Raw genomic sequence first — 53031 nt, forward strand, 5'->3', positions numbered from 1 at the left:
TCTTTGTGTTCAACCTCGATATCACTTAAAGTAGTGTGGCAGCTTGGACACCAGTTAACAATATAGTCTCCCTGGTAAATTAAGCCTTCCTCATATAATTTAATAAAAACTTCTTCTACCGCATCTGAGCAGCCTTCATCCAGGGTAAATCTCTCCCGGGACCAGTCACAGGATGAGCCCATTTTTTTGAGCTGATTGGTGATTCTGGTTCCGTATTCTTCCTTCCACTCCCAGGCTTTTTCTAAAAATTCATTCCTGGTCATATCTTCTTTTTCAATTCCTTCTTCCCTCATCTTATCTACAACTTTAACCTCAGTTGCAATACTTGCATGGTCAGTACCGGGCAGCCATAAGGAGCGGTAGCCCTGCATTCTCTTCCAGCGGGTTAAAATATCCTGCAGAGTATTATCTAAGGCATGGCCCATATGCAGCTGACCTGTGATATTTGGGGGAGGCATCACAATACTAAAGGTCCCCTTCTCATCTTCTCTTTTTTCCCTTGGTGCAAAATAATTGTTTTCCAGCCAGTATTCATACCATTTATCTTCGGTTTTGGCCGGATCATAAGTTTTTTCTAAGTTTTCCACTTTTATTCCCCTCCATTAATAATAATCTAAAATCACTAAAATTTAATAATTATATCTAAGGCATAAAAAAAGCTCTCTCATCCAGTTAAGGACGAAAGAGCGTTTAATTCGCGGTACCACCTTAGTTCCTCCTGCTTAAACTGCAGAAAGCTCTCATTAGATAACGACTGCTGTGCCGCTGCTGATTAATTCAGATTATAATAACAGCAATTAGCTGCTCTGCTGCTATTTTTAAATCCGCCTGGTCAGCAAAACTCAGAGACGACTTCATTTTCTTTAACTGCTGGAATCTTACAGCCGCTGGATTCCATTCTCTTTCAGCTTCAAGGAAAATTACTACTTCTCATCAAAGTTTTTAATTATTCAACTATCGTTATTATAATATCTCATAATCCAGTCTGCTGTCAAGAGCTAAAATCTATCCAATTAATTTAAAACCGGATTCTCAATTACTTCTACCTCAAGTCCGGCTTCTTTAAACTGGGGCAGTATTTTTTCTTTGGGACCGACAATTACTGTAAATAAAATCTCTGGATAAAGTTCCTCTGCAAAAATCTGCTGAACTTCTGCGGCCTCAAGTCCATTATACTGTTTGATGAAATTATTTAGATAATTTTTTGAGCCATTCTCAAATTCGAGCTGATAAACAATCTCCTCCAGCACATCTATCTGATGCTGATAAGCTTTGGGAAAAACCGCGTTATAGAGATTAATGTTTTCAAAGAGCTCTTTTTCCTGGAAAGGATCTTTAGCTGTCTTAAGCTTAAGCATCTCTTCTTTAACAGCTTCCATACCGGCAAGGGCTTTTTCGGGATCAAGACTTAAATTAATAAAATAAGCTCCTCCATAATCATTATAACTGACCTGGGCATTAGTACCATAAACATATCCCTTTTCACTGCGGAGGTTCTCCATCAGGCGGCTGTTAAATCCACCACTGCCAAAGATTCGATTTGCCATTAAAAAGGGAATTCTTTTCGGATAACTGCTGGTATAAAAATTATAGCCCAGCCTCATATTGGCCTGAGTGGCATCAGCTTTATCAACGACAATTATTTTTTGATGAATTTTTGGATTAACACTAACATAGCTTTCAGCTGGCTTCTCACTCGCATTTTCCCAGCTGGCAAAATTTCTTTTAAGCCTGGTCTTTAAAGCTTCCATTTCGAAGTCTCCACTAATAGCAATTGAAATTCGCTCAGGTTGAACAATTTTACTGTAAAAATCCTCCACCATTTTGGAATCAACCTGATTTAAAAATTCTAAGATTAGATTGTAATTATAATTATAACCATAAGGATGCTCTCCATATAGATTCTTAAAAAAGTGCATATTTAATAAAGCTGAATCATTATAGAACTGCTGCCTGTAGAGCTGCTGATATTCCGCAACAGTTCTCGCAAAGTGGCTGCCTGCAAATTCTGGTCTAATCAGAACTTCAGCCAGCAGGGAAAGTAGTTCTTCAGTTTCAGTATTCAAAGAATTTCCACTGATTGAAATCCTATCTGAGCCAACCCCTAGATTTAAGGAGAGAGCGTTAATTTCTTTAAAAAGAGAAAATTCACTTTCACTGTAATTTTTGCTTGCTTTGAGCATCAGCTCTGTCATTAAAGAAGTTATCCCGGCATTATTACTGCTTTCGTTAATTTTACCACCATTGATATAACCCCTGACTTCCACAATCGGCAGACTCTTATCCTCAAGCAGATAAAATCTCATCCCATTTTCCAGCTCCATAAGCTGATAATCAGGTACCTCAATCTCGGGTTTTTCGTTTACCACCTCTGCCAGTTCTCTAAAAAAATCAGGGCTGAATTGATCAGTGCCTGCAGCTAGATTAGAACTTAAAACAAGGATCATAATCAGGCTGTAAAATATAATTTTCTTAAACTTCTTCACTGCTGAGCACCACCTTTATTTTCCGGTAAAATATAGCCTTTTGTCCGCTGGTCTGGACTGAAATATTTTTTGGCAGTTCGAATTAGCTCTTCTCTACCCAAATTATTGATATACTCTATTTTTGCTTCTATTAAATCTGCCTGATTAAAGCGCAGTTCATTTAAAGCATAAGTGGAAGCTGCTGAGTTAATATCCTTTTGAGAAAAAATTAAAGATTTCTGGTACTGCTTTTTAACCATCTCAAATTCCTGGGCAGTTATACCCTCAGTAAATATTTTTTCCAGCTCCCTATCAAAAGCCTGCTGTGCCTGCTCAACTAAATTCTGATTTGAAGGAATAAAGTAGATCAGGGCAAAAGAATCCGTGCGCAGGGGATAGAGAAAAGCCCCACTGTCTAAAATTATACCAGCCTCCTGCTGCAGCTTCTGCTTAAGCCGTGAACTCTGGCTGTTTGCCAGAATATCGAGAAAAATTTCTAAGGCTGTTATTTCAAGCTGATCAGCAGCTGGAATTCTGTAGAGCTGAAGTGCATAGGGAATATTAGTATTTAATTCAACTTTTTTAGTCTTCTCTGCCAGCTGAGCCGGCAGTTTAAATTCTTTGCGGTCAATCTCAGCTGCCTGGTAGGAGCCATAATACTCTTCAGCCAGCTTTTTAACCATCTCGGCCTCCAGATCACCACTGACAACCACTAAAGAATTGTTTGGTGAATAATACCGCTGGTAATAATTCTGCAGCTGCTGAGGTGAAATGCTGTTGATATCTTCCATCCAGCCGATAACATTATGCTCCAAATAACTATCTTTAAATGCATGAGCTTTAATCTCTTCAAAGCCCCGGGAGAAGATATTATTTTCAGTGCGCATTCTTCTTTCCTGTTTGATTACTTCTCGTTCCCGGTTGATTTCAGCATCATTAAATTTTAAATTCTGCATCCGATCTGACTCCAGGGCCATTACCAGTTCCAGCATCGAAGCCGGAACCTCATGGTAATAATAAGTGTAGTCAAAACTGGTAGCAGCATTTAGCTGACCGCCAACCGAAGAAATCAAATCATCAATCTCACCTTCAGGAAGATTTTCTGTTCCCAGAAACATCAGATGTTCTAGGAAATGAGAAATCCCGGTCTGATTATTTTGCTCATCGATTGAACCTACATTATAATAAATAGAATATCTGATTAAAGGAATCGAATGATCCGGAAACACCATAAACTGCATTCCATTATTCAGTTCAAACTGCTGGTAAGCTGGCTCCTGCAGCACAATATCCTCTGCTGCAGTCTGCAGAGAATAAAACAGTATTAGTGATAAAAAACACATGAAAATCAAAAATAATTTGCTTTTTTTAGTAATTCCTATCTTTTTCAAAACTCCCTGCCTCCTTATTTAAATATTTTAGTGCCTCAATTTGATCTTCAGGATAATTAAGATTAAAAAAAAGCTTTTTAAGATTAAATTTTCTTTTTAATATTTCTTCCTTAATTACTTTTTTCCTGCTCTCTGGATAAAAAGATTTAAGTCTAAGATTATTGTTTAGAATTTCTTTTTTGATCACAGGGAGCAGAGAACGCTGATAAAGAGCAGCCAGTGGTTCCAGATAACCATTAAACTGAGGTACAATAATCTCAGCTTCTGGGTTTAAAGTTCGCTCTCTTTTAATAAAATCAAAGTAATTTTTATTTAAAAAGGGCATATCACAGCCGCAGACAAAATTATAACTGCTGTCAGAAAAATAAAGACCGGTATAGATGCCGGCCAGTGGTCCACAGTTCTGATAGATATCATCTCTAATTTCGGCTTCTTTGAGAAAAGAATAATCCTTTTTAGAGCCCACTACAATTACCCTGTCAAAATTGCTATTTAAATTATGGTAGATATATTCAATTAATCTCATGCCGGCAAAAGGAATTAGAGCCTTATCACTGCCGAAACGGCTGCTTGCTCCTCCTGCCAGCAGTACTGCATTCATTTGAGTCATTAAATCTTCCTCTACGGAGTTATTATAATTATCTGGATAAAAATTTGTTGGATAAATTTTACTGCTGTCTATCTAATCTTCAAGTACATGTTCAAGTCCCTGACCAAAAAGACACATTACATGATCATCATCAAGTGAATAATAGACTGAGCGCCCCTCTTTGCGGTATTTAACCAGCTTATTATTTCTTAAAACTCTAAGCTGGTGTGAGATAGCAGAAGCACTCATCTCAAGCAGCTCGGAAAGATCACAAACACAGAGCTCCCTTTCTTTTAAGGCATAGAGAATTTTAATCCGGGTTGGATCTCCCATCGTCTTAAATAACTCTGCCAGATCATAAACTACCTCATCTGCCAGCTCTTTTTCCTTCATTACCTCTACTACCTGGTTATCTGGATTAAAAACCTCACAAATATCACAGATCGCCTTTTCCTTTAGTTCAGCTACCATTTTATTCACTCCATTTCTTAAATCTCTTCTGTCTTCAAAATTCTCATCACATTAAAGACTGCCATTAAAGCAACTCCAACATCTGCAAATACTGCTGCCCACATTGATGCCAGACCAAAAATACTTAAGATCATAACTGCAGCTTTAATTGAGAGAGCCATAATAATATTCTGCCAGACCAGTTTTTTAGTTTTAGCAGCAATTTTTAAAGCTGAAACAATTTTAGCAGGCTCATCAGTCATCAGCACCACATCTGCAGCTTCAATCGCAGCATCTGAACCAAGACCGCCCATCGCAATCCCTAAATCTGAGCGGGCAAGTACAGGTGCATCATTAATACCATCTCCGACAAAAGCCAGTTTTTTGGAACTCTGCAGCAGCTCTTCTACTTTTTCTACCTTCTGGTCAGGTAAAAGCTCAGCATAGTAATTATCAAGCCCCAGGCTTGCTGCAATATCTGCTGCAGCTAACTGGTTGTCACCTGTCAGCATTGCTAAATTCTTAATTCCCAGCTTTTTGAGACCGGAAACTGCAGATTCTGAGTCCGGCTTCAGCTGATCAGATATGATAATCGAAGCTAAAAATTGACCGTTTTGAGCTAAATAAACTGCTGTACCACTACTTTCTGCTTTTTTGAACTCTATATTATTTTTCTGCATAAGTCTTTCGTTTCCTGCTAAAATAAGATTATTATTCAGCTCCGCTTTAATCCCGGCTCCCGAAATTTCCTGATAGTCAGCTGCCGCTGAATGTTTTTTGAAATCAGAAGCTGCCTCAACAATTGACTTTGCAATTGGATGATTAGAAAACTGCTCCACTTCAGCAGCCAATTTTAATATTTGATCCCGGCTGTGCTGACTGTAAATATTTACTTCTGTAACTTTAAAATCGCCTTCTGTTAGAGTACCAGTTTTATCAAAAACAATAGTATCCAGTTCATTTAAAGCTTCCAGATAGTTGCCGCCTTTGACCAGGATTCCATTTTTGGAAGCCAGCCCAATCCCCCCAAAAAAACCAAGGGGAATCGATACAACCAGAGCACAGGGACAGGAAACTACCAGAAAAATTAAAGCTCTGTAAAACCACTGGCTGAAGGCTGCACCTGTAAAAAGTGGAGGTAAAACAGCAACTAAAGCAGCTGTCAGCACCACAAAAGGTGTATAATAGCGGGCAAATTTGCTGATAAACTGTTCTGTTGGAGCTTTTTTGGAACTTGCATTCTCCACCAGCTCCAGGATCTTTTTAACAGTGGAATCCTTGTATTCCTTAGTGACTTTAACTGTAATCAGTTTATTTAGATTTATCATCCCACTTAAAACCTGATCACCCTCAGCAGCATCTTTGGGCAGTGACTCTCCTGTTAGCGCTGAGGTTTCGAGGGCTGTTTCTCCACTGACAATTTCCCCATCAACCGGTATTTTCTCACCGGGTTTAACGGCAATTAAATTACCAACACTTAAGCTTTCTGGTTCCACTTTAATAATCTCGTCATCTTTGATTAAATTGGCGTATTCAGGCTGAATATCCATCAAATCTTTTATTGAGCGCCGGGAATTGTTGACTGCTCTTTCCTGAAATAACTCACCCACCATATAAAACAGCATTACAGCTACAGCTTCCGGATATTCTCTGATTCCAAAAGCTCCAATAGTAGCAATTACCATTAAAAAGTTTTCATCGAAAATCTGACCCTGACCGATATTTAAAACTGCCGACTTTAAGACAGGGTAGCCGATTAAAAAATATGCTGTTATGTAAGCAGGTAAAGCCAGACTATTAAAAATAGTCCCCGCAAAAAGATTTAAATGAGCAAAACTTAAAGCAGCAATGAAAAAGATACTGCCGATAAAAATATTTTTCTTCTGCCAGAGATATTCCTTTAGAGAGCTGCCAGAATTGACTTGATCTCTGTCTTCCCCTTTATTTTTAACTTTAACCCCGGGTTCAATTCGATCTGAAATCTGCTGCAGCTCTTCTCTAATTTTTTCCAGCCTTGATTCTTCTGCTGCAACTTTAAGGGTAGAGGTAGCAAAATTAAGCTCCACATCCTCCATACCCTCCAGATTTTTAATCTGATCCTCAATTTTTAAGGCACAATTGGAACAGTTTAAACCTTCCAGTTCAAATTCTTTTTCACTTTTTTTATTCTTATCTGCTGTCTGCTGCATTATTTCCACCTCATCTTATTTATGATATATGAACAATTATTCAAGTATTTCATATATTAATTATAAGTTATCTGGATTTTAATGTCAAGAGTACGCTTATCCAGTTAATACTCAGATATAATCCCTCTAAATAAAGAAAACTCCTCACTAAATTAATAATGAGGAGTTTGAAATTCAATTATTTTAATTTTATTTGTTGATATAGTTTAAAGGGTTTTCCGGTCGGCCGTTAACCTGAACTTCAAAGTGAAGGTGAGGTCCTGTAGAATTTCCGGTATTACCGGAGCGAGAAATAACTTCTCCCCTGCCAACTGATTCTCCGACGCTGACCAGAAGTTTAGAGTTATGTGCATAAAGTGTTCTTAAACCCTTTTGATGCTCAATGATTACTACATAGCCGTAGCCTGTAGCCCAGCCGCTGTAGACAACTCTACCTGAGCTGACTGCTCTAATTGGGCTGCCCATTGGCGCTGCAAAATCAAGACCCTCGTGAACTCTTCCCCAGCGGGGCCCATAATAAGAGGTGATCCGGGTATTAATTGGATACATAAATTTCTGATCCAGACGATCCTGATAACTAAATTCTGGTTTAGCACCTCTTAATACTAGTTTTTGGTCTATTTTAAGCTTTGAAGAATCTTCAAGATTATTATCTTCCATAATTGTTTCAGTTTTAAGGTTAAATTTGCGGGCAATACTGGCCACACTTTCTCCTGGTGAAACTCTATAAATAATACCTTTAACAGGTAAAATTTTAAATTCCTGTCCTGGCTTGATGCTGTTCATATTGCTGATATTATTGGCTCCAATTAAGGAATCAATATTCAAACCATGCTGATGAGCTATATCCCAGAGAGTTTCTCCACTTCTAACTTTATGTACTTTAACCTGATCGATTAATTCGGGTTCATATCTTTTTTCAAAGGCTGTCTGCTGCTGATCTGGATTATTTTCTGCTCTCTGTTCCGTAAAAATTTTCTTATCTTCTCGCTCAGCTTCTATATTCTGCTCTCTATTTTCTTTGGTCTGATCTATATCTAGTGAATTGGACTTCCGCTCTGAATCCGGACTTGATGTCCGATCAGACTCTAAATCAAGCTTATTTTCAGGCTGCAGGCTCTGTTCTGGAACTGAAGCATTAAGTTTCTGCTCACTGTTACTTAAAACTCGCATCTGCTGCCCATTGGTCCTCTGTCCAGTTTTGCTCAGCTGTCTGTCTGCAATTCCGGCTCGTCCACCTACATTCATTGAATTACTGTAGGCAGAAAAAGTAAGCAAAATAAATATGATAAAAAAACCTGTTAAGCGCTCTCTTCTTCTCAATTTTTTCTCCACCTTTTGGTCTTTTATTAAAAATTTCTCTTATTGAGTAAAATTGTTATCTACTTTACTATTATAACAGAAACAGCGGACTATTTAAAGACTTTAATGCTAAAAATGAAATTAAATATTTACTTCAGCTAATATTATCCAGAAATACATCTGTAAGCCAGGGAGAAAACTGTTTACCTCGATTAATTTTTATTCTTTTAAGGGCCTCTTTTCTGCTGAGAGCCTTTCGATAGGCACGGTTGGATGTCATAGCATCCCAGGCATCTGCTATGGAAACAATCTGAGAAATTAGGGGGATTTCAGTTCCTGTCAACTGGTCGGGATATCCACTTCCATCCCACTTTTCATGATGGTGAAGTACATATTTTGCTATATCCTTTAATTCTGCTGAATCCTTTAAAGCTCTGTAGGCCCATTCAGGATGTTTTTTGATTCTTAAAAACTCCGCTTCTGTTAGAGGTCCTTTTTTAGTTAAGATTGAAGCCGGAATTAATGTTTTACCAATATCATGCAGCATACCGCTCCAGTAAGCTTTTTGAACTTCTTTTTTATTTAAACCAGCAGCCCGGGCCAGATCTTTACTCAATTTAGCGACCTGCTGGTTGTGTCCTTCTGTGTACTGATCATGAATAGCAAGCAGATTGCTTAAAGATAGTATAAGTTCCTGCTTAAATTTTTTCTGCAGTTTTTGATAGCCCTTAGCTGTTAAATACGAGGAAGCTATTTTTTCTAAGATAGATGCAATTTTAACTGACTCCCTGCTGAAGCTCTTATAACTTTCCTCAGAAATATATAAAATTACCGCCCCTAAAAACTGCTGCTCAAGCTTTAAATTTATAATTATTTTTTTATTTACCGACTGTGATTTAAATAAAATATCTCTGCTCCGGCTGACAGGCTCCTGATTCTTAAAATTTCTTAGGTCAAAATTCAACAGCTCTTCCCGATAAATCTTTTCTAAAAAATAGGCGGAATCCTGATGATTGATTACAATTCTGCCGTAATCAGCCTCGGAAATTAAGTTAAATGCTTTATTTAAAATTAAATTTAAAAAGTCTATTTCTGAATCTGCCTTATTTGTCTTTTCAATTAAATCAACTATCGTCTCAAGATTAGAATTAAGTTCAGCCAGCTTAAGAAAATAATTAATTAAATCTGAATCGTCAATTTTTTCTTTTGCATTTAAAAGAACCTGCTCCTCATACATAAATACTCCTTTCGCTCTCAACCACTAATTAAGTTCATCTCTTCTTTATTATAACATATTTTTACAAATATATGTAATTATTTTCAATTAAAATTTAATAAAGGATTTTTTCCATTTAAATAGAAATTATATTTTAAGGCATCAGATCTTGAATAAGAAAGGATGATAAAATGTATGACCTGGTATTATATTATTACCCAACCTGTCCTTACTGCAGAAAAGTAACCAAATTTATTGACAGAAATGATTTAGATCAAATTGAACTTAAGAATATTAATCAGGATCAAAAGGCAGAATCTGAACTAATAGAAGTCGGAGGAAAAAGGCAGGTTCCCTGTTTATTTATCGATGATGAACCCCTATATGAGTCTGATGATATTATCAACTGGTTGAAAAGTAATCTGGTTGAAGATTAAAGCCCTGCTGATATTCAACTGAAACCGCTCTTTTGGGGGCGGTTTTATATTTATATTTGGATTTATAAATATTATGTGAGCTGGCGCATAGAAAACAGATTAAATCACAGTTATAATATACAGGTAGTAAAATTTGAAGGGGGAAATTGTTTTTATGCTATTTAAAAACGAAATTATATGATTTATTATTTTACAGCTGCACTGACAGCTATTTTATTTATTATTGATCGTGAAAAAACAATCAGATGTTTAAAGATTGGGCTGAAAAAAATACGCAAAAATTCGCCAGTTTTTTTGAATATGATAATTCTGGTTGCTTTTTCTTTGTATTTTGTTTCTGATGAGCTGATTTTGAAGTTTCTAGGAGATGGCAGTGGTGCAGTTGGAGTAGCACTGGCAGGAGGTCTTGGTTCGCTTGCTTTTATGCCTGGTTTTGTTGCCTTTCCACTGGCAGGAATACTGCTGGAAAAAGGGGTTAGTTATACTGTTATTGCAGCCTTTACAACAACCCTGATGATGGTGGGACTTGTTACCTATCCGGTAGAAAAAGACTTTTTCGGCCTTAAGATTACCGTTATCAGAAACTTAATCTCTCTGGTGATGGCGATTATAGTCTCAATTGCAATTGGTCTTTTTTACGGGGAGCTGTTTATCTAATGACAAAACACTTAAAGGATTACTGGTTATTTATTATTTTTGTAATTTTTACAGCGGCTGGATTTATATTGGATTTAAATACTGCCCAGGGAGTTTTCGATAATTTTTATTCATTCTTTTTAACAATGATCAAATTTGTCCCTGCAGTTTTTCTTTTGATTGGATTATTTGAGGTCTGGGTTGATAAAGAAACAATTGAAAAACATCTGGGAGAAGAATCCGGTTTTCTTGCCTACCTGTGGGCAATTATTCTGGCCAGCACAACTGTTGGGGGCTTATATGTCGCCTTTCCAGTTGCAGCAGCTCTGTATAAAAAAGGAGCAAGCCCGCGCATAATCTTTAGTTATATCGGCACAGCTGCAATCTGCAGGATTCCAATGACTCTTTTTGAAGCAAGTTATGTTGGAGTTTCTTTTACAGCAATCCGCTGGGCAATTTCTATTCCGCTGGTTATTATCAGCAGTATTTTGATGGAAAAAATACTGGCAGCAAAGGATTTAGAAAAAATATCTGAAAATACTTAGTCCACTTAAAAAAGTTGCTTTTAAATTAAACTGAATAATTTTAGACTTAAAAGGGGAGCTCAGCAGATGCCGGCTCCCCTTTTTAATTATTCAATTACTTTTCTAAGACTTCAACATGGCCGTCATTATAGCCTACAACAACTATTTCTGCCATTTCAGCAAAAATTCCATTTTCGACTACTCCCGGCAGTTTATTTAATTCAACCGCTATTTTGACGGGATCTTCAATTTTTCCAAAATTACAGTCTAAAATATAATTGTCGTTATCAGTTACAAAAATTTCGCCGTCTTCTTTTCTGATTTCGGAGCTGCAGCTGAATTTCTCAATCATCCGCTGTGTATACTGCCAGCTGAAAGGAGTCACCTCTACCGGCAGGGGGAAAGCACCGAGATTTTCTACCATTTTTGATTCATCAACAACAATTATTAATTTATCGGTTGCTGAGGCAACAATTTTTTCTCTAAGCAGTGCCCCTCCACCACCTTTGATCAGGTTAAAATCCGGATCAACCTCATCAGCACCATCAATGGTCAAATCCAGTGCTTCAACATTTGCCAGTTCGACCAGTTCAATACCTTCTGCTGCTGCCAGTTCTGCAGTTTCTTTAGAAGTGGGTACAGCTTTTACCTTTGATCCATTTCTGACCATTTCCCCCACCTTTTTAATTGCATAATAAGCGGTGGAGCCGGTGCCGAGGCCAATTACCATTCCATCTTCAATATATTCTGCTGCTTTTTCTCCTGTAAGTTTTTTTGCTTTCATCTCTTATCTCTCCTCTTATTTATTTGATTATAATTATGCTTAATCAATATCCAGTAAACAATTTAACAGAAATCTTAGCTCAATTGAATTAAACTTAAGTTAGATTTTGTTTAGAATAGTTATTTCACTTAAAATCTTATCAAAATAAAGTTTTAGATTCAATAATTAAATTTTTCTTCTCACAGAGATTTTTGAGGAAAATTAATCCATTTGCTAAACAGGCTTAAAATATGTTATGATTAATATATCGAAATTTGTTGAAAAGGCTTTAAAATTACCGGGAGGTATTAACACTGGATACTAGAACACACAAGATGCTGGCTTATAAAATCCATGATCATTTTGCTAAAAATGATATCTGGCTTTCCAAAACGGCGCTGGCCTGGGGAAGTATGAAGCCTGATTTTATTGAAGGAGATATAAGCCACTTTTAAAGATGAAACTATGGAAATATTTTATCAGCAATTTGAAGAATTAAAGGATATGAATCCGGATCAGAATCCCTATAAATTTGCAGTTAAACTGGGAGAATTGTTTCACTATATTGCAGATTATTTCTGCAGAGCCCATAATGACCCTGAGCTTGACCCGGGAACACTCTGGGAGAAAACAGTCCATATTTTTCACGAATGGAAATTAAATCAGCACGCTCAGAATCTGCACCCTGATTTTTTTAAACGAGAATTAGAAGAGAAATTTGTCTATAGAAATGATCTGGAGACTTTTATTGAAAAAGAACATGCAGAGTTTTTAGAGAGAGAATACAGTTTTGAAGATGATTTAGCATCAGCTTTTAGAGTCTCTATTCTGATGACCAATAAGCTGATTTACGAAATGCAGTTAGAGGAGAATTATGCTTTTGCTCATGTTTTCAATCTAAGACATCGTCTGCTCTATCAAAATGCATAAATTAAATAAGAACTCAAAAAGAGGAGCTCTCAGTCTGAGACTGGCTCCTCTTTTTTATATTTACATATTTTTAATGTTTTAAATCTTCATCTTCTTCTACCTTTTCAGCCTCGACATCGATAAAATCATCCTCATAATCAGCATATTTATCATTTTTCTGCTGATTATTTCTCTGCTGCTCAAACTGGCTCCCGTAATGAACCTCAACTTTATTTTCCTTAACATATTTTAGGAAATATTTTTTGACTAAAGCTGCTATTAGATCCCGAGAACCCGGTAATATCAGTAGAAAACCTGTGATATCAGTCAAAAACCCCGGTGTTAAAAGCGTTACTCCACCGATTAAAATCAGTAAAGCACTAATTAAATCATCTGTCGGCATCTTGCCCTGATTAAGGGTGGTACGAATATTACTGACTACCTGATAACCCTGTCTTCTGGCAATGCTGATCCCGGCAGCTCCTGTAAAAACAATAACCATTACAGTAGTAAAAACTCCAATGAATTGACTGATCTCCAGTAAAAAATAAAGTTCAATCAGTGGTACTAAAATAAAAATCATTAACAATTTAAAAAACATAATTACCTTCCTTAATTAAATTACATAATTTATTTTCATTAACTTTCCTGATAATTAACATGACCTAAAAGCTCAAGCTCATTGATCAATAGTCTGAATCTGCAGCCTAAATACTTTGCTGCCTCCTTACACAGTTCCATTCGGTATAAATAAATTTCGAAATAGTCCATTACCTGACTGATCGAAGAATCATAATCGATACTTAAGGTGATTGTTTCTTCTTCCGCATCTACAGAAATCTTTGAATCTCTGATAGCCAGATTTACCCGATCATGGATAAAAGTAGAATCCTTTTTATTAACCCTGGTTCTGTGAGCATCACTCTTATCAGCCAGAATCAGGGCAGCAGTAATAGGACTTACAGCCTGACCAATCTCTACATCATGATTGGCAATTGCTGTTGTTATTTTTGTTATATCTTCTAAAGGAACATCCAGCCGGCGCAGTTCAGTATAGACTATATTGGCACCTGATATTCCATGGTGTTTGCGATTAAACATGTTGCCCACATCATGCAGGTAACCGGCAATAGCTCCCAGTTCAACTGTTTTTTTATCAAAACCTAAGTCTTTTAGAATTCTTTTGGTGGTATCAGAGACAAAATTAACATGACGAAAACCGTGTTCTGTATATCCTTTTTCTGACAGATAATGATTTGCTTCTTTGATCATATGCTGAAAATCAGGATTGGCTTTTATCTCTTTTAAAGTTAACATTCTATTACCTCCCTTATTTATTTTTTCAGTATATTATTAATTTTATAGGTATTAATATACATTATCTAATATTCAGGGAGGCTTTGCAAGTTAAAGAGATTACAATTTGATTAAAAATTATCCCCATCCAGCATATTACCGATCTGTCCCAGTACAGAACCCTCTCCCTTTTGTTTGCCCGAAACTCGAGGTGCGCTTTTAATAATTCGATCTGCAAGTCTGGAAAATGGCAGACTCTGCAGATAAACTGTACCTGTCCCCTGCAGGGTGGCTAAAAATAAACCTTCCCCACCAAAGAGCATGGACTTTAATTCACCTGCTCGCTCAATGCTGTAATCAATACCAGACGTAAAACCGACCAGACAACCAGTATCTACTTTAAGTTTTTCGTTTTTTAGTTCTTTTTTGACCACTGTTCCCCCGGCATGAACAAAGGCTCTGCCGTCACCACTTAACTTCTGTAGAATAAAACCTTCGCCGCCAAATAGTCCACTACCAAAACGCTTACTAAATGTTATATCTACCTTTGTTCCCAGAGCAGCACATAAAAAAGCATCTTTCTGACAGGTAAACTGATTCTGCGGCATTTCTGCCAGGTCAAGGGCAATGATTTTACCGGGATAAGGAGCGGCAAAGGCTATTTTCTTTTTGCCGTAATCCTTATTGGTAAAATGAGTCATAAATATTGATTCACCGGTAATAGCTCGCTTGCCGGCTCCAAATATTTTTCCTAAAATCGACTTATCTACCTCAGTTCCATCTCCCATCTTGGCCTCAAAAGAAATCCCATTATCCATCCAGTTCATTGCTCCTGCTTCAGCAATCACTGTTTCTTCAGGATCCAGTTCAACTTCCACAACCTGCATATCATCACCTATAATTTCGTAATCAATCTCATGGCTCAGCATTAAATCTCCTCTTTTCTTTTATTGGACTAGATCAGAAATTTCAGCCGGGGTTATTAAACGATCATCGTAGGATATTATTAATTCTTCTTCGGTAAATTCAATTTCGTCAACGATTCCTGTATAAGCTTTAACCCGATCAATTAAAACCTCAGCCTCACATTTCATCTCCTGCAGACTAATTCTATATTCAACAGTATATTTCCTGCTGTGTTCTGATTTTTCTTTTAATATCTTTTCCAATTCTTCCTCACTCAACTGCTGGCTGGCACAGTTATCATCTGCATTATGTGAACCACAGCCGCAGTTTCCACATTTATCAGACATGATTAACCTCCTTTACGATTTTATAAATTTATAAAAATAGAGTAATTTAATTTTTTATTTGAAAATAATCTTTAAAGAGATTCTTAACCTCTGCTATAATAATATATGAGTTTTTAGAGGATTTCAATCAATTTTATCGAAATAAAGAGTAAGTAATGGAATATAATATCCCGGGAGTGAAATTTATGGACTTAAATGGTCTGGCACCAATTAGAAAACTCGATATAGGAATGCTCAGACAGGCTTTAAACACAGATAATATCAGCACTGATGAGAGCCAGGCTAAAAGTGAGAGTGCTGAACTGCTGCCTGAAATTTTTCGTCTGCTGGCTTCTCTCGAAGATGATACCCAAAAAATGCTTTTAGACAGCTGGGCTAAACTGGAGATGCCCCTCAGCGAAAAAACTGTCGGCAGCCTGCTTCAGTACCTTGATCAGAATCCGGCCACAGCTGCAGAAGATAAAATGGCTGTGATCAAAGCCTTTGCCTTTTTGGAAAGTAATGGGCTTCCCCTTTCGGAAAAGCTAATCAGTGGTCTGCGCTCAGTTTTTAATAGTAATGGAAATCTCAGTTCGATGCTCGAGCAGTTTATGGGTTCAGATAATACATTATCTCAGGAGCAGCTGAATAATCTGCTTAGTGATCTGGAGTTAGCCGATCTAAAAAGTTCTCTGCTCAACTTTGATAATTTAAACCAGCAGATTCAGGCTGAGGCCAACCAGGAAGCTTTATCTAATGCTGATCTTGGCTCCTTAAATTCCCTCAGCGGTAATCTGGAATCTACAGCTGATATTCCAGCAGAGCTGACTGAAAATCAGAACCTTAACCCTCAGATTTTGAATAATTTTAATCAGCTGGACCAGGAAATTAAAAATTTGATTTTAAATAATTTTAAGAGCCTCGGCCAGAATTTTGATCAGGATACGCTTAAAATTCTAAATAATTTTCTGGCTGATAATAACATTGAAGGAAGTGCCGAAAAGCTCGCACTTTTAAAAGCTTTTTCCTTCCTCGAAAATAATCAGCTGCCCCTCACAGAAAGCATAATCAGAGAAACAGCAGCTCATTTTGAAGGAAACATTAATCAGTTTGCTGAAAATTTAACTGATAAAAGTCAAATCTTAACCAATTTGAATAATCAAGATTTTCCCCTGCTCAGTGAAACGGAAACAGCTGTCAATCTAAGCTCTTCCAGCTCAGAAATTGCAGAAAGCCTAGCTGCTCAGAGTAAAATTTCAAACCAGATTCTCTCTCTATTTAATAAAACCGGCGGGGAAAATGAAGAAAAAATAGCAGACAATATTCTGGGCCAGAAATTGATCAATCTGCAGCAGCAGAATCAAAATTCACCCCTGATGCTCGCCCTAGAAATTCCTGTGCAGCTGCCGAATAATAAATTATCCTCTCTGCTTTTAAAGGTGGAAAAGGAAGAAAGTGATGGTGCTGGCAGTCAGAATTCTAATAAAGGCTATAATATCTCTTTTATCTTAGAATTCGAAAATATAGGACCAATTCAGACAAAAGTTAATGTCGATCAGAAAAATATTAAGACTACTTTTTTTACTGAAAGTGCTCAGACTGCAAATTTAATTGAATCAAATTTTGGCAGACTACAGTCGGCTCTAAAGCAGGAAGGATTTAAGATTAACAGTGTTCGAATCAAGAATTTTAGTAATCTAGCTGAAGAAAAAAATCAGTTTTTTAATAAATTGATTTTAAATGAGTTAAACGAACTTGACGAGGAAGGTCAGTACAGACATATAGATATTAAGATCTAACTTAATCGCTGCAAAATAAGTTTTTAAATTATAATTCATAACTTTTGGAATGAGGTAATAAAGATGACAGCAGATAAAAAAAACTCTGAAACTAAAAAAACAGTTGCTTTAAAATATAATCAAAATACTGATCGAGCTCCAAAAATTATTGCCAGTGGTAAGGGAAGTATAGCGGAGATGATAATAAAAAAAGCCAGACAGGAAAACATCCCAATTAGAGAAGATAAGGATGTTGTCCAGGTTCTGGCTGAACTAAATATCGGAGATGAAATTCCCGAAGAATTATATACTGTTATCGCAGAAATACTTTCTTTCTTTTATGATCTGGAAGATCTGCAGTCTTAAATTTAAGTAGATTCGGCATAGATGTGGCTCTGATCAAAATCCTTTTCTTCTAAGAGCTGTCTGGCTGCAGCCTCCATTGGCCCCGGTCCACACATATATATTTTATAGTCATCAAGCTCATATTTATCCATCACATCAGTGACAAATCCCTTTTCTCCATTCCAGTTGTCATCAAAGGCAACGACCGGAACAAAATCAAATTTATCAGATTCTGCATCCATTTCCTCAAAAAAGTCTCGGTAGAGGAACTGATCTTCCTCGTTAACCCCATAAATTAACTTTGCATTTTTTATGTGATTATCATTGTGGACTATATCTTCAACGATTGGTATAAAGGGTGTAATTCCAATTCCTCCCCCAACAAGCATTACATCTTCTGCATCTTTGTCAACTACTAATTCGTGCCCCATTGGTCCCTTAAGTTCAATTACCTGTCCCTCTTCAAAATCTGAGAAGATAATGCTGGTTCCATAACCATCTGTAATTCTCATTACTGTTACCTTAATCAAACTGCCATCATCCTCTATTCCAGCGATTGAATAAGCTCTATACATCTGATGTTTATCAGAGACTTTTACCAGTATAAACTGGCCTGCTTCTACATCGATGTGGGGTGGCTCCATTAGTCTGAAAGAAAATTCTTTGATATTTCCAGAAAGCTCTCTTATTTCTTCGATTTTTGCCCTGATATTATCCTTGTGATAATAATCAAGTTCTCCTTCTTCCCAGATATTAAATTCATCAGCTGAGTTATTTTTTATCTCTAAAATTCCTGCCGGACAGTTTTCCACACAGGTATTACAGCGAATACATTTCTCGTTATCCAGCTGACCATCTTCATTCCACTCTAAATATGGATCAAGCTGCATCGGACAGACTCGAGCACACATTCCACATTCATGACAGAGATCAGTAGACTCTATAGTTACTTTAGCATCAGTCTCATTGTTAATGCCAAGGTTTTTTCCAGCTTTATAACTCATATGCTGGATGCTGCCCATTGGACAAAATTGACACCAGGTTCTGGGAGAATAAAAAAAAGAGGTTATCCCACCTAAAACTGTTACCATTAAATAACTGGCTACAAAAATAAAGCCCAATTTGTCAAGAAATGGGGCCTGACCATAAATGTTTATGACACTGACCAATTTTCTTCCAATTTGGAAGGAAAAAAATAAGAAAAAAGAAATTCTTAAAAATTTTGATTTAAAAAAATGTGGGATCTCTCTATTTTTACTAAACTGCAGCAGTACTGAGTCAAATAAACTTCCATGGGGACAGATATTTCCACACCAGTAGCGGCCTTTAAAAAACGATGTCAAAGAAAGCCCCGCAATTACCGGCAGTACAAAAAGTCCAAACTTTGGAAACCAGAGCCCTCCGATTGCAACGGTTAAAGTAAAAATCCAGGCATATTTTCTCAGCAGGGTAAACGTTCGATTTGTTTCAATATAATATATTGATTCTATATTTTCCATTGATAATCCTCCTAGTTATAATATTTATATATCTGGATAATACAATATTATATTTATAAACAAATGTCAATAACCAGGGGAATAGTTCTATTAGTTAAAATTTTTAGAATTATAATCTAATATCCGACGGGATTACCGCCGGATTTAAAATTGCAAAATATATGTCATTATTTAAGCGCAATATCGGCCTGATACCATTTAATAAATTCCTCTAAAAATTCCTCAGGCAGTAATTCTAAATAAATAATTAATTCATCTTCTGCAGTTTCTGCATCAAATTCTATGATTAATTTGCGGCCTGCCAGCTCGAATAATTGCTCATCAATATCTTCAAGCTTTTGAAAATGAGGAATCTCAACATCCTCCCCCCTTAAAGAGCGGAAAATTATTCTTTCAATATCTCTTCTATTGACAACTATTGTTTTTAAATGATCATCACCTTTAAGCACAATTGTTCTATTGGTTAAAATAATCTCTTTGTTCCAGACTTTATAAGTGCTGATTATTATTGGCAGAGCATCAAAAGCAAATAATAAAACTCCTGATAAATAAACCAAATAAATTAAAATTCGCTGATAAAAACCAATCCCGGGATAAAAAAACTGCAGCAAAATACCTGCCAGAAAAATCCCTACTGGAGTATAAAGCTTTTCTAAAAATTTATATTTATTATACTGATAGATTTCCTCCATAATTTATGCCCCCATCCATAATAATTTTAACTGCTAAATTGATAACTAAAGATTTACTATTATATATATTATTCTCCAATTAAAAAAATTATCCTGCCCAAAATGAGAAAAGCTCCCGCAGGAGCTTTAAATACTAATTAATTGAAAAACCAACATCAAATTCTCCCAGATCCGTATTAAATTTAACCATTAATACTTTATCTGCTTCAGAACTAATATTGATATTTTTACCTGTTACAATCTGTGGAGGAGCAATATCACAGCTTAAATCCTGCTCAGCTAAGCCGGTTGTTGCCTTACCGCTGATAATATTTCCTAATTCCCCCATGGCTGAGGTTACAAATTTATCAAGTTCCTCCATTTCCATTCCTGACATCGCTTCGACTACCTTTAAAGCCATTTCTTTGGAAAAACTGTATACTATAGATCCTTTTATATCTCCTGTCATGCCAATAATTACATTTGCCTCCTTATCAGTTACCAGATCTTCCTGAATTGAAACTTCTCCCTTTTCCGGCTTTACTGAAAGCATGGTTTGAAAAACTGAATCGGTTGCTGCAATTATTGGATTTAAGTATTTTACATCCATTACTTTAGTTCCTCCTCTTTCTCTTTTACAGAGTTTATATGTTCCCCAATATCCTGATCAGTTGAAGCAACATGGTTGATCAGCCAGGTTAAAAGCCGGCCGCTGAATTCCAGCAGAAAATCATCATCATATTCATCTGCACTATATTTTTCCTGAAATTCTGCAACTTCTGCTTTGAAATCTTCATGAATTTGATGATGCTCCTCAAAATCAGGGTAATTAAATCTTTTCTGCAGAGCCTCTTCAGCATCAAAGTGAGTCACTACATATTCGCCCATAAAATTCAAAGTTCTTTCTACCTCTTTTTTCTTCTCTGAATTTTCTTGATCACTTCTTACAGTCTGAATAAAATCTCCCAGGCGCTTAAAAAGTTCCTGATGCTGTTCATCTACCAGTTCTACTCCAATTTTATATTCTTCTCTCCAGATCATTTTTTCACTCCTCTGTCAAATATGTAAAAATTAAAGACTGCTTATATTTTATTACAGATCATCAGCTTTTTCAAATATCACACTTTGATCATTGTAAATGAATTAAATTCAGATTATAATAAAAGTAGAGGAAAATTAAATTAAAACTGCCGGGAGGTAAAAAATATGCTTAAAAAAATCACTATTTTCAGTATTTTAATAATGATAATTTTTAGTTCAATTTCTGCAGCTGCAGTTGAGCTGGATGACTTTGATAAGAAGCTTTTGGTTAGGATTTTTAAAGATGTTGACAGTGAAGATGTAGAATATATGGCTCGTCTGGGGCTGGATAGTAAGGATATCAGTTTAATTCTTTATTATTACAGCAACTCAGATAAAAAACTTGATCAGGGTGATCTGGAGAGACTGGTCAGAAATCGCGAAAGAATTAATGAATTTCACTATTATTATGGAATGCCATCGATCATCTTTGATGATGAGCTGGTCAGATTTAGACATCCTTACCGCGAAAGACACTTCCCACCACTTGATACTAAAAAATATGATAAAAAATATAAGTTCAACGGCGGAACTGAAATAATCAAGGTACGCGGCAATAATTATGATTATAAATATAATAATCAGCGGACTGGAGTCGAAGAAAAAATAGAAATTAAAAATCAAAAATATGAATATTATTACCGGGACCGCAATATGATAGAAAAACTTGAAGTCCACCATGCAAATCAAAAGTACAGTTACTATTACAAAAATTTAAATACTGGTCGAACTATCAAAAAAGAAGGCAGGGGCCGCCGGGTAACTAAAGATATTGTTTATGAAGAATTAAGAGAAAGATATAATGATTTAGAAGAAGACGATGATTGGGACGATGATGGCGGTGACTGGGATAATGATGACTGGGCTGATGAGGATCCAGATGATGATAATGGAGTAGATATTCAGTTCGATATTAAGATTGATCTGAGTGATCTTTTTAATTAAGATTTGTTTTAAATTAAACAGCCAAACTTTAAAAAGGCCGGTTTTAGCCGGCCTTTTTCATTTGCTTAACTTTATTAAAATTTAGTGACACCAACCGGGTCCAAAGCCAGAAACACTTCTATTGTAAGCTCCACCACTGCGGAATCCACCAGATCTAGCTCCAAAATTACTTCTGCCCATCATACCATAATGATAGTCTTCATCAAATCTTGAGTAGCCGCTTCTGCCAAAACCTCTTTGAGATCCCGGTCCAAAATCATTATTAAAACGATTTTGATAACGCTCTTCATAGTTTTGACGGTTTTCTGCAATTAAAGCCAGCTGTTCTTCAGTTAAAACTGCTTCCATTTTTTCCTGATTGCTGAGTCTTTTTTCATCCATCTGCACTAAAACTTCTTCGATCTTATCTTCAATTTCACCAATCTCAGCATTAGATGCACCGCGGAATTCTTGATCTCTAAGTTCACGGTTTAAATCTCTAAGCTGATCTCTTAAATCCTCAGTTTGAGTATAAAATTCATTTCTTAAATCTGCAATTTCATTAATCTGCTCTTCACTTAACTCAACTCTGTTATAACCAATTCCAAACTCTCCTGCATCTTCATTGTAGCGGGGCTGGTTGGCTGCCGGTCCCATCTTAGACTGGGGACCCTGAGCAAAAACTGCACCTGTAAAAACTGAGACTACAAAAGCCAGCACCATTAAACTAATTAATAATTTCTTCATATTAATTCACTCCTCATAAATTTTTGTTTTGTCATTAATGAACTTTAATTTTCATTAATGCTTTTCTTAACTTCTGACTTAATTATAGGAGCAAATTATGAAGGAATTATGAATTTGAAAAAATAATTTAAAATTTATCTGAAATAATTAATCACAATATAGCTTAAATAAGAAGTTATTCCACCAAGAAATGTTCCCCAGATTAAATCGATAATTGTAATTGTCAGGGGCCAGTCCTTAATTGTAGCGAGATTTGTCAGATCATAAGTAGAATAAGTTATCAGTCCAAAAAACATACCGGCAAATAAGGCATACTGCCAGCTGGAAATTGCCAGGGCTTGATTAAGAACAAAGAAAACCAGACCGGCCGTAAAAAGCAGATAGAAAATAAAAGCAGCAGTCATATTAAAGTTTTCTTTCATCAAAAATCCCAGCTGATTGCGGTAAAGATTTCTGGCCACTGCTCCCAGCCAGATAAAATCGATCACCAAAAAAATTATAAATGTGATGAGATAATTTTTTAAAAATACCATTGCTTACAGCTCCTCTTTATTTATATTTTCTAACTGTCTAACTCTAAGTCCGGTCATTACATCTGAGCGGGTGATAATTCCTTTAAGTTCCTCACCCTCCATTACCAGCAGTCGGCCAATGTCTTTCTGGAAAAGAAGTTTAAATGCCTCATAAAGCTCATCATTTTCCCCAACACAGTGCAGTTCTTTGTTCATTATTGTCTGGACCGGAGTGTTGCGGTATTCTTCCTGATTTATCTTCTGTGCATCTTCCATGGTTACAATACCAACTACTTTATCGTCCCTCAGCACAGGGAAACCAGAATGTTTATCATTAAACATTTTTTCTATTAAGCGGTGGACACTCATATTAACCGGTACTGTTTTAACCTCCTTAGTCATTAAATCCTTTACCTTTAAGTTTGAAAGAGCACTCTTAATATTGCTGAATTGATGTTCCTGAGCGGCACCTATATAGATGAAAAAGGCAATAAAGACTAAGAGAAAGTTTCCGCTCATAAAACCTAAAATACCAAACATTAGAGCAAAACCCTTACCAAATTTGGAAGCAATCTCTGTTGCCCGCCTAAAAGAAGTGCGCTGGGCAATAAAAGCTCTGAGAATTCGGCCTCCATCTGAGGGAAAGGCAGGCAGCAAATTAAAGATTGCAAGAAAAATATTTAGCTGACCTGTATATAAAATTATCAGCCTAAAATCTTCCAGGATAAAGTTAGGTGCAAAACTAGCGGCAAAGACAAAAATCAAACCCAAAGCCAGACTGGTCAGCGGACCGCTAGCTGCAATTTTCATTTCATCTTTAGGATCTTTGGATATTTCTTCGATATTTGCCAGACCGCCAAAGAGCATTAGAGTAATATCTGTAGTTTCCACATCCTTTGTTCTGGCTACAAGTGAATGTGCCAGCTCATGAATCAGGATACTGATAAAAAGCATAACCGCCATAATAAACCCTAGTAGATAGGGATTTAAAAGCAGCTGCCTTCTTGCTATATCAGTATTTTCTGTTAGATAAACGATATTATTACCAAAAGCCCAGGCGAAAAAAGGAAGAATAATTAAAAGGCTGACATGTATTTTAACGGGAATTCCAAATAAATGTCCAATCGTAAAGGAACTTTTCATACTTATCACCCCTGATCAAATTTTTAAAGATTTAATAAAGCTTAATTATATTATCAAGGTAATTAAAATCAGAAACAAGTATTTCCATTACATCAGCAGAAATATTTAAATTATTTGCTGCTGAAAATTGAGAAAGGGTTAGCCCCTGCTCGGCATTTGAAGTATCAGTTTCCAGACTGACTTTCTGATTTAAAAATCTTCTAATTTTAATTAAATCATCATTATTAATTTTTCCTGCCTCTTTTATAATATTTAACCTCTGAAGAATAAAATCCTGCATCTCTGCCAGAGATTCTTTTCTGTTCTGATGGGGCAGTACTGCTTTTTTTGAAAATATCCCGGCTGCCAGGCTCTCAAAATCTTCCTTTTTTAGGTGTGCTGCTGCAAATAAAGAAAATCCATTTGGATTAATTTTATTTATTTCCCGCATCTGCTCAACCACCTGAGCAGAGCTAAGTTTAAAAACAGAAATACCGGCATATAGAGGTTTTTTGATTATTTCTCGATCCTCTTTGATCCAGCTGCTCAATTCTGAGAAAAGATTTTCCGTATATGTCATCGGCAGTACAAAGTCTAAATAACCCTCTTCAAGCCAGAGTGACCAGTTCTGCAGAGCTCTAAAGCGGGCTTCCTCTCTCCCAGGAATTACATCAGCAGAAATTAAAAGTTCAGGATCCAGCTGGCGCAGAATTTCAGAACTCTCTCTTACCATCTCCGTGATCAGATTTTCTCTAAACTGATTCCATAAAGCAGCATCCCGACTCCCACTTTCAATTTTAAAAGGATCTAGATTATGTTTGTCTTTAAAAGCCTCAACTGTAGAATTATCATAGCCAAAACTGCCCCTGTATTCTTCCGGAAAACGAATGTAATCAAGGTTAATTCCATCCAAATCATAATTTTTAACCAGGTACTGATACCTCTGCTGCAGATATTTTTTCACTTCACTATTAGCTGGAGAAAGCCAGCTCGAATTGTGATAGCTAACTATTTCGCCGGCTCTGTTTTTATTTGCCCAGTCAGGATTTTCTCTTAATATTCTTCCCGGCTTACCGGCTGTATTTTCATTAAAGACCCAGACCCAGGCATGAACTTCAATCCCTCTTTTTTCTGCTGCTTCTATTAAAACCTGCAGAGGATCCTCCTGCCAGCTTTTAAACCCTGGATCCTGAACCATAAGCTCACTGGTGGGAACAACTGTCATCCCTTTGTAAAAAGTTTCTGGAAAAATAGCATTAAAATTAGCCTCTGCTGCCTGATCAAGGAAAGCTTCCACTCCTGCTCTCCCCTTCAGCTCTGCAAAAGTCCCACTGTCCAGCCAGAAAGCCCGCAGCTGAACAGGCTTAGATTCAATAATTTCAAGCCTGAGCTTTTTTCCCCGAGCACTAATTTTTTGGGCCTCAAGTTCAACATCTGAGTCATTTTGATTTTGATAGCTGTTTATCATTTTCTGATAACTGTTATCAATAACTGCCAGTTCAGATGTGATTTTGTCTCCAGGAATTATTCTAAAAGTATTTTGGGCCTGATTTAAATCTGCCTCCAGTTTATCCAGTATTCTTTCTACATCTCTGATTGCTAATAATGACTTTCTGTATTCTTCAGGCTTATAATAAGCTTCAGCTGAAGAGAAAGCTGCCAGAATAATAATAATTAAAAGCAACATAATAGAAAATTTATTTTTTTTCATTTCAGTCCACCTCTGCTAAAATTTGATTCCATTTTTCTTCCATAATATTTAAAGCCGCTTCAGCTGTAATTTTACCGGCAAAAGCTCTGGCAAACTGTTCTTCCATGATTTTGATTAGTTGATCAGCTCTGGGGTGTACCAGGGTTAAATCCTGATATCGCGGAAGCTGTTTTCTTAATATTTTTTGAGCTGAGCTGCTTAATGATTCCTCTGCTTTTTTCCTAAAGATTATTTCTTCAGTTTCAAACTCAGCTGATTCCTCTATCACCGCAGAAGGCAGCACTGAAGCCAGCTGAGAAAATTCCTGTTGGGCCTCTGCTGAAGTAATAAAATGGGCAAAGTCGGCTGCCTCACTTTTATGGTCAGCTCCTTTAGGAATTACCAGATTCATTAGAGCAGCATTAATAACTCCTTCAGCTGCTGTTGGAACTGCTGCCAGTGCTGTCACATCATTTAAATAAACTGATTCTGACTCAATTTGGCTTAAGAATTGAGGGGCTGTAAATAAAATAGCAAGATCGTTATTCTGATAACGCTCCAGGGCAATATTAAAGCCTGCACTTAAACTGTCAGCTGGAATAACTCCTTCTGCAGCCAGTTTTTGATAATTTTTGATAATCTCAACAGCCTTTTGATTGTTAAAAGCAGCCTTAGTCTGTCCAGCTTCAACTTTAAATAGATCTATCCCTGCTTCCAGAAATTCATGCTGAATTTTAATCTGGGGCATTAGTCCGTAGACACCAGTCTTCTCGGTTATTTTTTCAGCCAGATTAAATAATTCAGTTTTAGTTTCCGGAATTTCTGCTGGATTATGTCCTGCAATTTTAAAAATTTCTTGATTAAAAACCATTAATTTAGAACTTAAATACCAGGGAAAAGCATAATACTGTTCCTGATAGCTGCCATTTTCCCATAATAAAGGATAATAACTGCTGCTGTAATTTTTATCTAAACTTGAAATTGGAAATAAAAGCTCTGCTTTAAGCAGTGAAGCCATTAACTGAGGTGATAAATTAACCACTTCCGGTACATTGCCTTCAGCTATTCGATAACGAAGCTGCTGATTAATAGAAGAAAAACTGATATCTTCCCAGATTATTTTTATTTCAGGGTTATCTGCTTCGTACTGACTAATTTTATTGAGAAAGTAGTTCTGATAACTATTTTTTAAATTTATTGTCCAGAATTCAATCTCTTTTTCAGTCTGAGCCTGAATCGGTGCAGCAGTAAAAAAAATAATCATTAAAACTAAGATTATTTTATTCAATTTAAAAATTTTTTGACATTTTAACATTTAAATTCTCCTTTTTCTAATCTGTTTCAATAATTTTTCCTGCCTAAATGGCAAAAACCTCTCCAAGCTCAAAGTGCAATTAGAGAGGCTCTTACCTGGCAGCAGGGCAAAATGTGATTATCTTAGTATATAATTAGCTGTTTAAAGCTCTTTTCCTGCATCAGGACTAATTAAGCTGTAAAAACTTTTTGAGCGGCAGGAACCAGCTCAATTTCTAAGGGAAATGCGGGTCCTTTTTCACCATCAATATCACAATTTTGCTCTTTGCTGCTGTTTTTTAAGGTGATTTTAAAATAATTATCCTGAAGATAAATCAAATTCTCATTTTTAATTTCCTTACCATTAAATAGATCAGCTGCTGCTGAGCTCAGTTTTAGAATATTACCGGTCTTAACTGCTAAAAGGTCAAATAAGCCGTCATCAATTGAGGCCAGTTTGGCAACATTTTTAAAACCACCGGCATCTTTACTGTTAAAAACAAAAAAACCTAAAAAATCCCCCTCAATTTTTTTCTGAGAAGTTTCAATTTCAAGCTGCATTGATCTAATATTGGGCAATTCTTTTAATCCCTGCAGATAATAAGCTACTTTGCCCAGTCTATTTTTCATTTCGGTTTCAGTTCCATGGGCAATCTGTGAAATGATTCCGCCAACACAGACATTTAAAAAATAGCGGCCATTAACCCGGCCGACATCAATTTCTTTGACTTTCCAGTCTAAAATTCTTTTAACACTGTTTTCAATATTTTGAGTCATCCCGAGAAAAGAAGCAAAATCATTGGCAGTTCCTGCTGGAATAATACCCAGCGGTAGATCAATTTTATTTTTCTGCATCAGATCAACCATTTCGCTGGCAGAACCATCTCCTCCGGCAACAATTACCGCTTCAAAACTCTCGTCAATATTTTCCAGACCAATTCCAAAATCTCCCGGCTCCATACTGCGGTAAATATCTACCTTAAAACCGGCAGCCTGAAATTTCTCTAAAAACTTATCCAGATAAGAATTAAAAGATCTGTCTCCAGCTGCCGGATTATAAATTAATTTAACTTTTTTATTTAACAATTTAATCAACTCCTATCAGGCAATTTAATTATATCATAAACTGCCTGATAAGGACAAAACCTATCTGATCTCAATATCACCATATTCGGAACGAATCAAAATCTCATATTCAGCCTCAGCTCCCTGATAGATTAATTCTTCCTGATTATCATAATTCACTCCACCCAAATCAGCCTCTATATTACCATACTCTACCCTGAGATCATAATTATATAATTCATAATCTCTGAGTCTTTCGATAGTACAATCTGCATAGCGGAGCTCTAAATCCAGATCAGAAATATTTCTTAATCTTAAATCACCGTATTCTATATCTGCAGTTATTTTACCGCTGATATCTTCAAAACTAAAACCTGTATAGCGGCTGTTGACCTCTACATCTTTAGCCCGGCTGATTTCTGCACCACCATAGCGGCTGTCGATTATTAAATCAGATTCAATGTTTTTAAGCCTGTTAAACCCATAAGCACTCTCCAGTCGAAATTCCCCAGCTATATTGCGAACAGTATTTTCTGTATAGGCTGTTTCTAAATCCAGACTAGAACCAAGATTACTAATTTCAGCCTCTCCATAATCTAAACTAACTGCTGCTGGGCCAGTAATTTTATCAATATCTGTACTGCCGTAGCGGTTGCTGGCCTCTAATTCAGACTCTAATTCAGAAACATTTAAGCTTCCGTATTTATTACTTAGTTCAGCTTTTAACTCTCTGGGAACACTGATCTGATAATCAATTTCTACCACATTTATTAAATCTGGAGTTGCTGTCTGACTTTTATTTAGGGCTATTTCCAGCCTGTCTCCCTGAAGCTCATAAATTACTTCTAAATCTTTAATAAATTCTTCTGCTGCCTCTTTATCCTCAGCGTGAACTTTGAGTGTATAATCAATAGTTATTTCCTGATTATCAGTTCCTCTAAGATCGATACTACCAAAATCATTTTTTATATAAAAACTGCTCAGCTCTTCATTTTCAGCCAAAAATTCGGCTCCTAAATTTAAAGTTCCATCCTTTTCTGCCTTAATACTGTCACTGTCAAAATTATTCTGAAAAACAGCACCTTCCATTTCAATCAATTCTTCAATTGATTCGGTAATAAAACCTTCAAATAAATGATTATCAGAGCGTACATATCTGATATCAACAATCATCACCAGCGTTAAGATTATTAAAAGATAAGTTACAAATTGTTTTCTACTCATTTTTTCCTCCTTTTAAACATCGACATCAGAAGCAAGCAGCCGGGAATTTAAGAAAAAGAGCCCGATCATAATAACTGCTATTACCATAAATGGTGCAGAGCCAATATAGATTGTAGTTTCACTAACTCCAGCCGGGGTCTCTGTAAATATTGATAGTGGAAAATCCGGCAGCCAGTTAAAGAGATAGTTTAAAAAGCCTCCAATTCTTAAAATCAAATAATGACTCAAAATAAAGACCAGAATACTGATTAATAGCCTAAAGCGATTAAAAAATGTTGCCACCAGATAGGAAAACTGGGTTATCAGATAAATCTGGATTCCAGTTATTAGGTAAGAAAGATAAGCAAGAAGTAGAAATTCACTGAATACTTCTCTCCCCAGCATTTCCGGAACCTGACGAAATGCTTGTTCCAGAAAACCCTGGTGAAAATATAGGTTAACTAAAATTAGAGCACCACTTAAAATTAAATAATAAGCAAAGGCAGGAAAAACTTTAGCAAAATTAATTTCATAACCACGGCGGGGAAGAATTTTTAGAAGATAAATTGTATTTGCTCCCCACTCACTGCGGTATGAGTTATAGGCCAGAAAAAGCATAATTAGCGGTAGAAAAAAGAGGGGGATAAAACCGAGTCCAAAGCTCAACCCCTGCGGCCAATTTTCAGTTCTGGTGATTAAAAACCATTCCCAGGCAGCAATAATTAGTGTTGAAACTATAATTAAAATATTTAACTGCCTGACTTCTTTTTTGATTAAGGAAATTAGACTTTTCATTCGAATACCTCCCCGATTAGTTCTCTAATAGACTTACCCTTTTCTGCTCTTAGATCATCAGCATTTCCAGATAGTAAGAGTTCACCGTTTTCAATAAAAATTACATGGTCTAAATATCTTTCTGCCTCGATTATCTCATGAGTAGCCAAAATAATCGTCTGATTTTCACTGTCAAACTCTCCAATTAATGTTTCTAAAATTCTCTCTCTGGAAGCGGGATCAATTCCTGCCAGTGGTTCATCCAAAATAACGACTTCAGCACTGCGGCTTAAAACTAAAACCAGCTTTAATCGGGCAGCCATTCCTTTAGAAAGGTTGTTGATTTTCTGCTCCAGTTTAAGATTCATAAATTTTAGAAGTTCCTCCGCCTTAACAGTAGAAAAATCACTGTACTGCTCTTCATGAAATTTAATCATCTCAGCAATAGTCATCCACTTATAAAGATGATTGATCTCAGGTAAAAAAGCGATATCCTGCATCAAATGCTGCTCTTTATTTTTGCGATTAATTTTAATCTGACCGCTGTCTTTAACAATTAAACCAGAAATTATTTTAAGCATTGTTGATTTACCACTGCCATTTGGCCCTACAATCCCGGTGATCATTCCGGCCGGTATTTTGAGGTCAATTCCTTTGAGTGCCTGAACTCCAGGAAATTTCTTTTTTAATCCTTTAATTTCAATTATATTTTCATTCATCCTGATCCCTCCTCTTTAAATTGTTATTTATCTTTTCGATAATATCATCCTGCTTAAAGCCGAGTGAAATCATCTCATCTATAAATTCCTTAACTGCTGTTTCTGCCATATCTTTTCTTATTTCTATCATCACCTGCTCATCATCCTTTATAAAAGTTCCTCTTCCTCTTTTTGTTTCCACAAGTCCCCGCTGTTCCATCTCCCGGTAAGCACGCTGAACAGTGTTGGGATTTACTTCAATTTTTTTGGCCAGTTTACGCTGTGATGGTAATTTTTCGCCCGGTCTCAGCTCACCTCTAACCAGTTCCTTTTTTATCTCTTCTATAACCTGCTCATAAATTGGATAGGCTGCGTTGAAATCAATATCCATATCTTCCCTCCTTCCAACCAAATTTAATAGTGCACTAGTTAACTGGTACACTCATAGTATAATCCTATTTATTTTCTTTGTCAAGTCTTTTTTGAAAATTTGTTAAAAAAAATGGTACCGGGTACCTGGAGATTTAATCCAGGTACCCGGTACCATTTAAGATTAACATATTAAAATTTAATTTTTAAGAAGCTAAGTCAGCAAAATATTTGTCAACTTCTTTTAATAAATCAATTATATCTAAATTCTGAGGACACTGAGGCTCACACTGCCCACATTCAACACAGTTGCTGGCTCTAGCTGTTTCATCCATCTCATAATATTCTTCAGCCATTTTTTCACCTTTGTCAAGCAGTTTAGCCTGATTGAACTTAAAGAAGTTTTCAGGTATATTAACTTCTTCAGGACAGGGCAGACAGTATTCACAGCGGGTACAGGTAATTGGCCCCCGCATCTCTTCAGCCGCCTTTTCCATCATGTCAAACTCAGACTCAGTTAAAAGTCCAACTTCTGACTCAGAAGCAGTCTCAAGATTTTCCTTAAGCTGCTCCATATTACTCATTCCACTTAAAACTACTCCCGGCTCCTTTTGAGACCAGATCCAGTGTAAAGCCCATTCGACTGGAGTCCTCTCTGGATTTTTAGATTCGAATAATTCTCTGGCTGCTTTTGGAGGTTCCTGGGCCAGCCAGCCGCCGCGAATAGGTTCCATAATTACAACTGCTGTACCTTTGTCATATGCTTTTTTAAGGCCAGCCATACCTGCCTGATATTCTGTATCAAGATAATTATACTGAATCTGACAGAAATCCCAGTCATGGCCGTCTAAAATATCATTAAATACATCATGGCTGTCGTGGAAAGAAAAACCGAGATATTCAATCTTACCTTCTTCTTTTTTCTTTTCTCCCCATTCAATAATATCTAAATCTTTAATCTTCTGCCAGCGCTCTGCATTTAAAGCATGTAAGAGATAGAAATCAATTTTTTCTACCTGCAGCTTTTCCAGCTGTTTATCCAGATACTTATCCAGATCTGCTTCTTCTTCAACTTCCCAGATTGGTAATTTTGTTGCCAGGTAAGTTTTATCTCTGTAGCCGTCTTTTAAGGCCTTACCTACAACATTTTCGCTTTCCCCCTGATGATAGGGCCAGGCTGTATCTACATAATTAACCCCATTATCAATTGCATAACGAATCATTTTAATAGCTTCTTCTTCATCAATGTTGGAAGAATCGTCTCCATTGATTGGCAGTCTCATTGCTCCAAAACCAAGCGCTGAAACTTCAACATCAAGTTTACCCATCTTTCTGTACTGCATTTTTTTACCCCCAATTAATAATTAAAATTGAATTTCCTTTTATATCTCTATTAATTTACCTCTTTAATTATTATTCAAGATTGATTTACTAAATCCTTTTTGATTTAATTGTGAATTTATTATTTATATCAAATTAACTTTAGATCTAAATCTCTGCAAAAAAATATCCCGGCAAAACCGGGATATTAGAATGATTAATTTATTATCTTTTATTCTTCCAGAGCCTCTTCTTTATGAACGATTTTTCTTAACCAGTTGACAAATTTATTTCTTATTTCATCAACAATATCATAAACAACCGGAATGATTATTAGAGTTAAGATGGTCGAAAATAAGAGACCTCCGATTACAACAATCGCCATCGGCTGTTGAGTTTCAGCACCAGTACCAATTCCAAGCGCAAGCGGAACGAGGGCCAGAGTTGTTGTTAGCGTTGTCATCAGAATAGGGCGCAGTCTGATTGGAGCAGCTTCTAAAATTGCCTCTTTTCTGCTCATCTGAGTTTTACGGTTATTAATATAATCGATCATCACTATTGCATTATTAACCACAATTCCAACCAGCATAATGGCACCAATTAGTCCATTAACACTTAAGGCTGTATCTGTGATTATCAGCCCCAGTACAGCTCCTACAACTGAAAGCGGCACTGTAAACATAATGACAAAAGGATGAATTAGTGATTCAAATTGAGAAGCCATAACCATGTAAACAAGGACAACTGCAAGTATTGCTGCTATAAATAACTGAGAAAATGAACTTGCCATATCCTCAGCTTCTCCACCATAGCTAATTGTATAACCTGAAGGCAGATTGAGCTCTGAATCCATTACTGATTCAACTTCTGTCTGCACCTCTCCTAAGGGGCGCTCAAAAATATCAGCACTTAAGGAAATATAGCGCTGCTGATTTTCTCTGGCAATCGAAGAATAACCTCTTCCTTCTTCAATTGCTGCCAGCTGAGAAAGCGGAACTGTTGTCCCATTTGAACCAAAGAGGTTAATATTTTCTAAGTTTCTTAAAGATGTACTTTCAGAATCTTTTAGTTTAAGAACTATAGCAATTTCTTCTCCTGACTCAGTTAGCTGACTGATGGTACTGCCGCTTAAAGCCATATTGACATAAGATATTATATCACTGTCAGTAAAACCATAATTTTGAGCCTGAGTTTTATTGATTTTAACATGGATTTCTTCATTTCCTTTTTCCAGACTCAAATTAGTATTTCGAATTCCTTCAATTTCTGTTATTAGATTTTCAGCATTTTCTCCCAGAGTTAGTAGGGTATCTAAATCCGGACCTTTTATCTGAGCTTCAACAGCAGTTCCTCCCATTCCGCCTCCACCTCCACCCATCATTGAGGTCATTGCGGAAACATTAACTGAAGCCCCCGGAATATTACGGGTTCTATTTCTTATTTCTTCTGCTACTGCAGCTACATCTTTTTCTCTCTCCTCCAGTGGGATTAATTCTACGGTCATATTGACCCGACCACTGTTAACCCGAGAGGTTAAGAGATCAATTTCTTCGATATCTTCGACTCTGTTATGGAGTTTTTGAGCTAGCTCATTATTTAACTCTACAGTTGAATTACCTGTCATATTGGCAAAAACTCTGATTGAACCCTGGTCAGAGGCCGGCATATATTCAGTTTCCAGTGGAATTATATCTGCAGCCAGTCCAGCTGCAAATAGAATAAAGAAAATAACAAAGGCTGAAATTATTTTATATCTGTGCCTGAGTGATTTAGAGAGCAGATTCTGATAATATTTTACATAACGCTTCTTTTTAACATTTTCATCTGACTCGTTTTCACTAACCTTCAGGGCCTTTGAAGATAACATTGGAATAAAGGTTAGAGCAACAAATAGTGATGCCAGCAGTGAGAAGGTTACTGTCAGAGCCATTGGAGTAAATATTTGTGCCAGCAAATCCTCAATAAAGATTACTGGAATAAATACTGCAACTGTAGTCAGGGTTGAAGCACTGATAGCTGTTGCAACTTCTGAAGCTCCTTCTTTTGCTGCATCCAGGCGGCCTACTCCCAGAGCCCGATGCCGATAAATATTTTCTAAGACAACAATTGAGTTATCAACCAGCATTCCAACTCCAAGTGCTATACCACCGAGGGTAATTAGATTTAAACTCAAATCTGCAAAATACATCAGGGCAAAGGTTGCCAGTACTGAAATCGGAATTGCTGTTGCAATTACAATAGTACTGCTGAAGTTGCGCAGAAATAAAAAGAGAATAATTACTGCCAGAATACCACCTATAATAAAGTTCTGGAGTACTGAGTCGATAGAATCCTCAATATATTGAGCATTGTTACTTGTAATTTGAATATCTATCCCGGGCATTTCTTCTCTTAGTTCTGCCACAGCTGATTTAACTTCTTCAGCAACTGTAACAGTATTACTGTCACCCTGTTTTTGAATTGAAAGTCCTATACTCTCTTGTCCATTTAAATAACTGATGCTGTTTACTTCCTGATAACCATCTTCTAAATCAGCCAGTAAGGTCAGCGGGACTTTATCCCCAGCTGCTGTTGTGATTTCTATTTTTTCTAGATCACTGAAATCTTCAAATTCTCCCAGGGCGCGAACAGAAATCTCTTCATTTCCAACCATTACTGTGCCTAAACCACCGGACTGATTGCTGGCTCTTACTGCAGCAGCTATCTGATTTAAATTGAGATTATAGGCTGCAAGCTGTTCCTGGTCTGCATTGATTCTGATTTCTCTACTTCTTCCACCAGAGACCTCAGCAGAAGCCACTCCAACTATTTTTTCCAGTCGGGGCTGAATTGTATCTTCAGCAATCTTTTTTAATTCAACTGCTGAACCTCCAGCAACAGATAGCTGCATAATCGGTTGGGCATTGGGATCAAAATTCATTATTCGCGGTTCATCTGCTCCATCGGGCAACCTGGCCTCGATCCGAGAAATCAAATCTCTGAGATCATTTTTTGCTTCCGTTAAATTAGTCCCGTAATCAAATTCCAGAAAAACCATTGAGCTGCCTTCACTACTGGTTGAGTTTAAATTGCTCAAACCATCAATTGTAGCCACAGATGATTCGACCGGTCTGGTCACAAGTTCTTCTACTTCTTCTGGAGTTGCTCCACTGTAGGAGGTTCTAATCATTAAAAATGGCATTTCCATTTCAGGAGTTAAATCCATCGGCAGCCTTGTTAAGGCTATTCCACCAATTAAAATAACTGCCAGGATTAACATTGTAATTGTAACCGGTCTATTTACTGATATATCGGAGATCTTCATTAGTTATCCCCCCGATTAACAACCTGAATACTGTCCCCATCACTTAATCCTTCTTTACCCAGGGTTACAACCTTCTCGCCAGCTGCAAGACCTGAGCTCACTGCAGCATTATTTTCATTTTCCAGGCTTATTTCCAGCTTTCTTCTTTCGACTTTCCCAGCTTTAGCAACAAAGGCATAGTAGCCGCTGCTGTCTTCTAAAAGAGCATTCTGAGGAATAATTATTGAATCAGCTGCTCTGTCAATTGGAATTGAAACCTGAGAAGTCATCCCTGCTTTAATAATATTATCGGGATTATCTACTATTATTTCTACCGGAAAACTGCGTCTGTTGGCTGCTGTTCTGGGAGAGATACTTTTAATTCGACCGGTAAAATCAGCTTCAATTGCTGTAAAATTAACAATAACCTGATCTCCAGCCTGCAGACTATTAATATTATTTTCGCTGATATAGGCAGTTAATTTGATTTTATCAATATTACTTACCACAGCTGCAGAGTTCCCACTTAAAAGCTCACTTCTTTGAGCATTAATTTCAGTTACTATACCAGCAATAGGGGAATTAATCTCTGTATAAGATAATTTTAATTCTGCAGATTCTAAAGCTGCTTCAGCCTGAGTTACCTGAGATTCAAGCTGGGCTATTTCTTCTTTAGTTGCTCCGGCTTTAGTCATCTCCAGATTTTTAAGAGCAGATTGGTAACTGCTCTGAGCAGCAACCAGCTGGTTATTTGCCTGGTCTATCTCTTCCTGAGATAAATAGCCTTCTTCAAATAATTCCTGCTGCCGCTCATAATTTTCTCTTCTCAATTTTAGTTCTGATTCTGCCTGTTCAAGCTGAGCTTCCAGACGGGAAATTTCTTCTTCTCGAGGCCCATTTAAAGCTTTCTGAAGATTGGCTTCTGCGCTTTTTAAAGAAGCTTCTGCCTGAATAACGCTGATTTCATTACTGCGGGAATCCAGCTTGATCAGCCTGTCACCTGCCTCTACTGAGTCTCCTACATTAACTGCTACTTCTGTTACAATTTCCTGAATTCGGGGGCTGAGCATTACTTCCTCAGATGCTTCTGATTCGGCACTAACAGTAGTATAAATGTAAAAATTATCTTTTTTTACCTCAGCTACCTCGACTGCCGCTGCTTCAGCTGCATTATCAGTTTCCTCCTCAGCAGCAGCTTCCTTGCTCATTTCCGGGTTTCCAGCTCCCTGGCCGCCGCCCCCACCTGGGCCCTGTGCACTGACATTTGTAACAAAAAAGTCATAAAATCCGTTTCCTAAAGCTGCAGCAGAAATAACTGCCATTAAAATTAAGCTTACTGCAAGCACTCTGTTTTTTCTAAGAAATTTTTTCATTATTTTACACCTCTATTTTTATCTGGATATTGATTATTTAAAAGCATGGTTAAATTCAATTTTTCAATAAATAAATTATCTGCTGCCTGCTGATAGTTTAACTGACTCTGCTTAAAGGCCAGCTGCTGCTTGTTATAGGCTTTTTCTGTAATCAAACCAGCCTGATGCTGCTCTCTAGCAAGTTCTAAATTATTTTCTGCATTATCCAGCTTTAATTCTGCACTTTCTAAACTTCTCTCAGCAGTCAATACTTTATTCAGCTGGTTTTCCAGACCTATTTTTTTATTTTCTTTTAAATTTTGATAATTATCTTCTGCCAGCTCCAGCCTGGACCTCAAGTTCTGCTCATTTAATTTGCGCTGTCCTCCATCAAAGAGATCATAGGAAAAGTTAACTCCAATAGTTGAAACTTCCGCAGAATGATTATAGCTTCCATTTAAATTAATCTCAGCTCTGCCTTCATCCTCAAACCACTGCAGCTGTTTTTTCTGTAATTCTAAGTTAACTGCGGCAGATTTAAGGTCATAATCAGCTGCAGTTAAACTCTGATACATTTTTTCAAAATCATACTGCTGATAATCAATAAGCTGAGCTTTGATTTCCTCTAAATATTCGTCAGCTTCCAGATTGATCTCTGTCCCTTCATTTAAAGCTAAAGTAAGTTTAAATGATTTAAGAGCATTTTTAAACTGATTATTTATTTCAGAAAAGCTGTTTTCAGCATCTATAAAATCTGACTCCGCAGTCTTTAATTCACTCTCTGAAATCTGCGAATCTGAATATAATTTTTTGCTTTCTGCTAAAGTTTTTTCTGCAGTTTTAAGCTGTAATTCTGCATTTTCTCGACTTTTGTCCAGCCGCTGCAGCTGAAGAAAATTTTTCAGCCAGGCTGAGAGCTTTTCTTCCAGCAGTGAATTTAAACTGTTTTTAGCATCTAACAGCTTCTGCTCCTGCTCATAATAGGCCTTTTCTGATTCAGTTGGGACTCCCTTAAATAAAGGATAGGCAATATTTACCGTATAATCACTATCTCCCTGATCATCAACTTCGGCTGTCTGAGATAAATTAAAACCTGAGCCGAAATTTCTACTTATTGATAGGGAAGTATTAGCTCCCTCCGAAGCTTCCTGAGAACCACCAGGAGATGTAAATCCTGAGCTTAATCTATTAGTTTCTGGTTGATCAATAATTTCATTATAATTAGCTGAAACTTCAATCTGCCAGTCCTGCTGAGCTCTAATAGTTTTTAACTGACGCTCGGCATTTTCAACTGTATTTATCTGCTGTCTGATTTCCAGATTGTATTCCAGGCCGTGTTCAACGGCTTCTTTCAGCGAAATTTCTGCTGCTGTGCTGCCAGCAGTGGATAGAGAAAATAAGATTAGAAACAGACCCGTAATAAAATAAATTGAATAATTTTTCGTTTTAATATTAATTAACTGCATTTATTGTCACCCCTGGCTCCATATTTAATAAATCTGCTAATTCTTCTTTGGCCAGATAATAATTTAGATATGAGTTTTTAAACTGATACTCACTATTAACTAAAGAAGCCTGATACTGAATTACAGTCGTTTTATTAACACTGCCCAGTTCAAACTGTCTTTGAACCTGATTGAACTGACTTTCAGCTCTTTCCAGATTATCTTTCTGTAAATCTATATTTTTTTCGGCCTGTTTAAGTTTCAAATGGGCTTTGCTAATACTATTTTTTAATCCCTCTTCTGCTTTTTTGAGGGCAAGTTCAGCTGATTTTAAATCCAGCCCGGCAATTTTTTGTTCAGAATCTGAAGCATCGATTATTTTCTTTGCGTATTCTTTTTCAGCCAGCTTATAATCAAGCTCGGCAATTTTTAAGTCATTACTGTTTTCCAGACCCTTTTTCACTGCCTCAGCTTCAGTAATATTCCAGATTTCAGGTGCAGGCAGTTCTTTAATTTTTAGCTCTTGATCCTTTAAATTTAAAGCAGTTTTGAATTCCAGCAGACTCTGCTGATAATTATTTTTTAAGTTTTCCAGATTATTTTGAGCTTCATTAAAAGTATTGGACTGGTCCAGCAAATCCAGCCGGCTGATCTGTGAGAGTTCATATCTGGCCTGCATTTCATTGTAGAGTCTTGCTTCTGCTTCAGTTGTCAGGCTTTGAGCTTCGATCTGCTTTTCAGTTAACCATAAATTGGTATACTGCTGAATAATAGATTTTATTATTCTGGCTCTAGTATCCTGATAATGTTTTTCGGTGCTCAAATAGTTTTTATTAATTTCCAGTTTATTTACCTCAGTAAAATTATATTTATTCTGCAGTTCTAAATTTTTCTGATTAATTTCCGCTTTTTGATATTCAATTTCTGCCATTTCTAAATCAAGATTTTCCTCTTCAGCTATCTTTAAAGCCTGATTTAGACTTAAAACTTCTGCTGCACTAACAGATGCTGAAAAAATAACCAGTAATAGCAGCATTAAAACACTAAATTCTCTGATCCTCATTTTCTTCCTCCTTTTAAAGTTGCTGTAATATCATTATATATTTTATAAACCTTAGCTTTCTTCTATAATTCTTCATAAAAATTTATATAAAAAGCTGCCCCACCGTCTTCGTTGGCAGCCCAAATTTCTCCACCATGTAATTCTACCAGAACTTTTGAAATTGCAAGTCCGAGGCCATATTCACCATCATCACCTTTTTTAAATTTATCAAAGATTTTTTTGAGCTCTGAACTGTCAATTTCTATTCCATCATTCCAGAATCTAAGCTGGATTATAGGCTTTCCCTCTTTTTTTATTTTTTTTGAAGAAATCTTAATTTTCTCAGCAGCATATTTAAACTGATTATCAATAATATTTTCTACAATCACTTCTAATTTTTCTTTATCTGCTTTTAGCTTGATATTATCTGAGATCAAAGACCAGCTGACATCTCTGCGCCGCCAGCTTAATTTTTCCAGTTTCTTTTCCAGCAATTTGTCAATATTTACTGCTTCTAATTTTAAATTCTGTCTGCTTAAATAATCCATTTTGCTGATATCAATTAGAGTTTTAACTCTTTTCTCCATCTTATAACTTTCTGCTTCCATAGCTTCCAGACTTCCCTGCAGATCTCCACGGGGATAGATACCATCCTGCATCGACTGAACATAGGATCTCAAAACCATAATTGGAGTTTTAATTTCATGTGAAATCTGCTGAATAAATTCCTGCTGTTTTTCATCTCTTTCGACCAGCTGCTGTCTGAGCCACTCGATTGTATTTGCCAGCTCCCCAATTTCATCTTTGCGGTCAATCTCTAAGGGCTGATCCCATTCCCGATTTGCAATTTTTTTGACCTGCATTTTAATTACCTGCAGTGATTTAGTTAGATAACGCGCTACAAAAATAGAAATCAGCCAGGCTAAAAATAAAAAGACGAGCAGCGAAATTATCAGGCGAATAAAAAATTCGCTAAAAAGACTGTCGCTGTAGCGGCTTCTTAAATAGGAAACAATATACTTTTCTTCTCCGGCAGCATCAAGTTCCTGAAAAACATAGTAAATAACCTCATTACTGTCTATTTTTAGCTCAGAACGACTCGCTGGGTTTTCAGATCTAAAAATATCTTCTTTGATTTTTTCAGCAATATTTAAATTGTCATTATCAGTAATTTCACCATCTTGATTGATGATAAAGTGGCGGGGGACCCGCGAAAACTTGATTGGAGGGCCGTCATTATTACTTTCGTTTTTGGGAAAAGAAAATCCTTCAGGAGCCTCTCCCTGATTTAGATCATCAAAATGTCCTTCTTCAATAATAAAGGCCTGAGTTTCCTCCAGCCGGTCATGTTTTTCGGAAATAATTATCGAGCGCAAAATAAAAGGAAGGGAAAGTGAATATAAAAGCAGAGCAATAGTTAAAACTGCCCCGGTTATCAGCCAGATTTGAAAAGAAAGCGGTTTATTTTTGATTTTTGCCAGAATTGTTTTCACTGCTTCACCATCCTGTAGCCGTGACCATAAACAGTTTCGATTTTAGCTTCCGGCAGTTTTTTGCGAAGCCTTCTAACCAGATCATCCACAACTCGGTCTGAACCATAATAATTATCTCCCCAGACATTTTTAATAATCTGTTCTCTGCTGAGAGCATTTTGAAGATTATCAAAAAGAAATCCAAGTAAATCAAATTCTTTTGCCGTCAGCTCAATATCTCTATTTTCCTCTTTTTTTACTACTCTTCTTCCCTTAAAATCAATCAAATAACCTGCATAACTACAGCTCTGCTCTTCATCTTTTTTTCCATAGACCCTTTTTAAAAGATTTTTTACTCTGATCACCAGTTCCCGAGGAGAAAAAGGTTTGGCCAAATAATCGTCACTTCCTTTTTCCAGCCCTATTATTCGATCTAAATCAGCATCACGAGCAGAAATAAAGATTACAGGAGTATTGTCATTTTGTTTCTTTATCTCTGAAATCAACTGAAATCCATCTATATCGGGCAGCATAATATCTAAAATCCAGAGATCAGGTTCAGCAGTAATTTTCTCTCTTGCCATTTCGCCCTTAAGAAAAGTTTTTACTTCCCAACCCTCTTTTTTTAAATAAGAACTTAAAATATCATTTAAATTCTGATCATCTTCAACCAAGTAAATTTTATAGCTCATTTTTTCCTCCCAGTCCATGCCACAAAAAGTTAAGTAATAATAAAAATTATTAAATTCAAATCCGCTAAAGCTAAAATAATTATCTCTGTAGCCTTATTATAAATTATAAAAGTCAAATCTTTAGCAAATAAATATGTGAAATTATGAAAAAACCGCAGAAATTAATCTGCGGCCAGAAAAATATTAGTTATAATTATTTAATTCAACTTTCACTAACAAAAGAAGCAAGTCCAAGTCCGCCAAATTCAATCTTGCCGGAAGTACCACCATCAAGGGCACCTATCTCTAAGTGGAGCAGTGCAATTCCACACTCTAATCTTTTATAAGCAGAAGGCTCACCCTTACAGTCAACTGCAAGTTTTTTGTCTCCATAATAAAAACGCCAGGGCTGTCTGTTCAGTCTGGAAGGAGCATAACTCCCAAGTTTAATTGCATTTTTTACCCAGCCCGGCCAGTCTGGATCATAGCCATCAGGGCAGAGTTCTCTAACATTTTTTCGGTCCCGATGGGGAAAGAGTTTAGAAATAAAATGTCTGGTCAGATTATAATTTTCTGATGAGTATCCAATTGGGCTGACCGCTACCAGCCGCTCTCCTCTTTTTAAATTGAGTTTAACTCTGGATCTTTCGGGAACATAACGGGCACCAACCCAGCAGGTTCCAAGCCCCAGAGCGGTAGCTTCTAAAATAACAGCTTCACCAATATAGCCCATCTTTGTCCAGCGGTGCTCTCCATTATCATTAATTACAAAGGCCATGAAAGCCGGTGAGTCGGTAAAATTACCGTATTTGCCCTGTAAAGCAGGCAGAATTTCTTTAATAGATTTTTTGAAAATTTCTATCCTAACTTCCGGGTAAATTTGATTCAACTCTGCTATCTTTTTTTCCAGCGATTTTAAAGTAAAAGGTTTAATCTCCTTTGTCATATACTTTTGTTGAGAATAACGAGTCTGCACAGCCTCATACCACTTTTTAACAGGAATATCCATAGGACCCGCTCCTTTCTAAAAGAAGTCTCTTTTTAATTCCAAAACTAAATTCCCAATCTGCGTTTATTCTACTGCCATAACTTCTCTGATTTCTGTCATTTTTTCATCCAGTAATTCCTGGTTTTTAGCTTCTACAACAAGTCGTAAATAGGGCTCAGTATTGGATGGTCGAACATTAAACCACCAGTCTTTATATTCTAAGCGGTAGCCATCAAAATCATAAAATTCCTCCGGTTTTCTCTGAGCAAAGAAATAGTCTTTTAAGTCTTCCATTACTTCTTTTTTATTTTCAATCTTAAAGTTAACCTCTCCGGAAGTCGCATATTTATCCAGTTCAGCTATATATTCTGAAATAGCTTTACCTTCCTTTTTAAGTCTGGCAGCCACATTGAGCACAACCAGAGCAGTCAGCATTCCCGAATCACAGTAGAAAAAGTCTTTATAATAATAGTGTCCGGCTAATTCACCTCCACAGATACCATCTATTTCTCTAAGCTTAAGCTTGGCATAGGCATGACCTACCTTCCACATATGTGTCTTTCCACCGAGTTCTTCTATATGCTCCTTAACTGACCAGGAGGTTCTAATGTCATACAGTACATTTTTACCCTTGCCTGCATTAATATAATATTCTGCCAGTAAGGCAACAATTAAATCAGGAGAAATAAAATTCCCTTTTTCATCTAAAAACATTACCCTGTCGCCATCTCCATCAAAGATCAGACCTAAATCTGAACCTTTTTCTAAGAGTAGTTCTTTTAAATCCTCTCTATTTTCAGCTTCCAGGGGATTTGCTTCATGATTGGGAAAAGTTCCATCCAGTTCATTATAGAGATAATGAGGCTGGTCACCAAAGATTGCATCAGTTAAAATTGCCACCATCCCATTTGAAACATCTATCGAAAGATCCAGCTCGGAAAGATCAGGCAAATATGATTTCTGGAACTCTATATATTCATCTTTCAAATCATGTTCTAAAATATTACCTTTTTTATTTTTACCGACCGGCTTAACTTCCTCATTTTCGATCATTTCTTCCAGCTCTTTAAGTCCGGAATCATAGCCAACCGGCAGTGCATTTTCTCGTGAAATCTTCAGCCCATTGTACTCAGGTGGATTATGAGAAGCTGTAATCATAACTGAAGCCTTATAACCGTGTTTGGCTGTCCCATAATAGACCATCGGAGTAGTAGCATAGCCAATCTTATAAACATCTGCTCCCCGGTCAGTAATACCAGCTGCCAGAGCTTCAAAAACTTCTGGAGTTGACTCCCGATCATCATAGCCAACTAAAACCTTATCTGCTGCCAGCAGTTTAGGCAGAAAATAACCTATTTTGTAAACATCCTCTTTATCAAAATCTTTGTTATAAACTCCTCGAATATCATATGCCTTAAATGCTTTCAAAATACCGCCTCCCTAATAATTTCTGTATTTTTATTATAACATATTTTGACAGTAAATCTATCATTAAGTGATAATTCTATCTATTATATATATTCTATGTTTATTCGATTTTTCCTTGTTTGAAAGAAAAAAAGAACAGCTTTGAGGCTGTTCGTCACTGGTCAAAAAGTTATTAGCAGATTTCCAGAATTTATTTAAGAGATTCCAAAGCCTTTTGGATTCCTAATTCAGGGCTGGTTAAAAACTTATTCTGCTCTTCAGCAGGTAAAATTGAAACTGCTCTGGCCATTGATGCCTGAGCCAGAACTACTACCTCTACTTCTGCAGCCAGTTCTTTTAATTTATCCGCCAGAAGTCTGTCATGCTCAGCCTGGTTGCCTTCCATTAATTTTTGATAGGCAGAATCGGCAAGTGCAGTCTTGATTTCTACTTCTTTATTTCTGGCAGCTGCCTTCTTTTTTATCAGTTCTGTGCTCGGTTTAAGAGTAGTTGCTAAGGTTGCTGCCACTCCAATTTTTTCTGCATTTTTTACTGCTTTTTCCGCCATTGCCGAATCAATCCGCAGCACTGGCAGCTTATAATTTTCATTTTCCCTGTCAAAAATTTCTCCAATTGAAGAACAGGCACTCATAATTAAGTCTGCTCCCTGATCAGCAGCAACCTGAATATAATATTTTACTCTTTCTTCTACTAGAGAAATATCTGCCTGATTATTTATTAGTTCAGGTAGAATTGAATCATCTACAATATTTATAATTTCAATTTCAGGCTCTTTTTCTTTTAGCAATTCATTTAAAGAATTTACTGTCACCGGTGTTGTATGGATTAAAGCAATTTTTGCCACATTTATCAGCTCCTTTTATATTTCTGCGAGCAGTTTACTTACAGCCTGAGATTTATTAAAGCCAGTTATTAATTTTTCGGGGATGGAACCCAGTCCCTCGGCTGCCGCCATTACTGCAGCAATAACCATGGCTCTGGCAGAAGTATCTCCTCCAGCCATAATATTAAGGGTCAGTGCTTCCAGAAGATTATCTGCATTCCACAAAACATCAAGCACAATTGGAAAGCCCTGCTCAATTGAGCAGCCCTGACCACGCTCATCTGCACTGGCTACAATATTGTCTTTGCTTCCTATTTTTTCAAAACTCTCTGCAGTGAACTGATTTAAATCTTTACTGTCTTCGATTGCTTTTTTATAGTCTTTACCTGCCAGTACTTCCTTTATTACTCTAAAAACAAATTTTCCTGTCTGGTCAACAACTTCTGCATTATGAGTTAAATGAATCAGGTCCAGAAAATCCTGTTCAGTAATATCCGCTTCTAAAAATAAAGGCAGACTGCGGGCAATACCTCCCAGTTCATGATTTTCTGCTCCGACTAGGGTATTTGAATCTCTGAATTTTTCCAGCGAATCCTGCATTGCATTATCCATGTACATCTCATTATTTTCAAGATAATCAACCCAGTCATCTCTAAACTTCTTTAAATCAAAGCCCTGATTATCCGATATAGACTGCAGTAAAGCAAAGGCCTGTTCTCCATAGTGAGATAAATCTCCGGCTTCTTTACCCTGATGGAATTTAGCCATTGGAGATCTGTATTCGTCAATTATACCGCTGTATTCTTCTTGTAATTTATCTGTGCTGTAAACCCAGTGGGAACCGAATGAGAGTGCGTCTGCGATAAAGACTGCTTTTATTAAATCTTTTCTTTTATTTAGCATGATTATCCCTCCAATTGAAATCTGATTATTTTCTGATTTAATTATATGCAATCTAAAATTTGAATAAAATTAAATTGATTACACATTTGGTTTCTATCCTTGTTTTAGTGGATCAGTAATAATGACAAACAAATAAGAAGAGCTGATAATAATGGCTTATATATTTCAATCCTTATTTTAATGGATTTGCAGTTATGAATGGAAATATGCAGCTATAATACTCTAACCAGTTTGTGTTTCAATCCTTATTTTAGTGGATCTGCAGTTATGACTGCATCAAAGCTAGGGTTAAGTATATTAAGTGCAGCGTTTCAATCCTTATTTTAGTGGATCAGTCACTGGAACGCAGCAAAATGCTACAGAAACAGAAGAACGGTCCAAGTTTCAATCCTTATTCTAGTGGATCAATCATTGAAACAGAAAAGGAGGACGACAGATCGCTCCTTTTGTAGCGTTTCAATCCTTATTCTAGTGGATCAGTCATTGGAACTTCAGGAATTATTAAGGAATATACTGAACCAATGGCGTTTCAATCCTTATTTTAGTGGATCAGTCACTGGAACGGGCTTTTTATGAAAATGAAGTTTATGACGCAGATTATTGTTTCAATCCTTATTTTAGTGGATCAGTCACTGGAACTAGACGGTCTGACTGATGAAGACGGAATAATGAATAGTTTCAATCCTTATTTTAGTGGATCAGTCACTGGAACCAATTTGGGGTTGATGTTAATTCAACACCTGCTTGTTTCAATCCTTATTTTAGTGGATCAGTCACTGGAACTCTCACGTGTTTTTAGCATAAGGAGGTATTTACAATGTTTCAATCCTTATTTTAGTGGATCAGTCACTGGAACGATAATGAGTAGTTAAATACCAAACTAAAGGAGAAAGTTTCAATCCTTATTTTAGTGGATCAGTCACTGGAACTTCTTGTAGTTCATTATCTTCCTCCTCCTCTATAAGTTTCAATCCTTATTTTAGTGGATCAGTCACTGGAACTGTGGGATCATCAACTTTTTGGAAATATGTGCGGAGTTTCAATCCTTATTTTAGTGGATCAGTCACTGGAACACCACTTGATAAGTTTCGATATAAACCTAGAAAACCGTTTCAATCCTTATTTTAGTGGATCAGTCACTGGAACATGGCTGATGTTGGTACTCTCCTGGACGGTAACGTGTTTCAATCCTTATTTTAGTGGATCAGTCACTGGAACATTTAAGCTGGTTAAAGTTAGATAATAGCATATTAGAGTTTCAATCCTTATTTTAGTGGATCAGTCACTGGAACCTGAACGAAGATTTGGTTTGGGAGAAACATAAAACGTTTCAATCCTTATTTTAGTGGATCAGTCACTGGAACCACAATACAACACTTTGGGTAGAAGGATTGACTACGTTTCAATCCTTATTTTAGTGGATCAGTCACTGGAACCTTCTCTATTTTTATCAGTCACCCTGTGTATACCAATGTTTCAATCCTTATTTTAGTGGATCAGTCACTGGAACATTGAACCATTTGAACAAACCACTAACTATTTTAGAGTTTCAATCCTTATTTTAGTGGATCAGTCACTGGAACTATTATACTTCTGATCAAGCCAAAATTCATGATAAGTTTCAATCCTTATTTTAGTGGATCAGTCACTGGAACAAGTATTGGACGCTCTGAATATGCTACTTTAGGCTGGTGTTTCAATCCTTATTTTAGTGGATCAGTCACTGGAACCTATGTATGAAACTGGAAACAGAAGGCCTCCATGTTTCAATCCTTATTTTAGTGGATCAGTCACTGGAACTTATCACGGACCCTACTATCATCTGAATCCCTCCAGAGTTTCAATCCTTATTTTAGTGGATCAGTCACTGGAACACACCTCTATCTTGTGTAAGTGAGTGTGTTTCCCAATGTTTCAATCCTTATTTTAGTGGATCAGTCACTGGAACGCTTAAAATATAAATACTTTCCCATCAATTCTGAAGTTTCAATCCTTATTTTAGTGGATCAGTCACTGGAACCTTTGATTTTAAACATTATCTATCCCTCCTATGGAGTTTCAATCCTTATTTTAGTGGATCAGTCACTGGAACTGATTTAAATATTTTAAATATCACTTGCAAAGCTGTTGTTTCAATCCTTATTTTAGTGGATCAGTCACTGGAACATAATAAGCAGCAAGAAAATTTAATTAATGCTATAGGTTTCAATCCTTATTTTAGTGGATCAGTCACTGGAACCCTTTGTCCTGCCCTTCTCCTATTGTCTGTACTTCGAGTTTCAATCCTTATTTTAGTGGATCAGTCACTGGAACACTTTGCAAATAATAGTGGTATAGGGTTCTATAAAGAGTTTCAATCCTTATTTTAGTGGATCAGTCACTGGAACAATGGTATTGTATAGTTAAATATAAATTTACATATCGTTTCAATCCTTATTTTAGTGGATCAGTCACTGGAACCCCCACTTGACCGCTGCTCTCTTGAAAGCGTCTGAGTTTCAATCCTTATTTTAGTGGATCAGTCACTGGAACAAACGCACAGAAAGAAAACTAAAAAAGCTAGAGAGTTTCAATCCTTATTTTAGTGGATCAGTCACTGGAACTAATCACCCCTTCCATAATTTTATCCATTTCATCGCGTTTCAATCCTTATTTTAGTGGATCAGTCACTGGAACAGTCATTTTTTTACCTCCTTAATCTATTTTAGACAAGTTTCAATCCTTATTTTAGTGGATCAGTCACTGGAACAATACTATGAGTAATTGGGGAGGGGTAGTTATATTATGTTTCAATCCTTATTTTAGTGGATCAGTCACTGGAACTAAACAAGAACAAGCAGCTAGAGATGCAGAGACTTGGGTTTCAATCCTTATTTTAGTGGATCAGTCACTGGAACCATGGGTTTTTTGACCAATAGTGTTGACTGGACTTAGTTTCAATCCTTATTTTAGTGGATCAGTCACTGGAACATGAGCACGAATTATGTTTTAATTGCATTACTGAGCAGTTTCAATCCTTATTTTAGTGGATCAGTCACTGGAACCCAATAACTGCAGCTAACAAGTATATAATCAGATCTTGTTTCAATCCTTATTTTAGTGGATCAGTCACTGGAACACATATAGAAAGCTATATTTTGCAATTAACAATAGTTTCAATCCTTATTTTAGTGGATCAGTCACTGGAACTTGACGGCTATAATCTAATCTAATCAGCTCTAAAGCGTTTCAATCCTTATTTTAGTGGATCAGTCACTGGAACTATATTGTGATATTCAGCTGATAAACATATTTTCTTGTTTCAATCCTTATTTTAGTGGATCAGTCACTGGAACATTATCCAAAGAGGATCAGAAAACTGGAGATGGGTGTTTCAATCCTTATTTTAGTGGATCAGTCACTGGAACTGCCCAGCTTTTACCTTTATATTGCTTTTGCTAATTCGTTTCAATCCTTATTTTAGTGGATCAGTCACTGGAACCTGTATTTTAGGTATTAATAGACTAATTTGCTGGTGTTTCAATCCTTATTTTAGTGGATCAGTCACTGGAACACTCTGTGTCATTAATACATTTACTCCGCGTTTAGTGTTTCAATCCTTATTTTAGTGGATCAGTCACTGGAACAAAGGCGAATATGGAGCGTAGAAAAGAAATAATAAAGTTTCAATCCTTATTTTAGTGGATCAGTCACTGGAACTTATTTTGAGTCCTGGGGTTGTGGACAATTAAATTGTTTCAATCCTTATTTTAGTGGATCAGTCACTGGAACGCTGTATAGTATCAGTTGTATGTCCTGTTGCAGACTCGTTTCAATCCTTATTTTAGTGGATCAGTCACTGGAACTATATTTTGCGAAGTTTTTCAGTTCAGCAATATAAAGTTTCAATCCTTATTTTAGTGGATCAGTCACTGGAACGACAGCGTATTTACATTTGCAGCAGGACAATTTGCGTTTCAATCCTTATTTTAGTGGATCAGTCACTGGAACAAATTAGTTCTCTATGGTTTTATACCTTTAATAGTGTTTCAATCCTTATTTTAGTGGATCAGTCACTGGAACGAGTTATATCAACACAGAAAGCAGTTTCCACAATTGTTTCAATCCTTATTTTAGTGGATCAGTCACTGGAACCTGGTACTTGCAACCCAGAAGGACCATATCATTGGTGTTTCAATCCTTATTTTAGTGGATCAGTCACTGGAACTTTTTTAGAAATAGATAGGCAAACTTTCTATAATTAGTTTCAATCCTTATTTTAGTGGATCAGTCACTGGAACAAGAGATGGCGCAAACGCAGGCGAAGTTTTACTGCCGTTTCAATCCTTATTTTAGTGGATCAGTCACTGGAACCTCAGTTTCTTTATCAGTTAACCAGCCTATACCCTCGTTTCAATCCTTATTTTAGTGGATCAGTCACTGGAACTTTTATTTTGAGTCCTGGGGTTGTGGGCAATTAGATTGTTTCAATCCTTATTTTAGTGGATCAGTCACTGGAACTAAAGCTATCAGAATTGATTTTAAAGACAGTATATATTGTTTCAATCCTTATTTTAGTGGATCAGTCACTGGAACCCAAACAGAAAGAAAGCATGTCCTCTGGGAGTTACGTTTCAATCCTTATTTTAGTGGATCAGTCACTGGAACTCAAGTGGGACTTATTGAAGTTACTAATGAAATGTTGAGTTTCAATCCTTATTTTAGTGGATCAGTCACTGGAACTTCTTCAGGCCACGTTGTTATCTCATCTCCATAAGCAGTTTCAATCCTTATTTTAGTGGATCAGTCACTGGAACCAAAAAGCGTTACTGAAGCATTTCACGATATGTGGAGTTTCAATCCTTATTTTAGTGGATCAGTCACTGGAACGCAACTACCCATAATCCTCTAATATATCTATCATAAGTTTCAATCCTTATTTTAGTGGATCAGTCACTGGAACATATATGACACTCATTTCATACAGTTAGCAGCTTAGTTTCAATCCTTATTTTAGTGGATCAGTCACTGGAACATGAGGAAAACGCAATAAATTGAGGGGGAATAAAAAGTTTCAATCCTTATTTTAGTGGATCAGTCACTGGAACAAGTTTTACGATTATTATGAGCAGATAAGGGGTGTGTTTCAATCCTTATTTTAGTGGATCAGTCACTGGAACACAGTCAATGGTTTAAGATATGAGGTTGCGCTGCTGTTTCAATCCTTATTTTAGTGGATCAGTCACTGGAACGATATATCATTCAAAGCCTATGCAATACACAGGCTGTTTCAATCCTTATTTTAGTGGATCAGTCACTGGAACCTTAGCGAAAGCTTTAAAGAAATCAGGCTGGAAATGTTTCAATCCTTATTTTAGTGGATCAGTCACTGGAACATGTTATTGAAGCAATAGGGGAAAGGTTAGGTGATGTTTCAATCCTTATTTTAGTGGATCAGTCACTGGAACTAAATTGCTAGCTAAAACTAAGGTTGAAACTTATTGTTTCAATCCTTATTTTAGTGGATCAGTCACTGGAACAGGAGAAAGCACAAGTAATGCGACAGCAACTGAAATGTTTCAATCCTTATTTTAGTGGATCAGTCACTGGAACTGTGGACATTTAAGTGGGGATTTTTGCAAGAAGTGTTTCAATCCTTATTTTAGTGGATCAGTCACTGGAACACATTAGAAGTATATGACGGTGCGGCTTATGTTGAAAGTTTCAATCCTTATTTTAGTGGATCAGTCACTGGAACATAGCTGATTTAAGGCTTCACGCTGAACGAAGGTAGTTTCAATCCTTATTTTAGTGGATCAGTCACTGGAACCATACTTCATTTTAATTAATTTTTCAGCGTGTTTTCGTTTCAATCCTTATTTTAGTGGATCAGTCACTGGAACACTGTAAATACTGTTTTCATTCCACTTGAAAGATTATGTTTCAATCCTTATTTTAGTGGATCAGTCACTGGAACCAATCTGCCTGCCCGTGTCTCACATCAAGATGAAGTTTCAATCCTTATTTTAGTGGATCAGTCACTGGAACATCTATATCCTCACTAATTAATCTATGAGTATGTGCCAGTTTCAATCCTTATTTTAGTGGATCAGTCACTGGAACAAATATAGAAAATGATTTTGCAAATAATGAAATCAGTTTCAATCCTTATTTTAGTGGATCAGTCACTGGAACAAATGATAAGTTGATAGATAGCGGTGATTTTATATTGTTTCAATCCTTATTTTAGTGGATCAGTCACTGGAACTTAATGGATTATATTTTGAGGTTAATGGCAATAAAGTGTTTCAATCCTTATTTTAGTGGATCAGTCACTGGAACTTAGATCTGGCGAATATCTCAATTGACTGTTTACTGTTTCAATCCTTATTTTAGTGGATCAGTCACTGGAACTTTAACATTTTATCCTCTCCTTTTTACTTGATATTATGTTTCAATCCTTATTTTAGTGGATCAGTCACTGGAACTGGACTAATATCCCTGTTGATGGAAAGCCAAAAGAGTTTCAATCCTTATTTTAGTGGATCAGTCACTGGAACATGTAGGATATGAAGATGGTAGTGCAACACAGACTTTGTTTCAATCCTTATTTTAGTGGATCAGTCACTGGAACCATCAGAAATCTATTGAGAGGTTTAATGAAAGATTGTTTCAATCCTTATTTTAGTGGATCAGTCACTGGAACTGTTTCTTTCGCATATTTAACAGCTTCTTCGTTGTAGTTTCAATCCTTATTTTAGTGGATCAGTCACTGGAACAAAATTGAGGAGAAAGCGTTAGCAAATCCATCTTTAAGTTTCAATCCTTATTTTAGTGGATCAGTCACTGGAACAAAGAAAGTAAACCTTATAAAATGGCAATGTATCTGTTTCAATCCTTATTTTAGTGGATCAGTCACTGGAACCCGATATAGTTTAAATTAACTTTTATAACAGTCATTAAAGCACTTCTCCTAGAATTTTTTAAAGGGTTTATCCCCAATTAAATCTAGAAAAATATCTAAATTTACACCAAATCCCGCAACTTTGACCATTTTGACCAAATTGCCATTTATTGGATTATCAAGGTTCAGTTTTTTCAAGAAAAATAATTTTGCCTCAGAATTTATAATTTTTACTCTTTCTTAGTTATATTT

45 protein-coding genes, 1 CRISPR repeat array and 1 other annotated feature are annotated in these 53031 nt (G+C 36.5%); of the genes, 7 read left to right on the forward strand and 38 right to left on the reverse strand.

Translation table 11 applies throughout. The features are described from left to right. The 8 genes from CI949_RS01360 to CI949_RS01395 all read right to left on the reverse strand — a co-directional run. Window positions 1-587 (reverse strand): class I tRNA ligase family protein (locus CI949_RS01360; RefSeq protein ID WP_290762379.1); only part of this gene is annotated, 587 nt, incomplete at its 3' end. An 84-nt stretch (window positions 588-671) separates the two neighbouring features. Continuing rightward, window positions 672-946, reverse strand: a binding site (T-box leader). A 67-nt stretch (window positions 947-1013) separates the two neighbouring features. After that, window positions 1014-2486, reverse strand: coding sequence for a pitrilysin family protein (locus CI949_RS01365; protein ID WP_290762381.1), 1473 nt, complete (start codon window positions 2484-2486; stop codon window positions 1014-1016). Continuing rightward, window positions 2483-3856 carry a pitrilysin family protein gene (locus CI949_RS01370; RefSeq protein WP_290762383.1) on the reverse strand — a complete coding sequence of 458 codons (1374 nt, stop codon included), beginning with the start codon at window positions 3854-3856 and terminating at the stop codon, window positions 2483-2485. Before CI949_RS01370 ends, CI949_RS01365 begins: the two co-directional genes overlap by 4 nt. After that, window positions 3834-4466, reverse strand: coding sequence for a molybdenum cofactor guanylyltransferase (locus CI949_RS01375; protein ID WP_290762386.1), 633 nt, complete (start codon window positions 4464-4466; stop codon window positions 3834-3836). The genes CI949_RS01370 and CI949_RS01375 overlap by 23 nt, the downstream gene beginning before the upstream one ends. 72 nt (window positions 4467-4538) lie before the next feature. Continuing rightward, window positions 4539-4916, reverse strand: coding sequence for a helix-turn-helix transcriptional regulator (locus CI949_RS01380; protein WP_108137886.1), 378 nt, complete (start codon window positions 4914-4916; stop codon window positions 4539-4541). Window positions 4917-4933: 17 nt separating this feature from the next. Further along, window positions 4934-7084 carry a heavy metal translocating P-type ATPase gene (locus tag CI949_RS01385; protein WP_290762393.1) on the reverse strand — a complete coding sequence of 717 codons (2151 nt, stop codon included), beginning with the start codon at window positions 7082-7084 and terminating at the stop codon, window positions 4934-4936. A gap of 189 nt (window positions 7085-7273) precedes the next feature. Further along, entirely contained in the window at window positions 7274-8407 is a 1134-nt protein-coding gene (locus tag CI949_RS01390) for a peptidoglycan DD-metalloendopeptidase family protein (protein WP_290762398.1), read from the reverse strand. Between the two features lie 133 nt (window positions 8408-8540). Continuing rightward, window positions 8541-9623, reverse strand: coding sequence for an HD-GYP domain-containing protein (locus CI949_RS01395; RefSeq protein WP_290762401.1), 1083 nt, complete (start codon window positions 9621-9623; stop codon window positions 8541-8543). A 170-nt stretch (window positions 9624-9793) separates the two neighbouring features. On the opposite strand from CI949_RS01395, the gene CI949_RS01400 reads away from it, so the two are divergent. The 3 genes from CI949_RS01400 to CI949_RS01410 all read left to right on the forward strand — a co-directional run bounded on the left by CI949_RS01400 (window position 9794) and on the right by CI949_RS01410 (window position 11220). Beyond that, entirely contained in the window at window positions 9794-10039 is a 246-nt protein-coding gene (locus CI949_RS01400; protein ID WP_290762403.1) for a glutathione S-transferase N-terminal domain-containing protein, read from the forward strand. Window positions 10040-10216: 177 nt separating this feature from the next. After that, complete coding sequence (locus CI949_RS01405) at window positions 10217-10696, forward strand: hypothetical protein (RefSeq protein WP_290762406.1); 480 nt, start codon at window positions 10217-10219, stop codon at window positions 10694-10696. Beyond that, window positions 10696-11220, forward strand: a complete 525-nt coding sequence (locus CI949_RS01410) for a permease (RefSeq protein ID WP_108137874.1) — start codon at window positions 10696-10698, stop codon at window positions 11218-11220. Before CI949_RS01405 ends, CI949_RS01410 begins: the two co-directional genes overlap by 1 nt. A gap of 94 nt (window positions 11221-11314) precedes the next feature. Here CI949_RS01410 and rpiA read toward each other — a convergent pair whose 3' ends face one another. Beyond that, window positions 11315-11983, reverse strand: a complete 669-nt coding sequence (rpiA, locus tag CI949_RS01415; protein ID WP_290762409.1) for a ribose-5-phosphate isomerase RpiA — start codon at window positions 11981-11983, stop codon at window positions 11315-11317. Window positions 11984-12427: 444 nt separating this feature from the next. Between rpiA and CI949_RS01420 the strand changes: the two genes are divergently transcribed. After that, entirely contained in the window at window positions 12428-12892 is a 465-nt protein-coding gene (locus CI949_RS01420; RefSeq protein ID WP_243734007.1) for a zinc dependent phospholipase C family protein, read from the forward strand. A gap of 70 nt (window positions 12893-12962) precedes the next feature. Here CI949_RS01420 and CI949_RS01425 read toward each other — a convergent pair whose 3' ends face one another. The 4 genes from CI949_RS01425 to CI949_RS01440 form a co-directional block, all read right to left on the reverse strand. After that, complete coding sequence (locus tag CI949_RS01425; RefSeq protein WP_133530753.1) at window positions 12963-13472, reverse strand: FxsA family protein; 510 nt, start codon at window positions 13470-13472, stop codon at window positions 12963-12965. 38 nt (window positions 13473-13510) lie between these two features. Continuing rightward, the gene (locus tag CI949_RS01430; protein ID WP_133530752.1) at window positions 13511-14188 is read right to left on the reverse strand and encodes an HD domain-containing protein; all 678 of its coding nucleotides are present in this window, start codon (window positions 14186-14188) and stop codon (window positions 13511-13513) included. Window positions 14189-14298: 110 nt separating this feature from the next. Continuing rightward, window positions 14299-15096, reverse strand: coding sequence for a TIGR00266 family protein (locus tag CI949_RS01435; RefSeq protein ID WP_108137865.1), 798 nt, complete (start codon window positions 15094-15096; stop codon window positions 14299-14301). 18 nt (window positions 15097-15114) lie between these two features. Then, complete coding sequence (locus CI949_RS01440; protein WP_108137864.1) at window positions 15115-15420, reverse strand: hypothetical protein; 306 nt, start codon at window positions 15418-15420, stop codon at window positions 15115-15117. A gap of 185 nt (window positions 15421-15605) precedes the next feature. Between CI949_RS01440 and CI949_RS01445 the strand changes: the two genes are divergently transcribed. Further along, the gene (locus tag CI949_RS01445) at window positions 15606-17198 is read left to right on the forward strand and encodes a flagellar hook-length control protein FliK (protein ID WP_133530751.1); all 1593 of its coding nucleotides are present in this window, start codon (window positions 15606-15608) and stop codon (window positions 17196-17198) included. Between the two features lie 63 nt (window positions 17199-17261). Further along, window positions 17262-17543 carry an EscU/YscU/HrcU family type III secretion system export apparatus switch protein gene (locus CI949_RS01450; protein WP_108137860.1) on the forward strand — a complete coding sequence of 94 codons (282 nt, stop codon included), beginning with the start codon at window positions 17262-17264 and terminating at the stop codon, window positions 17541-17543. A 2-nt stretch (window positions 17544-17545) separates the two neighbouring features. Here CI949_RS01450 and CI949_RS01455 read toward each other — a convergent pair whose 3' ends face one another. The 4 genes from CI949_RS01455 to CI949_RS01470 all read right to left on the reverse strand — a co-directional run bounded on the left by CI949_RS01455 (window position 17546) and on the right by CI949_RS01470 (window position 20733). Then, window positions 17546-19021: a 4Fe-4S binding protein gene (locus CI949_RS01455; RefSeq protein ID WP_108137858.1), complete on the reverse strand. Its 1476-nt coding sequence runs from the start codon at window positions 19019-19021 to the stop codon at window positions 17546-17548. Window positions 19022-19188: 167 nt separating this feature from the next. Beyond that, window positions 19189-19713, reverse strand: a complete 525-nt coding sequence (locus CI949_RS01460) for a hypothetical protein (protein WP_108137857.1) — start codon at window positions 19711-19713, stop codon at window positions 19189-19191. A 133-nt stretch (window positions 19714-19846) separates the two neighbouring features. After that, window positions 19847-20302, reverse strand: coding sequence for a chemotaxis protein CheX (locus CI949_RS01465; RefSeq protein WP_108137855.1), 456 nt, complete (start codon window positions 20300-20302; stop codon window positions 19847-19849). Then, complete coding sequence (locus CI949_RS01470; protein ID WP_108137853.1) at window positions 20302-20733, reverse strand: bacteriohemerythrin; 432 nt, start codon at window positions 20731-20733, stop codon at window positions 20302-20304. Before CI949_RS01470 ends, CI949_RS01465 begins: the two co-directional genes overlap by 1 nt. Before the next feature lie 165 nt (window positions 20734-20898). On the opposite strand from CI949_RS01470, the gene CI949_RS01475 reads away from it, so the two are divergent. Then, entirely contained in the window at window positions 20899-21717 is an 819-nt protein-coding gene (locus tag CI949_RS01475) for a hypothetical protein (protein ID WP_290762424.1), read from the forward strand. An 81-nt stretch (window positions 21718-21798) separates the two neighbouring features. Here the strand turns inward: CI949_RS01475 and CI949_RS01480 are convergent, their stop codons facing one another. The 21 genes from CI949_RS01480 to CI949_RS01580 all read right to left on the reverse strand — a co-directional run bounded on the left by CI949_RS01480 (window position 21799) and on the right by CI949_RS01580 (window position 45896). After that, window positions 21799-22443: a Spy/CpxP family protein refolding chaperone gene (locus CI949_RS01480; protein WP_108137849.1), complete on the reverse strand. Its 645-nt coding sequence runs from the start codon at window positions 22441-22443 to the stop codon at window positions 21799-21801. Between the two features lie 134 nt (window positions 22444-22577). Next, window positions 22578-22976 carry a DUF2177 family protein gene (locus tag CI949_RS01485; protein ID WP_108137847.1) on the reverse strand — a complete coding sequence of 133 codons (399 nt, stop codon included), beginning with the start codon at window positions 22974-22976 and terminating at the stop codon, window positions 22578-22580. A gap of 3 nt (window positions 22977-22979) precedes the next feature. After that, a complete protein-coding gene (locus CI949_RS01490) occupies window positions 22980-24098 on the reverse strand; it encodes a CBS domain-containing protein (protein WP_290762430.1) in 1119 nt (372 codons plus the stop codon). 31 nt (window positions 24099-24129) lie between these two features. Further along, window positions 24130-25788: a glycoside hydrolase family 10 protein gene (locus CI949_RS01495; RefSeq protein WP_290762432.1), complete on the reverse strand. Its 1659-nt coding sequence runs from the start codon at window positions 25786-25788 to the stop codon at window positions 24130-24132. Window position 25789: 1 nt separating this feature from the next. Continuing rightward, entirely contained in the window at window positions 25790-27082 is a 1293-nt protein-coding gene (locus CI949_RS01500; RefSeq protein WP_290762434.1) for an ABC transporter substrate-binding protein, read from the reverse strand. Between the two features lie 170 nt (window positions 27083-27252). Continuing rightward, window positions 27253-28146 carry a diacylglycerol kinase family protein gene (locus CI949_RS01505; RefSeq protein ID WP_108142317.1) on the reverse strand — a complete coding sequence of 298 codons (894 nt, stop codon included), beginning with the start codon at window positions 28144-28146 and terminating at the stop codon, window positions 27253-27255. Window positions 28147-28206: 60 nt separating this feature from the next. Then, entirely contained in the window at window positions 28207-29349 is a 1143-nt protein-coding gene (locus CI949_RS01510; RefSeq protein WP_290762437.1) for a hypothetical protein, read from the reverse strand. 12 nt (window positions 29350-29361) lie between these two features. Next, the gene (locus CI949_RS01515; protein ID WP_290762439.1) at window positions 29362-30123 is read right to left on the reverse strand and encodes a hypothetical protein; all 762 of its coding nucleotides are present in this window, start codon (window positions 30121-30123) and stop codon (window positions 29362-29364) included. Then, on the reverse strand, window positions 30120-30821 hold the full coding sequence (locus CI949_RS01520) for an ABC transporter ATP-binding protein (protein ID WP_290762441.1): 702 nt from the start codon (window positions 30819-30821) through the stop codon (window positions 30120-30122). Before CI949_RS01520 ends, CI949_RS01515 begins: the two co-directional genes overlap by 4 nt. Then, entirely contained in the window at window positions 30814-31191 is a 378-nt protein-coding gene (locus CI949_RS01525; protein ID WP_290762444.1) for a GntR family transcriptional regulator, read from the reverse strand. The genes CI949_RS01520 and CI949_RS01525 overlap by 8 nt, the downstream gene beginning before the upstream one ends. A gap of 184 nt (window positions 31192-31375) precedes the next feature. Further along, complete coding sequence (locus tag CI949_RS01530; RefSeq protein WP_290762447.1) at window positions 31376-32512, reverse strand: aldo/keto reductase; 1137 nt, start codon at window positions 32510-32512, stop codon at window positions 31376-31378. 209 nt (window positions 32513-32721) lie between these two features. Beyond that, entirely contained in the window at window positions 32722-35793 is a 3072-nt protein-coding gene (locus CI949_RS01535) for an efflux RND transporter permease subunit (RefSeq protein WP_290762449.1), read from the reverse strand. Further along, window positions 35793-37145 (reverse strand): efflux RND transporter periplasmic adaptor subunit, encoded by a 1353-nt coding sequence (locus tag CI949_RS01540; protein WP_290762451.1) that lies wholly within the window; start codon window positions 37143-37145, stop codon window positions 35793-35795. Before CI949_RS01540 ends, CI949_RS01535 begins: the two co-directional genes overlap by 1 nt. After that, window positions 37145-38590 carry a TolC family protein gene (locus tag CI949_RS01545; protein WP_290762454.1) on the reverse strand — a complete coding sequence of 482 codons (1446 nt, stop codon included), beginning with the start codon at window positions 38588-38590 and terminating at the stop codon, window positions 37145-37147. Before CI949_RS01545 ends, CI949_RS01540 begins: the two co-directional genes overlap by 1 nt. Further along, the gene (locus CI949_RS01550) at window positions 38577-39632 is read right to left on the reverse strand and encodes a TolC family protein (protein ID WP_290762456.1); all 1056 of its coding nucleotides are present in this window, start codon (window positions 39630-39632) and stop codon (window positions 38577-38579) included. The genes CI949_RS01545 and CI949_RS01550 overlap by 14 nt, the downstream gene beginning before the upstream one ends. A 62-nt stretch (window positions 39633-39694) precedes the next feature. Beyond that, a complete protein-coding gene (locus CI949_RS01555; protein WP_290762458.1) occupies window positions 39695-41104 on the reverse strand; it encodes a cell wall metabolism sensor histidine kinase WalK in 1410 nt (469 codons plus the stop codon). Beyond that, the gene (locus CI949_RS01560; RefSeq protein ID WP_290762461.1) at window positions 41101-41775 is read right to left on the reverse strand and encodes a response regulator transcription factor; all 675 of its coding nucleotides are present in this window, start codon (window positions 41773-41775) and stop codon (window positions 41101-41103) included. The genes CI949_RS01555 and CI949_RS01560 overlap by 4 nt, the downstream gene beginning before the upstream one ends. 202 nt (window positions 41776-41977) lie before the next feature. Further along, window positions 41978-42763 carry a nitroreductase family protein gene (locus CI949_RS01565; RefSeq protein ID WP_290762464.1) on the reverse strand — a complete coding sequence of 262 codons (786 nt, stop codon included), beginning with the start codon at window positions 42761-42763 and terminating at the stop codon, window positions 41978-41980. Between the two features lie 63 nt (window positions 42764-42826). Continuing rightward, window positions 42827-44170: a phosphomannomutase/phosphoglucomutase gene (locus tag CI949_RS01570; protein ID WP_108142293.1), complete on the reverse strand. Its 1344-nt coding sequence runs from the start codon at window positions 44168-44170 to the stop codon at window positions 42827-42829. A 190-nt stretch (window positions 44171-44360) separates the two neighbouring features. Next, entirely contained in the window at window positions 44361-45014 is a 654-nt protein-coding gene (locus CI949_RS01575) for an aspartate/glutamate racemase family protein (RefSeq protein ID WP_290762468.1), read from the reverse strand. A gap of 15 nt (window positions 45015-45029) precedes the next feature. Then, window positions 45030-45896: an ADP-ribosylglycohydrolase family protein gene (locus CI949_RS01580; RefSeq protein ID WP_290762471.1), complete on the reverse strand. Its 867-nt coding sequence runs from the start codon at window positions 45894-45896 to the stop codon at window positions 45030-45032. Window positions 45897-45985: 89 nt separating this feature from the next. After that, a CRISPR array of direct repeats spans window positions 45986-52800; the repeat unit is 37 nt; unit sequence GTTTCAATCCTTATTTTAGTGGATCAGTCACTGGAAC. The last annotated feature ends 231 nt before the right edge of the window (window positions 52801-53031 follow it).

This window comes from Halanaerobium sp. (genome assembly GCF_003070835.1).

What these genes read in the sequence shown, in the direction of transcription:
- CI949_RS01495 (WP_290762432.1), bottom strand. Translation starts at nt 25,788, where the DNA reads ATGAAAAAAAATAAATTTTCTATTATGTTGCTTTTAATTATTATTATT.
- CI949_RS01470 (WP_108137853.1), bottom strand. Translation starts at nt 20,733, where the DNA reads ATGATCTGGAGAGAAGAATATAAAATTGGAGTAGAACTGGTAGATGAA.
- CI949_RS01395 (WP_290762401.1), bottom strand. Translation starts at nt 9,623, where the DNA reads ATGTATGAGGAGCAGGTTCTTTTAAATGCAAAAGAAAAAATTGACGAT.
- CI949_RS01540 (WP_290762451.1), bottom strand. Translation starts at nt 37,145, where the DNA reads ATGAAAAAATTTCTTAGAAAAAACAGAGTGCTTGCAGTAAGCTTAATT.
- CI949_RS01565 (WP_290762464.1), bottom strand. Translation starts at nt 42,763, where the DNA reads ATGGATATTCCTGTTAAAAAGTGGTATGAGGCTGTGCAGACTCGTTAT.
- CI949_RS01475 (WP_290762424.1), top strand. Translation starts at nt 20,899, where the DNA reads ATGCTTAAAAAAATCACTATTTTCAGTATTTTAATAATGATAATTTTT.
- CI949_RS01385 (WP_290762393.1), bottom strand. Translation starts at nt 7,084, where the DNA reads ATGCAGCAGACAGCAGATAAGAATAAAAAAAGTGAAAAAGAATTTGAA.
- CI949_RS01455 (WP_108137858.1), bottom strand. Translation starts at nt 19,021, where the DNA reads ATGGAAAATATAGAATCAATATATTATATTGAAACAAATCGAACGTTT.
- CI949_RS01465 (WP_108137855.1), bottom strand. Translation starts at nt 20,302, where the DNA reads ATGGATGTAAAATACTTAAATCCAATAATTGCAGCAACCGATTCAGTT.
- CI949_RS01430 (WP_133530752.1), bottom strand. Translation starts at nt 14,188, where the DNA reads ATGTTAACTTTAAAAGAGATAAAAGCCAATCCTGATTTTCAGCATATG.
- CI949_RS01510 (WP_290762437.1), bottom strand. Translation starts at nt 29,349, where the DNA reads ATGAGTAGAAAACAATTTGTAACTTATCTTTTAATAATCTTAACGCTG.
- CI949_RS01405 (WP_290762406.1), top strand. Translation starts at nt 10,217, where the DNA reads ATGATTTATTATTTTACAGCTGCACTGACAGCTATTTTATTTATTATT.
- CI949_RS01460 (WP_108137857.1), bottom strand. Translation starts at nt 19,713, where the DNA reads ATGGAGGAAATCTATCAGTATAATAAATATAAATTTTTAGAAAAGCTT.
- CI949_RS01440 (WP_108137864.1), bottom strand. Translation starts at nt 15,420, where the DNA reads ATGTCTGATAAATGTGGAAACTGCGGCTGTGGTTCACATAATGCAGAT.
- CI949_RS01485 (WP_108137847.1), bottom strand. Translation starts at nt 22,976, where the DNA reads ATGGTATTTTTAAAAAATTATCTCATCACATTTATAATTTTTTTGGTG.
- CI949_RS01545 (WP_290762454.1), bottom strand. Translation starts at nt 38,590, where the DNA reads ATGCAGTTAATTAATATTAAAACGAAAAATTATTCAATTTATTTTATT.
- CI949_RS01560 (WP_290762461.1), bottom strand. Translation starts at nt 41,775, where the DNA reads ATGAGCTATAAAATTTACTTGGTTGAAGATGATCAGAATTTAAATGAT.
- CI949_RS01500 (WP_290762434.1), bottom strand. Translation starts at nt 27,082, where the DNA reads ATGTTAAAATGTCAAAAAATTTTTAAATTGAATAAAATAATCTTAGTT.
- CI949_RS01400 (WP_290762403.1), top strand. Translation starts at nt 9,794, where the DNA reads ATGTATGACCTGGTATTATATTATTACCCAACCTGTCCTTACTGCAGA.
- CI949_RS01535 (WP_290762449.1), bottom strand. Translation starts at nt 35,793, where the DNA reads ATGAAGATCTCCGATATATCAGTAAATAGACCGGTTACAATTACAATG.
- CI949_RS01530 (WP_290762447.1), bottom strand. Translation starts at nt 32,512, where the DNA reads ATGCAGTACAGAAAGATGGGTAAACTTGATGTTGAAGTTTCAGCGCTT.
- CI949_RS01490 (WP_290762430.1), bottom strand. Translation starts at nt 24,098, where the DNA reads ATGAAAAGTTCCTTTACGATTGGACATTTATTTGGAATTCCCGTTAAA.
- CI949_RS01515 (WP_290762439.1), bottom strand. Translation starts at nt 30,123, where the DNA reads ATGAAAAGTCTAATTTCCTTAATCAAAAAAGAAGTCAGGCAGTTAAAT.
- CI949_RS01435 (WP_108137865.1), bottom strand. Translation starts at nt 15,096, where the DNA reads ATGCTGAGCCATGAGATTGATTACGAAATTATAGGTGATGATATGCAG.
- CI949_RS01375 (WP_290762386.1), bottom strand. Translation starts at nt 4,466, where the DNA reads ATGACTCAAATGAATGCAGTACTGCTGGCAGGAGGAGCAAGCAGCCGT.
- CI949_RS01420 (WP_243734007.1), top strand. Translation starts at nt 12,428, where the DNA reads ATGGAAATATTTTATCAGCAATTTGAAGAATTAAAGGATATGAATCCG.
- CI949_RS01380 (WP_108137886.1), bottom strand. Translation starts at nt 4,916, where the DNA reads ATGGTAGCTGAACTAAAGGAAAAGGCGATCTGTGATATTTGTGAGGTT.
- CI949_RS01410 (WP_108137874.1), top strand. Translation starts at nt 10,696, where the DNA reads ATGACAAAACACTTAAAGGATTACTGGTTATTTATTATTTTTGTAATT.
- rpiA (WP_290762409.1), bottom strand. Translation starts at nt 11,983, where the DNA reads ATGAAAGCAAAAAAACTTACAGGAGAAAAAGCAGCAGAATATATTGAA.
- CI949_RS01580 (WP_290762471.1), bottom strand. Translation starts at nt 45,896, where the DNA reads ATGCTAAATAAAAGAAAAGATTTAATAAAAGCAGTCTTTATCGCAGAC.
- CI949_RS01550 (WP_290762456.1), bottom strand. Translation starts at nt 39,632, where the DNA reads ATGAGGATCAGAGAATTTAGTGTTTTAATGCTGCTATTACTGGTTATT.
- CI949_RS01480 (WP_108137849.1), bottom strand. Translation starts at nt 22,443, where the DNA reads ATGAAGAAATTATTAATTAGTTTAATGGTGCTGGCTTTTGTAGTCTCA.
- CI949_RS01450 (WP_108137860.1), top strand. Translation starts at nt 17,262, where the DNA reads ATGACAGCAGATAAAAAAAACTCTGAAACTAAAAAAACAGTTGCTTTA.
- CI949_RS01520 (WP_290762441.1), bottom strand. Translation starts at nt 30,821, where the DNA reads ATGAATGAAAATATAATTGAAATTAAAGGATTAAAAAAGAAATTTCCT.
- CI949_RS01525 (WP_290762444.1), bottom strand. Translation starts at nt 31,191, where the DNA reads ATGGATATTGATTTCAACGCAGCCTATCCAATTTATGAGCAGGTTATA.
- CI949_RS01445 (WP_133530751.1), top strand. Translation starts at nt 15,606, where the DNA reads ATGGACTTAAATGGTCTGGCACCAATTAGAAAACTCGATATAGGAATG.
- CI949_RS01425 (WP_133530753.1), bottom strand. Translation starts at nt 13,472, where the DNA reads ATGTTTTTTAAATTGTTAATGATTTTTATTTTAGTACCACTGATTGAA.